43 protein-coding genes and 1 pseudogene (1 of these 44 only partly in view) are annotated in these 46,856 nt (G+C 71.8%); 25 read left to right on the top strand and 19 right to left on the bottom strand.

Going from position 1 to position 46,856, the window contains the following annotated elements; translation table 11 throughout:
• A pseudogene (locus tag ACQ393_RS00725) lies at positions 1-86 on the bottom strand (50S ribosomal protein L10); the annotation flags it as partial.
• Positions 87-436: 350 nt separating this feature from the next.
• Here ACQ393_RS00725 and ACQ393_RS00720 point away from each other — a divergent pair.
• Both ACQ393_RS00720 and ACQ393_RS00715 read left to right on the top strand, forming a co-directional pair.
• On the top strand, positions 437-2,164 hold the full coding sequence (locus ACQ393_RS00720; protein ID WP_430644897.1) for an MDR family MFS transporter: 1,728 nt from the start codon (positions 437-439) through the stop codon (positions 2,162-2,164).
• A 10-nt stretch (positions 2,165-2,174) separates the two neighbouring features.
• On the top strand, positions 2,175-2,615 hold the full coding sequence (locus ACQ393_RS00715; RefSeq protein WP_430644896.1) for a MarR family winged helix-turn-helix transcriptional regulator: 441 nt from the start codon (positions 2,175-2,177) through the stop codon (positions 2,613-2,615).
• Between the two features lie 21 nt (positions 2,616-2,636).
• Here ACQ393_RS00715 and ACQ393_RS00710 read toward each other — a convergent pair whose 3' ends face one another.
• Both ACQ393_RS00710 and ACQ393_RS00705 read right to left on the bottom strand, forming a co-directional pair.
• Entirely contained in the window at positions 2,637-4,214 is a 1,578-nt protein-coding gene (locus tag ACQ393_RS00710; protein WP_430644895.1) for an ATP-binding protein, read from the bottom strand.
• Entirely contained in the window at positions 4,211-4,960 is a 750-nt protein-coding gene (locus ACQ393_RS00705) for a response regulator transcription factor (protein WP_430644894.1), read from the bottom strand. Before ACQ393_RS00705 ends, ACQ393_RS00710 begins: the two co-directional genes overlap by 4 nt.
• A gap of 201 nt (positions 4,961-5,161) precedes the next feature.
• Here ACQ393_RS00705 and ACQ393_RS00700 point away from each other — a divergent pair, with 201 nt between their 5' ends.
• Together ACQ393_RS00700 and ACQ393_RS00695 are read left to right on the top strand one after the other, a co-directional pair.
• Complete coding sequence (locus tag ACQ393_RS00700; RefSeq protein WP_430644893.1) at positions 5,162-6,640, top strand: ABC transporter permease; 1,479 nt, start codon at positions 5,162-5,164, stop codon at positions 6,638-6,640.
• Positions 6,641-6,731: 91 nt separating this feature from the next.
• Positions 6,732-7,403, top strand: a complete 672-nt coding sequence (locus ACQ393_RS00695; RefSeq protein ID WP_430644892.1) for an ABC transporter ATP-binding protein — start codon at positions 6,732-6,734, stop codon at positions 7,401-7,403.
• Positions 7,404-7,472: 69 nt separating this feature from the next.
• On the opposite strand, the gene ACQ393_RS00690 is transcribed toward ACQ393_RS00695, so the two are convergent.
• From ACQ393_RS00690 to ACQ393_RS00675, 4 genes are all read right to left on the bottom strand, one after another.
• Positions 7,473-7,949, bottom strand: a complete 477-nt coding sequence (locus ACQ393_RS00690; RefSeq protein WP_430644891.1) for a DUF1294 domain-containing protein — start codon at positions 7,947-7,949, stop codon at positions 7,473-7,475.
• A gap of 41 nt (positions 7,950-7,990) precedes the next feature.
• Complete coding sequence (locus tag ACQ393_RS00685) at positions 7,991-9,010, bottom strand: sugar phosphate isomerase/epimerase family protein (protein WP_430644890.1); 1,020 nt, start codon at positions 9,008-9,010, stop codon at positions 7,991-7,993.
• 54 nt (positions 9,011-9,064) lie between these two features.
• Positions 9,065-10,255 carry a Gfo/Idh/MocA family protein gene (locus ACQ393_RS00680; RefSeq protein ID WP_430644889.1) on the bottom strand — a complete coding sequence of 397 codons (1,191 nt, stop codon included), beginning with the start codon at positions 10,253-10,255 and terminating at the stop codon, positions 9,065-9,067.
• A gap of 73 nt (positions 10,256-10,328) precedes the next feature.
• Positions 10,329-11,336 carry a substrate-binding domain-containing protein gene (locus tag ACQ393_RS00675; protein WP_430644888.1) on the bottom strand — a complete coding sequence of 336 codons (1,008 nt, stop codon included), beginning with the start codon at positions 11,334-11,336 and terminating at the stop codon, positions 10,329-10,331.
• Between the two features lie 334 nt (positions 11,337-11,670).
• Here ACQ393_RS00675 and ACQ393_RS00670 point away from each other — a divergent pair, with 334 nt between their 5' ends.
• The 7 genes from ACQ393_RS00670 (at position 11,671) to ACQ393_RS00640 (ending at position 19,596) form a co-directional block, all read left to right on the top strand.
• Positions 11,671-13,155, top strand: a complete 1,485-nt coding sequence (locus ACQ393_RS00670; protein WP_430645327.1) for a sugar ABC transporter ATP-binding protein — start codon at positions 11,671-11,673, stop codon at positions 13,153-13,155.
• Positions 13,152-14,204 carry an ABC transporter permease gene (locus tag ACQ393_RS00665; RefSeq protein ID WP_430644887.1) on the top strand — a complete coding sequence of 351 codons (1,053 nt, stop codon included), beginning with the start codon at positions 13,152-13,154 and terminating at the stop codon, positions 14,202-14,204. The genes ACQ393_RS00670 and ACQ393_RS00665 overlap by 4 nt, the downstream gene beginning before the upstream one ends.
• 146 nt (positions 14,205-14,350) lie before the next feature.
• Positions 14,351-15,526, top strand: coding sequence for an ROK family protein (locus tag ACQ393_RS00660; protein WP_430644886.1), 1,176 nt, complete (start codon positions 14,351-14,353; stop codon positions 15,524-15,526).
• 55 nt (positions 15,527-15,581) lie between these two features.
• Positions 15,582-16,304 (top strand): YqaJ viral recombinase family protein, encoded by a 723-nt coding sequence (locus ACQ393_RS00655; protein ID WP_430644885.1) that lies wholly within the window; start codon positions 15,582-15,584, stop codon positions 16,302-16,304.
• A complete protein-coding gene (locus ACQ393_RS00650; RefSeq protein ID WP_430644884.1) occupies positions 16,301-17,059 on the top strand; it encodes an alpha/beta fold hydrolase in 759 nt (252 codons plus the stop codon). The genes ACQ393_RS00655 and ACQ393_RS00650 overlap by 4 nt, the downstream gene beginning before the upstream one ends.
• A 57-nt stretch (positions 17,060-17,116) precedes the next feature.
• On the top strand, positions 17,117-18,067 hold the full coding sequence (locus tag ACQ393_RS00645) for an NADP-dependent oxidoreductase (protein WP_430644883.1): 951 nt from the start codon (positions 17,117-17,119) through the stop codon (positions 18,065-18,067).
• Positions 18,068-18,216: 149 nt separating this feature from the next.
• Entirely contained in the window at positions 18,217-19,596 is a 1,380-nt protein-coding gene (locus ACQ393_RS00640; RefSeq protein WP_430644882.1) for a cryptochrome/photolyase family protein, read from the top strand.
• A gap of 7 nt (positions 19,597-19,603) precedes the next feature.
• On the opposite strand, the gene ACQ393_RS00635 is transcribed toward ACQ393_RS00640, so the two are convergent.
• Together ACQ393_RS00635 and ACQ393_RS00630 are read right to left on the bottom strand one after the other, a co-directional pair.
• Positions 19,604-20,206, bottom strand: coding sequence for a GNAT family N-acetyltransferase (locus tag ACQ393_RS00635; RefSeq protein ID WP_430644881.1), 603 nt, complete (start codon positions 20,204-20,206; stop codon positions 19,604-19,606).
• Between the two features lie 9 nt (positions 20,207-20,215).
• Positions 20,216-20,743 (bottom strand): DUF421 domain-containing protein, encoded by a 528-nt coding sequence (locus ACQ393_RS00630; RefSeq protein WP_430644880.1) that lies wholly within the window; start codon positions 20,741-20,743, stop codon positions 20,216-20,218.
• A gap of 131 nt (positions 20,744-20,874) precedes the next feature.
• Between ACQ393_RS00630 and ACQ393_RS00625 the strand changes: the two genes are divergently transcribed.
• A complete protein-coding gene (locus tag ACQ393_RS00625) occupies positions 20,875-22,248 on the top strand; it encodes an ATP-binding protein (protein ID WP_430644879.1) in 1,374 nt (457 codons plus the stop codon).
• Positions 22,249-22,422: 174 nt separating this feature from the next.
• Here the strand turns inward: ACQ393_RS00625 and aceB are convergent, their stop codons facing one another.
• Positions 22,423-24,057, bottom strand: a complete 1,635-nt coding sequence (aceB, locus tag ACQ393_RS00620; protein ID WP_430645326.1) for a malate synthase A — start codon at positions 24,055-24,057, stop codon at positions 22,423-22,425.
• Positions 24,058-24,169: 112 nt separating this feature from the next.
• Complete coding sequence (aceA, locus tag ACQ393_RS00615; RefSeq protein ID WP_430644878.1) at positions 24,170-25,495, bottom strand: isocitrate lyase; 1,326 nt, start codon at positions 25,493-25,495, stop codon at positions 24,170-24,172.
• Between the two features lie 229 nt (positions 25,496-25,724).
• Here aceA and ACQ393_RS00610 point away from each other — a divergent pair, with 229 nt between their 5' ends.
• Positions 25,725-26,105, top strand: coding sequence for a hypothetical protein (locus ACQ393_RS00610; protein WP_430644877.1), 381 nt, complete (start codon positions 25,725-25,727; stop codon positions 26,103-26,105).
• On the opposite strand, the gene ACQ393_RS00605 is transcribed toward ACQ393_RS00610, so the two are convergent.
• Positions 26,060-26,743 carry a response regulator gene (locus ACQ393_RS00605; RefSeq protein ID WP_430644876.1) on the bottom strand — a complete coding sequence of 228 codons (684 nt, stop codon included), beginning with the start codon at positions 26,741-26,743 and terminating at the stop codon, positions 26,060-26,062. The genes ACQ393_RS00610 and ACQ393_RS00605 overlap by 46 nt on opposite strands.
• A complete protein-coding gene (locus ACQ393_RS00600) occupies positions 26,740-28,011 on the bottom strand; it encodes a sensor histidine kinase (protein WP_430644875.1) in 1,272 nt (423 codons plus the stop codon). Before ACQ393_RS00600 ends, ACQ393_RS00605 begins: the two co-directional genes overlap by 4 nt.
• 207 nt (positions 28,012-28,218) lie before the next feature.
• On the opposite strand from ACQ393_RS00600, the gene ACQ393_RS00595 reads away from it, so the two are divergent.
• The 6 genes from ACQ393_RS00595 to ACQ393_RS00570 all read left to right on the top strand — a co-directional run bounded on the left by ACQ393_RS00595 (position 28,219) and on the right by ACQ393_RS00570 (position 35,195).
• On the top strand, positions 28,219-28,890 hold the full coding sequence (locus ACQ393_RS00595) for a hypothetical protein (RefSeq protein WP_430644874.1): 672 nt from the start codon (positions 28,219-28,221) through the stop codon (positions 28,888-28,890).
• A 275-nt stretch (positions 28,891-29,165) separates the two neighbouring features.
• Positions 29,166-30,350 (top strand): ABC transporter ATP-binding protein, encoded by a 1,185-nt coding sequence (locus tag ACQ393_RS00590; RefSeq protein WP_430644873.1) that lies wholly within the window; start codon positions 29,166-29,168, stop codon positions 30,348-30,350.
• Positions 30,351-30,431: 81 nt separating this feature from the next.
• Entirely contained in the window at positions 30,432-31,619 is a 1,188-nt protein-coding gene (locus ACQ393_RS00585; protein WP_430644872.1) for a polyamine ABC transporter substrate-binding protein, read from the top strand.
• On the top strand, positions 31,612-32,505 hold the full coding sequence (locus tag ACQ393_RS00580; RefSeq protein ID WP_430644871.1) for an ABC transporter permease: 894 nt from the start codon (positions 31,612-31,614) through the stop codon (positions 32,503-32,505). Before ACQ393_RS00585 ends, ACQ393_RS00580 begins: the two co-directional genes overlap by 8 nt.
• Entirely contained in the window at positions 32,502-33,440 is a 939-nt protein-coding gene (locus ACQ393_RS00575) for an ABC transporter permease (RefSeq protein WP_430644870.1), read from the top strand. The genes ACQ393_RS00580 and ACQ393_RS00575 overlap by 4 nt, the downstream gene beginning before the upstream one ends.
• A gap of 78 nt (positions 33,441-33,518) precedes the next feature.
• Positions 33,519-35,195 carry an amidohydrolase gene (locus ACQ393_RS00570; protein WP_430644869.1) on the top strand — a complete coding sequence of 559 codons (1,677 nt, stop codon included), beginning with the start codon at positions 33,519-33,521 and terminating at the stop codon, positions 35,193-35,195.
• Positions 35,196-35,310: 115 nt separating this feature from the next.
• Here the strand turns inward: ACQ393_RS00570 and ACQ393_RS00565 are convergent, their stop codons facing one another.
• The 3 genes from ACQ393_RS00565 to ACQ393_RS00555 are packed head-to-tail and all read right to left on the bottom strand — an operon-like array spanning position 35,311 to position 37,180.
• Positions 35,311-36,006, bottom strand: a complete 696-nt coding sequence (locus tag ACQ393_RS00565) for a DUF3618 domain-containing protein (protein WP_430644868.1) — start codon at positions 36,004-36,006, stop codon at positions 35,311-35,313.
• A complete protein-coding gene (locus ACQ393_RS00560; protein WP_430644867.1) occupies positions 36,003-36,488 on the bottom strand; it encodes a phage holin family protein in 486 nt (161 codons plus the stop codon). The genes ACQ393_RS00565 and ACQ393_RS00560 overlap by 4 nt, the downstream gene beginning before the upstream one ends.
• Entirely contained in the window at positions 36,485-37,180 is a 696-nt protein-coding gene (locus ACQ393_RS00555; RefSeq protein ID WP_430644866.1) for a hypothetical protein, read from the bottom strand. Before ACQ393_RS00555 ends, ACQ393_RS00560 begins: the two co-directional genes overlap by 4 nt.
• Positions 37,181-37,547: 367 nt before the next feature.
• On the opposite strand from ACQ393_RS00555, the gene ACQ393_RS00550 reads away from it, so the two are divergent.
• Positions 37,548-38,507 (top strand): TIGR03557 family F420-dependent LLM class oxidoreductase, encoded by a 960-nt coding sequence (locus ACQ393_RS00550; RefSeq protein WP_430644865.1) that lies wholly within the window; start codon positions 37,548-37,550, stop codon positions 38,505-38,507.
• 23 nt (positions 38,508-38,530) lie between these two features.
• Here ACQ393_RS00550 and ACQ393_RS00545 read toward each other — a convergent pair whose 3' ends face one another.
• The gene (locus ACQ393_RS00545; protein WP_430644864.1) at positions 38,531-39,178 is read right to left on the bottom strand and encodes a GNAT family N-acetyltransferase; all 648 of its coding nucleotides are present in this window, start codon (positions 39,176-39,178) and stop codon (positions 38,531-38,533) included.
• Positions 39,179-39,349: 171 nt separating this feature from the next.
• Between ACQ393_RS00545 and ACQ393_RS00540 the strand changes: the two genes are divergently transcribed.
• The 4 genes from ACQ393_RS00540 (at position 39,350) to ACQ393_RS00525 (ending at position 44,362) form a co-directional block, all read left to right on the top strand.
• Positions 39,350-40,924 (top strand): helix-turn-helix domain-containing protein, encoded by a 1,575-nt coding sequence (locus tag ACQ393_RS00540; RefSeq protein WP_430644863.1) that lies wholly within the window; start codon positions 39,350-39,352, stop codon positions 40,922-40,924.
• Between the two features lie 161 nt (positions 40,925-41,085).
• Positions 41,086-42,534: an NAD(P)/FAD-dependent oxidoreductase gene (locus ACQ393_RS00535; RefSeq protein WP_430644862.1), complete on the top strand. Its 1,449-nt coding sequence runs from the start codon at positions 41,086-41,088 to the stop codon at positions 42,532-42,534.
• Complete coding sequence (locus ACQ393_RS00530) at positions 42,531-42,935, top strand: cupin domain-containing protein (RefSeq protein WP_430644861.1); 405 nt, start codon at positions 42,531-42,533, stop codon at positions 42,933-42,935. The genes ACQ393_RS00535 and ACQ393_RS00530 overlap by 4 nt, the downstream gene beginning before the upstream one ends.
• Before the next feature lie 50 nt (positions 42,936-42,985).
• Positions 42,986-44,362, top strand: coding sequence for an NAD-dependent succinate-semialdehyde dehydrogenase (locus tag ACQ393_RS00525; RefSeq protein ID WP_430644860.1), 1,377 nt, complete (start codon positions 42,986-42,988; stop codon positions 44,360-44,362).
• Positions 44,363-44,415: 53 nt separating this feature from the next.
• On the opposite strand, the gene ACQ393_RS00520 is transcribed toward ACQ393_RS00525, so the two are convergent.
• Both ACQ393_RS00520 and ACQ393_RS00515 read right to left on the bottom strand, forming a co-directional pair.
• Positions 44,416-45,006 (bottom strand): TetR/AcrR family transcriptional regulator, encoded by a 591-nt coding sequence (locus ACQ393_RS00520; RefSeq protein WP_430644859.1) that lies wholly within the window; start codon positions 45,004-45,006, stop codon positions 44,416-44,418.
• A gap of 15 nt (positions 45,007-45,021) precedes the next feature.
• Entirely contained in the window at positions 45,022-46,560 is a 1,539-nt protein-coding gene (locus ACQ393_RS00515; RefSeq protein WP_430644858.1) for an APC family permease, read from the bottom strand.
• Positions 46,561-46,708: 148 nt separating this feature from the next.
• Here ACQ393_RS00515 and ACQ393_RS00510 point away from each other — a divergent pair, with 148 nt between their 5' ends.
• Positions 46,709-46,856, top strand: partial view of a P1 family peptidase gene (locus ACQ393_RS00510; protein ID WP_430644857.1) — the beginning only. The gene runs 1,043 nt beyond the window's last position; 148 of the gene's 1,191 nt are visible here — the first part of the coding sequence; the start codon lies at positions 46,709-46,711; the stop codon falls past the right edge of the window.

Raw genomic sequence — 46,856 nt, 5'->3', positions numbered from 1 at the left:
AGGCCGCGGTATTCGGTCAGCAGAACGGCGGTCGAGCTCTCGAACAGGTTCGTGAGTTCGGCAACCGAGGCTTCCTTGTTCGCCATGGCCACTCCTTGTGTCTTCAACGCGCATCGCGGTGGCGATGCACGGCCTCGGAGCGCTGGCGCGGACTGGGAAAGAAAAGAGCTCCGGCGCAGTTGCGCGGAGCTCGGCTCGGGAAACCCGGGAAGTCTTCGTCACACCTGCGCGGGCACCTGTTCTCACAGGACTTCGGTCGGATTCGCACGCGAACACGACAACCAGCGGTCTTCGGCTCAGAACACCATAACGGATGCCGCGGCCGCCGCCAAATCGACGCGAGCGGGAATAGTTGATCGAGGTCCAAAGTTGACCTAGTTCAACTACATGGCTATATGGTTGACCGCGATCAACTTTCTCGGAGGACACCACTCTCTTGTCAGCAGCAGCTCCCACCGCACCCGCCGAGGCGCCCTCGCGCACGCCGCGCGAGGTCTTCGTCGCCCTGTCGGGCCTCATCGTCACGATGTTCGTGGCGGTGCTTTCGGGCACGGTCGTCTCGACCTCGATGCCCCGCATCATCGCCGACCTCGGCGGCGACCAGGCCGCCTACACGTGGGTCATCACCGCGAGCCTGCTCGCGACGGCCGTCTCCACCCCGATCTGGGGCAAGCTCGCCGACCTCGTGAACCGCAAGGTGCTGCTCCAGGTCGCGATCTCGCTGTTCGTCGTGGGCACGGCGATCGCCGGCTTCGCCCAGGACACGACGACGCTCATCGCGGTCCGCGTGATCCAGGGCCTCGGCGCCGGCGGCCTCATGTCGCTCGTCATGATCATCGTCGCGCTCATCATCTCGCCGCGCGAGCGCGGCAAGTACATGGGCTTCGTGGGCGGCATCATGGCCGTCGCGACCATCGGCGGCCCGCTCCTCGGCGGCGTCGTCACCGACGCGTGGGGCTGGCGCGCGAACTTCTTCCTCCCGCTGCCGCTCGCGATCGTGGCGCTCATCCTCATCCAGATCACGCTGCACCTGCCGCAGATGCCCGAGCGCGCCGTGAAGATCGACTACGCCGGCGCCGCGCTCATGGCCGTCGGGGTCTCGCTCCTGCTCGTCTGGGTCACGCTCGGCGGCAAGGAGTTCGACTGGGACTCGCTCACGAGCTTCGTCATGGTCGGGATCGCCGCGGCATCCCTCATCGCCTTCGTCGTCGTCGAGTTCTTCGTGGCCGAGCCCATCGTGCCCATGGCCCTCTTCACGAACCGCACGTTCACCCTCGCCGTGGTCGCCTCGATCTCGATCGGCGTCGCGATGTTCGCGACGAGCGTCTTCCTCGCGCAGTACTTCCAGCTCGCGCGCGGCGCCACGCCGACCGAGTCGGGGCTCATGACCATCCCGATGATCGTCGGCCAGATGGGCGCCTCGATCCTCATCGGCGCGCTGATCAGCCGGTTCGGCAAGTGGAAGGGCTTCATGGTCCTCGGCTCGCTGCTGGTGGTCGCAGGCACCTACCTCATGACCACCCTCCGCTACGACACCGACTACCTGTGGGTGAGCGTCGCGATGGTCGTGCTCGGCGCGGGACTCGGCATGGTCATGCAGAACCTCACGCTCGTGGTGCAGAACGACACCCCGGTGACGCAGCTCGGCGCGGCGTCGTCGAACGTCAACTTCTTCCGCTCGATCGCCGGCACCATCGGCGTCACGGTCATGGGCTCGCTGCTGGCGACCCAGGTGCAGGATCGCATCGCCGACGGCTTCGAGGGCTTCGTCCCCACGACCCCCGAGGAGGTGGAGGCGCTCCAGGGCCTCTCGTCCGGCGCCGTGCCGAACGTGCACGAGCTGCCCGACGCCATCCGCGTCGTCATCGAGTCGGCCTACGGCCACGGCATCGCCGCCGTGTTCTGGATCGCCGTGCCGCTCGCGGTGCTCTCGCTCCTCGCGATCGCGTTCCTGCCCAACACGTCCCTCTCCACGAAGACGGCGGCCGAGTCGCTGACCGAGGAGGCCGAGGACGCGGTGATCGACCTCGCCGAGGCCGAGATCGGGGCGCCGGTGCCGTCGGCCGAGTCGCTCGAGGCCGAGGCCCGACGCGAGCTGGTGTCCACGACGACCGGGTCGGTCGCGTCGGTCGAGGGCACGGATGCCGCGGAGATGCGTCGATAGCATGGCCGTCATGACCGCCGATCCCGAGCTCGACGCCGCCATCGCGGCCGTCGAGGACCAGTTCGGCATCGTCTTCAACCGGGCCCGGATCGTCTGGGCCGAGTCGGCGAAGCTCGTGCATCCCGAGCTCCAGCCCGCGGGCTACAAGCTCCTCAGCAGCATCGTGCGCGCCGGCTCGACCAACGCCCACGCGCTGGCCGAGCTCTACGACATGGACAAGAGCGCGATCAGCCGGCAGATCCGGCAGCTCGAGGAGCTCGGCCTCGTCGAGAGCCGGGCCGACGAGCGCGACGGACGCGCCCGGGTGCTCGCGCCAACGGCCGCCGCCCGGGATCGGGTGGCGGCCGTGCGCGCGTCGAACCAGGCCCGCCTCCGGGCCGCCCTCGAGGGTCGGTCCATCGATGAGCTCCGCTCCCTCGCCGACGTGCTGCGCATCGTCGCGGAGGGCTGAGCCGGGCCGCGCGCCGCCGGATCAGGCGGGCAGTTCGACCGCGAACTCCGTCCGCCCCGGTGCGCTCGTGACGTCGACGGTGCCGCGGTGCGCCGTGACGACGGCCTTCACGATCGCGAGGCCCAGGCCGGTGCTGCCGGCGCGGCGCGAGCGCGACGCGTCGCCGCGCGCGAACCGTTCGAAGAGGCTCGCCCGCACGGCGGGGTCGATGCCGGGTCCGTCGTCGGTCACGGTCAGGCGCACCCGGCCGGACGGCGCGCCGGACGCCGGTTCGGCGGCCGCGGACGAGGTGCCGGACGCCGCGCGGACGCGCTCGACGCGGACCACGACGTCCGTGCCCTCCGGCGTGTGGACGCGCGCGTTCGCGAGCAGGTTCGCGACGACCTGGTGGAGGCGACTCGCATCGCCGGTCACGGTCACCTCGTCGTCGGGCACCTCGACCCGCCATTCGTGGCCGGGCGCCGCGACCTGGGCGTCGCCGACCGCGTCGACGACGAGCCGCGTGAGGTCGACCGGCTCGCGCCGGAGCTCGCGGCCCTCGTCGAGCCGGGCGAGGAGCAGCAGGTCCTCGACGAGCTCGGTCATCCGCAGGGACTCGGACTCGATGCGGCCGAGCGCGTGCACCACGTCGGGCGGCAGCTCTCCGCCGTGCAGGCGCGTGAGTTCGGAGTAGCCGCGGATCGAGGCGAGCGGCGTGCGGAGCTCGTGGCTCGCGTCGGCGACGAAGCGGCGCACCTTGCGCTCGGACTGCTCGCGCGCCGACAGCGACGCGGCGACGTGGCCGAGCATGCGGTTGAAGGAGGTCGCGAGCCGGCCGACCTCGGTGCGCTCGTCGTCGACGGGCACCTCGTCGGGCAGCTCCACGTCGCCGCGCGCGAGCGGCAGCTCGGAGACGAGCGTCGCGGTCTCGGTGACGCGGTCGAGCGGGCGAAGGGCCCGGCCGACGATGACCGCGCCGAGCGCGAGTGCGGCGAAGGTCGCGGCGAGCGCGACGATCGCGATCGTGACGGCGAGCTGCGTGGTCGTGGCATTCACCTCGGCCAGCGGGAATGCCACCACGTAGGCGAAGTCCTCGACGAACGGCACGCCGACGGCGCGGTAGTCGCCGAGCCCGTCGAGGTCGATCGTGAGGGGCTCCCGATCGGCGGGGACCGACGCGAGCGTCGCTTGCGCGCTCGGCGAGAGCTGGACGATGTCGCCCTCCTCGTCGATCGACGCCGTCGCCGCGACGACCCGCTCCTCGGCGCTCGTCACGAGGGCGACGATCGTCCCGACCGGTTGGCCCGGCAGGCGCAGCAGCTCCTCGGCGGCCTCCGGCGGCAGCGGGAGGTCGCCGCCGCGGTCGTCCCCGACCGCACGGGCGGCGCGCTCGGTCGCCTGCTGGAGCTGGCCGTCGACGCGGGCGACGAGCTGGCCGTGCAGCACCGCCGTGCTCACGACCCCGACGATGACGCTCGCGAGCACGACGAGCGCGCCCAGGACGATGACGAGCGTGCGCCGCAGCGTGCGCGGGGCGCGCCGGTGCGCGCCGGAGGCGGGCGCCTCGGACGCGGCGCGCCGCGCGGCCGCCGCGTAGCCCGGAGCGCCCGGATGCGTCATCCCGCCGCCTTCAGCATGTAGCCCGCGCCGCGGACCGTGTGGATCATGGGCTCGCGACCCGCGTCGATCTTCTTGCGCAGGTACGAGATGTAGAGCTCGACGACCGACTCCTTGCCGCCGAAGTCGTAGTTCCAGACGCGGTCGAGGATCTGCGCCTTCGACAGCACCCGGCGGGGGTTCCGCATGAGGAAGCGGAGCAGCTCGAACTCGGTCGCGGTCAGCTCGATCGGGGCGCCGTCGCGCTCGACCTCGTACGCGTCCTCGTCGAGCGAGAGGTCGCCGACGCGCAGCACCGGGTCCTTCGCCTGCGCGAGCGTGAGCGTCGAGCGGCGGATGAGGCCGCGGAGGCGCGCGACGACCTCCTCGAGGCTGAAGGGCTTCGTGACGTAGTCGTCGCCGCCCGCGGTGAGGCCCGCGATGCGGTCGTCGAGCGAGTCCTTCGCGGTGAGGAAGAGCACTGGCGTCTCGGCCCCGTCGGCTCGCACCCGCTGCAGCACCTCGAGCCCGTCGATGTCGGGGAGCATGATGTCGAGCACGATCGCGTCGGGGCGGAACTCGCGCGCGACGCGCACCGCGCCGAGGCCGTCGGCGGCCGTGCGCACCTCCCAGCCCTCGTAGCGGAGGGCCATCTTCAGCAGGTCGGTGAGCGAGCTCTCGTCGTCGACGACGAGGACGCGCACGGCGCTGCCGTCCGCCTTGGCGATCTGCGGTCGGTGCGCGGTTCCGGTGCCGGGGGTGCTGCTCATGCTTCCGAGTATGCGCGGGTTCCTGTGCGCTTCCTATGACGCGAGCGGATGCCGGCTGTGACCCGGCCATGCGCACCGCCGACACGCCTCGCTCATACCGAATCCATAGGTTCGCCATCGGGACGCCACAGCCCCAGTCCGTAGCGTCCGAGCCGGGCCCGCGACCGGTGGGCCGTCTTCCGACACGATGAGGACCCTCCGATGTTCTTCACCTACCTCCGGCGCGAGCTCGCCGGGCGCCGCAGACAGACCGCGATCATCGCGGTGGGCATGGCGCTCGCGATCGCGCTCGTCATGATCGTCAACGCCGTCTCGTCAGGAGTGCGCGACGCGCAAGCCGCGGTGCTCGAGTCGGTCTACGGCGTCGGCACCGACCTCACCGTCTCCCAGACGCCCGCGGGGCCGGGCGAGGACGGCGAGCCCGGCGGCGGCGTCCGGTTCGAGTTCGGCGCGGACGACGGCGCGACCGACGAGGACGGCACCACCGCGCTGAGCAACTCCCGCCTGACCGCCGGACCCGGCTCGTCGACCTTCGACGCGACGACGCTCGAGACGGTTCAGGACGTGGACGGCGTGGCCGCGGCATCCGCGACCCTGAGCCTCACGAACATCACCTTCGACGGGGAACTCCCCCAGCCGCCGACCGGAGACCAGATGACCGGCACCGAGGGCGGCGTGCAGCCCGCGCCGGGCGAGGGGGGCGGCTTCGGCGGCGGCGACTTCGACGTGTCGAGCGTGACAGTGACCGGCGTCGACCCCGCGGCCGAGGCGATCGGACCGCTCAGCGCGGTCGAACTCGCCGACGGCCGGGGCCTGGACTCAGGCGACACGGGCGCGTACGTCGCGGTCCTCGACGCCGACTACGCCACGACCGAGGACCTCGCCGTGGGCGACACCATCGAGCTCGGCGGCGCTGAGTTCGAGGTCGTCGGCACCGTGACCTCGACGTCGGCGGATGCCGCGACCGCGTCGAACGCGTACATCCCGCTCGACGTGGCCCAGGAGCTGTCCGGCATGGACGGCCGGATCTCCGACATCTCGGTCCAGGCGGCCTCGGCCTCCGACATCCCGACCGTGAAGGCCGACCTCGAGGAGGCCCTGCCCGACCAGACCGTGAGCACCCAGGAGGACCTCGCCGCGAGCGTCTCCGGCTCGCTCGGCAGCGCGTCCACGCTCATCTCGAGCCTCGGCCTCTGGCTCTCGGTCGCGGTGCTCGCCGCCGCGTTCCTCATCGCGATCCTCTTCACCATCCAAGGCGTCACCCGCCGCACGCGCGAGTTCGGCACGCTGAAGGCGATCGGCTGGTCGAACCGCCGCATCACCGGCCAGGTCGCGGGCGAGTCGCTCGTGCAGGGCCTCATCGGCGGCGCCGCGGGACTCGCGGTCGGCTTCATCGGCATCGCGGTGATCAACGCGATCTCGCCGAGCCTGGCCACCACGTCCTCCCCGGCCATGGCCGCCGGCCCCGGCGGCGAGGGCGGCATGGCGGGCGGTTTCGGCGGCGGACCCATGGCCGCCGCGCAGGAGACCACCGAGGTCGTGCTGAACGCCCCGGTCACGCTCGGCGTCGTCGCCCTCGCGGTCGGCCTCGCGGTCGTCGGCGGCCTGCTCGCCGGTGCGGTCGGCGGATGGCGCGCGAGCAAGCTGCGCCCCGCGGAGGCGCTCCGCAGCGTCGCCTGACGTTCCCGAGGCACGGGCGGATGCCGCGGCATCCGCCCCACCGAACCCCACCTGACAGACCACCACCGGACACCGGAAGAAGGACCGCCGCATGTACACCCTCGAGAACGTCACCAAGACCTATCGACAGAAGGAACGCACGATCCACGCCCTGAAGGACGTGCGCCTCACGATCCCGACGGGCCAGCTCGTCGCGATCCAGGGCCCCACGGGCGGCGGCAAGTCGACGCTGCTGCAGATGCTCGGCGCGCTCGATCGGCCGACGTCGGGCCGCATCTCGCTCGGCGAGGCCGACCTGTCGGGCATGCCCGACACGAAGCTCGGCCGCATCCGCGCCACCGAGATCGGCTTCGTGTTCCAGGGCTTCAACCTCATCCCGACGCTCACCGCGCAGGAGAACGTCGAGACGGCGCTCGAACCGCTCGGCGTGCCCGCCGAGGAGCGCCGCCGGCGCGCGACGGCCGCCCTCGAGTCGGTCGGCCTCGGCGAGCGCGCGAACCACGTCCCGAGCGAGCTCTCCGGCGGCCAGCAGCAGCGCGTGGCGATCGCCCGCGCACTCGTGAAGGAGCCCGACGTGCTCCTGGCCGACGAGCCCACCGGCAACCTCGACGAGCAGACGCGCGACGAGATCATGGACCTCCTCGAGGGGCTCCACCGCGACCGCGGCCTCACGCTCGTGATCGTGACCCACGACTCGGCCGTCGCGAGGCGCACCGAACGTCGGCTGCACCTCAAGCACGGAACGGTGACCGAGCGGGCGTAGCCGACCGGGCGGATGCCGCGGCCATGCCCTCCGGCCGCGGCATCCGCCCCCTCCCGCCGAGCGGCGGGATCAGCCGCCGAGGAGCGCCGCCGTCGGTCCGGGCGTCAGCAGCACGACGAGGGCCGCCACGAGCAGCACGTTCAGCACGACCGTGCCCCAGAACGCACGACGGAAGGTGCGCTTGCGGGTCTTGTGGCGGAACAGCTGCTGGGAGACGAGCGCCCCGGGCCATCCGCCGGCGAGGTCGATCAGGTGCAGCGTCTGCTCCGGGACCCGCGGCGCCGAGCGCTTCGCCGCCGCCTTGTCGATGCCGTAGGCCGCGAACGCGACCAGGCTCGCCGCGCCGTACCAGGCGGCGAGCCACGACGGAACCGCCCCGACGATCGCGCCGATCGCGAGCGCTGCGGCGAAGACGGCGAGGACGCCCCAACTGAGCGAGGCGGGCAGCGGTCGCGAGAGGTCGCGCTCGGGCTTGGCCTGCGCCGGACGCGCCGGTCGGGATGCCGCATGCGGCCCGCGCCGCGCGGCCGTTCGTTCGGGTCGCACGACCTCGATCGTACGGGCGGCGCGGGCCCGCGGCATCCGCTCTACTGGTTCGAGAACGCCGCGTCGAACGACGCGGTCGGGCGCGGCCAGATCAGCGAGCGCACGAACTCGAGCGCCTGCGGGCCGCCGTGCAGGCGGTCCATGCCGGCGTCCTCCCACTCGACCGAGATCGGGCCCGTGTAGCCGATCGCATCGAGCGCGCGGAACGCGTCCTCCCACGGCACGTCGCCGTGCCCGGTCGAGACGAAGTCCCATCCGCGGCGCGGGTCGCCCCACGGCAGGTGCGAGCCGAGGATGCCGCTGCGGCTGTTCGCCGTGCGGATCCGCGTGTCCTTGCAGTCGACGTGGTAGATCCGATCCTGGAAGTCCCAGATGAACCCGACGGGGTCGACGCCCTGCCACATCATGTGGCTCGGGTCCCAGTTGAAGCCGAACGCCGGGCGGCGGTCGATGGCCTCGAGCGTGCGCACGCTCGTCCAGTGGTCGTAGGCGATCTCCGACGGGTGCACCTCGTGCGCGAAGCGCACGCCCTCGTCGTCGAACACGTCGAGGATCGGGTTCCAGCGGTTCGCGAAGTCCTCGTAGCCGGCGTCGATCACCGAGGCGGGCACCGGCGGGAACATCGCGACGTACTGCCAGATCTTCGAGCCCGTGAAGCCGACGACCGTGTCGACGCCGAGCTTGCGCGCGACGCGCGCGGTGCGCTTCAGGTCCTCGGCTGCGCGCTGCCGCACGCCCTCGGCGTCGCCGTCGCCCCACGTGTACGGGCGCACGATCGCCTGGTGGCGGAAGTCGATCGGGTCGTCGCACACCGCCTGGCCGGTCAGGTGGTTCGAGATCGCGTAGACCTTCAGGTCGTAGCGCTTCAGGAGCTCGAGCTTCTCCTTCAGGTAGCCCGGCTCCTCGTCGGCGAGCTTGGTGTCGAGGTGGTCGCCGCCGACGCCGATCTCGAGGCCGTCATAGCCCCACTCCGAGGCCAGGCGCGCGACCTCCTCGAACGGCAGGTCGGCCCACTGGCCGGTGAACAGGGTGACGGGGTGGGTGGCGGTGGTGTCGGTCATGTTCGGATCCTCTCTGATTCGTCGGTCATCGGGCCGGATGGCGCCGACGCGGGCTCACTCGGATGCGTCGGCGATCCCGACCCACGCGCCGTCCGCGTGCGAGCTCTGCTCGACGGCGTCGAGCACCCGCTGGACGTGGAGGCCGTCGGCGAACGAGGGACTCGGGTCCTCGTCGCCCGCGATCGCCTCGACGAAGTCCCTGGCCTGGTTCGCGAAGCCATGTTCGTAGCCGAGCATGTGGCCGGCCGGCCACCAGGCCGAGACCCACGGGTGCTCGGGCTCGGTCACGATGATCGACGTGAAGCCCTGCTCGGCGGCCGGCACCGTCCCGTCGTAGAACTCGATGCGGTTCATGTGCTCGAGGTCGAACGCCACTGCTCCCTTGGAGCCGGATACCTCGACCCGGAGCCCGTTCTTGCGACCGGTCGCCATGCGCGTGGCCTCGAAGGTGCCGAGAGCGCCCGAGGTGAAGCGTCCGTGGAAGAGCGCCGCGTCGTCGACGGTGACCTCGCCCATCTCGGCGGAACCGACCGAGGATCCCCCCGAGATGGCACCGGAGGACGAACCGGCGATCGGTCGCTGCCGGACGAAGGTCTCGAGCAGGCCGGAGACCCGGCTCAGGCGCAGGCCCGTCAGGTACTCCGCCATGTCGATGGCGTGCGCGCCGATGTCGCCGAGCGCTCCCGATCCGGCGCGGTCCTTCTGCAACCGCCAGGTCATGGGCGACCCGGGGTCGACCAGCCAGTCCTGCAGGTAGGAGGCGCGCACCTGACGCACCTCTCCGATCCGACCATCGGCGATGAGCTGTCGAGCGAACGCGGTCGCGGGGAGCCTGCGGTAGGTGAAGCCCACCATCGAGCGGATGCCGCGGGCGGCGGCGGCCTCGGCGGCGCGCGCCATTTCCTCGGCCTCGGCGGTGGAGTTCGCGAGCGGCTTCTCGCAGAGCACGTGCTTGCCGGCCTCGAGCGCCGCGATCGCGATCTCCGCGTGGGTGTCGCCCGGCGTGACGATGTCGACGACGTCGACGTCGTCGCGGGCGATGACCTCGCGCCAGTCGGCGGCGGACTCCCGCCACCCCCATTTCTCGGCCGCGGCCGCCGTACGGTCGGGATCTCGGCCGACCAGCACGTCCATCGTCGGCGGTGCGGAGAGGTCGAAGAACCTGGGGGCGACGCGCCAGCCCTGCGAGTGGGCCGCGCCCATGAAGCCGATGCCCACCATCGCGACGCGGAGTCGTTCACGCATGCGGATCGAGTGCCTTTCTGGGGTAGGGGAGGCTGGGCGCCCGATCAGGCGCCCAGCCTCCTGGTGGTTCGGGTCAGGACTCGAAGGCGTACTGGATGTACTCGTCCACGTTGTCCGCGGTCACGACCGGCGCGTCGAGGACGATCCGGTTCGGGACGCTGGGCGTGTACAGGTCGCTCATCGTCTTGCCCTGCGCGATCAGTCGGGCCAGCGCGATGCCGTCGGCCGCCTGGGTCGACGGGTAGATGACCGTCGCCTCGAGCACCGAGTCGCCCGACTGGATGGCGCGCATCGCGTTCGCGCTGCCCGCGCCGCCGACCATGAAGAACTCGTCGCGACCCGCGGCGTCGATGGCCGCGAGCACGCCGACGCCCTGGTCGTCGTCGTGGTTCCAGATCGCGTCGATCTCGGGTGCCGCCGACAGCAGCTGCGAGGTCACGGCCTCGCCGCCCTGCACGGTGAAGTCCGCGGCGACGCGGTTCGACACCTCGAGGCCGCAGTCGTCGAGCGCGTCGGCGAAGCCGCGCGAGCGGTCCTGCGTCAGCGGCAGCGAGTCGATGCCGGCGATCTCGGCGACGACCGCATCGTCCTGGCCCTCGAGCCGCTCGCAGATGTACGTGCCTGCGGAGACGCCCATGCCGTAGTTGTCACCGAGGATCGTCGCACGAGCGGCGAACGGGCTCGAGAACTCGCGGTCGACGTTGATGACCGGGATGCCGGCCTCCATCGCCTTGGTCGCCGCCTCGGTCAGCGCCGCACCGTCGGTGGGCAGCAGCACGATGGCGTCGACGCCGTCGTTGACGAAGGTCTCGACCTGGCTGATCTGGAGGTTGGCGTCGTTCGTCCCCTCCGCGACGCGCAGCTCGACGTCGTCGTAGGAGTCCGCCGCGGCCTGTGCCGCCGAGTTGATCGCACCCAGCCAGCCGTGGTCGGCCGCGGGGCCCGAGAAGCCGATGACGACCGTGTCGCCGGCCTCCGCGTTCTCCTCGGCGGAGTTCTGGTTCTCGGTGACGTTCGACTCGGAACCGCCCGCGGTGCAGCCGACAAGCAGGCCGGCGACCGCGAGGGATGCGCCCGCCATGACCAGCATGCGGGCTCGTGAAGTGCGGGTGACACTCATTCGTTCAGTCCTCTCATTGGATGTGACGCAGCACCGCCAGATGGACCTCGTTCCATCCGGGTGCCACCACACCCAACGGAGTCCACGCTGACGTTTCGTGAGCGTAGCAGAAGGCATTTGGAGACGCGCAACTTATGTTTGCCGAACGTTATAAGTGGGACACCTCGAGTTCCGCCCTTCGCGCAGCCCGAGGCGGACGCCACGGATGCAGAATCGACACGCTACTTGCGACATCGCGAGTTCCGTTTATGATTTTCGCGTGATCAAAGACGACCATCTTCCGGCATTACTACGCATGACGGGGATCTCGAAGAGCTTCGCCGGCGTCCACGCGCTCAAGGGCGTCGACCTCGAGATCGCCGCAGGCGAGGTGCACTGCATCCTCGGCCAGAACGGCGCGGGCAAGTCGACGCTGATCAAGACCCTCGCCGGGGCGCACACCCCCGACGCGGGCACGATCGAGTGGGACGGCGCGGAGGTCGCCCTCCATTCGCCGCAGGCCGCGATCGAGCTCGGCATCGCCACGATGTACCAGGAGCTCGACGTCGTCGACGGCCTGACCATCGCCGAGAACATCTTCCTCGGGCACGAGCTCGCCGTCGGCGGGTTCCTCCGAGCCGGCGAGGCGAACGCGCGCACGCGGAAGCTGCTCGCACGTCTCGGCCACGGCGACCTCTCCCCCACCCGCGAGGTCGGCTCGCTGAGTGCGGCGAACAAGCAGATCGTGAGCATGGCGCGCGCGCTCTCGCACGACACCCGCCTCATCATCATGGACGAGCCGTCGGCCGTCCTCGACGGCGAGGAGGTGAAGAACCTCTTCCGGGTCATCCGCGAGCTCACGACCGCGGGCATCGCGGTGGTCTACATCACCCACCGGCTCGAGGAGATCCGCGAGATCGGCGATCGCATCACGGTCCTGAAGGACGGCCGGAGCACCGCGCACGGGCTCGACGTCGCCGAGACGCCGACCTCCGAGCTCATCCGGCGCATGACCGGCCGTGAGGTCGAGAACGTCTTCCCGCCCGCGACGCCGATCCCCGACGACGCACCGCTCGCACTCGAGGTCGAGGGGCTCTCGCTCGACGGCGTCTTCGCCGACGTCGACTTCACGGTCCGCGCCGGTGAGATCGTCGGCCTCGCCGGGCTCGTCGGCTCCGGCCGATCGGAGATCCTGGAGACGATCTACGGCGCCCGGCGCGCGACGTCCGGCACGGTCCGAGCGAATGGCAGGCAACTCCGCCGCGGCTCGGTCCGCGATGCGGTGAAGGCCGGCATCGGGCTCTCCCCCGAGGAGCGCAAGAGCCAGGGCCTCCTGCTCGACGAGCCGATCTTCCGGAACGTCACGCTCTCCTCCTTCACCCGGTTCGCCACGGGCGGCTTCGTCGACGAACGGCGAGAGCGCCGCATCGCCGCCGAGCAGATCGACGCACTCGAACTGCGTCCGGCGGACCCCGAGCGCCCCGCGCGAACGCTCTCGGGCGGCAACCAGCAGAAGATCCTGCTGGCCCGCTGGCTCGTGAACCGCACGTCCGTGCTCCTCCTCGACGAGCCGACGCGCGGCGTCGACGTCGGCGCCCGCGCCGAGATCTACGCCCTGATCCGCCGCCTCGCGGCGAACGGCGACGCCGTCGTCGTGGTGTCCAGCGAGATCGAGGAGGTGCTGGGACTCGCCGACACCGTCCTCGTCGTCGGGGACGGCCGCATCCTCACCACCGTGAAGTCAGACCAGATCGACGAGCACCAGGTGCTCGACCTCGTCATGAAAGGAACCGCCGCGTGAGCGAGTCCCAGCCCCAGACCATCGCCCCGGCCGAGGCCGGCACGGAGGCGCCGCAGCCCGAGCCGCGCCGCCGCTTCACCGCGAAGACCCTGATCAGCGGGTCCGTCGGTCGCAACCTCGGCCTGATCCTCGCGCTCGCCGCGCTCTTCGTCGTCGGCGCGATCACCGCAGGCGATCGGTTCACGAACATCGACAACATCCTCGTGATCGTCCGACTGGCCTCGATCATCGGCGTCATCTCGATCGGCATGACCTTCGTCATCATCGGCGGCGGCATCGACCTGTCCGTCGGATCGGTCATGGGCCTCGCCTCGGTCGTCGCGACCCTGTCCGCCGTCCAGGCGGCCGCCGACAACTCGACCTGGCTCGTCATGGTCTTCGCAGCGCTGGCGGTCGGGCTCGCCGCCGGATTCCTCAACGGCTTCGTCATCGCGTACGGCAAGGTCGTCGCCTTCATGGCCACGCTCGCGATGCTCGTCGCCGCCCGCGGCCTCGCCGAGATCCTCGCCAACCGGACGACGCAGGTCGTGCGGATCCCCGAGTTCATCGAGTTCATGAACACGGACCTGCTCGGCATCGACATGCTCATCTGGATCTTCGTGATCGTCGCGGTCGGCGGCTGGATCCTCCTCAACCGGACCACGTTCGGCCGCCGCACGGTCGCCATCGGCGGCAACCGCGAGGCCGCGCGCCTCGCAGGCCTCGCGGTGCGTCGCCACACGATGTACCTCTACGCGCTGGCCGGCCTCACCGCGGGTATCGCGGCGGTCATGATCCTCGGCCGCACCACGGCGGGCACCTCGACCCACGGCACGCTGTACGAGCTCGACGCCATCGCGGCGGTCGTCGTCGGCGGCACGCTCCTCGTCGGCGGGCGAGGCACGATCACCGGCACCGTGTTCGGCGTCCTCATCTTCGCGACGCTCACGAACGTCTTCACGCAGAACAACCTCTCGACTTCCGTGCAGGCGGTCGCGAAGGGCGTGATCATCGTGATCGCGGTGCTCCTGCAGCAGCGGTTCGCCGGGCAGGGTTCGAAGTCGCAGTAACCGCCTGCGGGCGCCGATCCCGATGTATTCCGGAGGATGCATGCGCATGCGAGTTATGTCGAAGGGTATGGGAGAATCGACGGATGGCTGACGTAAGTGCGAGGGGCGACGCAAGGCCACACGTGAACGCGCTGGGCTCGACCGCCATGAGCGATCTCTTCCAGATCCTGCGCGACGGCCAGCCTCGCACGCGCAGCGAGCTCGCGTCGATCACCGGCCTCGCCCGGACCACCGTCGCGATGCGCATCGACGCCCTCACCGACCTGGGCCTCGTCGGCCCGGTCGGGGAGGCCGCGTCGACCGGCGGTCGCCCGTCGTCGCTCTTCGCGATCACCGCGAGCGAGCGGTTCGTCGCCGGCGTCGACATCGGCGCCTCGCACATCCGGGTGGCGCTCGCCGACATCACCGGTCGCATCATCGAGGAGACCAACTCGGTCATCGCGGTCTCGGAGGGCCCGCGCGTCGTGCTCGACGCCGTCGTCGCCGCCATCCGGGAACTGCTCGAGCACACCGGGCGGAAGGTGGCGGACCTCCTCGCCATCGGCGTCGGCGTGCCGGGACCGGTCGAGTTCAGCACGGGTCGCCCGATCAACCCGCCGATCATGCCCGGCTGGGACCGCTTCGACGTCGCCGGCTGGATCCGCCAGGAGATCGACGTCCCCGTCCTCGTCGACAACGACGTGAACATCATGGCGCTCGGCGAGCGCGAGCGGGCCTGGCCCGACACCGATCACCTGCTCTTCGTGAAGATCGCGACGGGCATCGGCGCGGGGGTCATCTCGGGCGGCTTCCTGCAGCGCGGCGCGCAGGGCACTGCGGGCGACATCGGCCATGTCTACGTCGCGCGGGGCGCCGAGATCGCGTGCAACTGCGGCAACTTCGGCTGCCTCGAGGCGCTCGCCTCCGGCAGCGCGATCGCGCGTGCGCTGACCGCGGCCGGGATCCCCGCGACGAACTCCCGCGACGTCGTCGACCTCGTCAAGAACGGCAACGTGAACGCGATCCAGGCGGTACGGCAGGCGGGTCGCGACATCGGCGAGGTGCTCACCACGTGCCTCAGCCTGATGAACCCCTCGGTCATCGTGCTCGGCGGCGCCATGGCGGAGGCGGGCGAGCACCTCATCGCCGGCGTCCGCGAGGTGGTCTACCGGCGTTCGATGCCGCTCGCGACCGAGTCGCTGCACATCACGCTGTCGCAGACCGGGGCGGATGCCGCGGTGCTCGGCGCGAGCATGCTGGCCATCCACCACTCGCTCTCCCCCGCCAACATCGAGGCGATGATCGCGCAGTCGGCGGCGGGGGCGCTCCGCGCGGTCAAGTAGCGCCGCGCGTCCGCGGCGTCCGTCGATCGGGTGCGGCCGGGGGTAGCGTGGTCGGGTGACCGACACCCCCTTCGCGCTGTTCGACCTCGAGTCGGTCGCCCCGCGCGTCGCGTCGGCGCTCGCCCAGCCCACGCTCCCCCACGAGACCCGCGTCGTGGCCGACTCCGGCGACCGGGTCGCATGGCTCCGGGCGAGGGCGCAGGGCGTGACGGCGACGGATGCCGCGAAGCTCGCCTCCGAGGCATCCGTTCGGGCCGCGGCGAGCGAGAAGGTCTACGGCGGCGACCGCCGCGGGTTCGGCGGCAGCCGCTACACCGACCACGGTCGACAGCGCGAGCCGGTCATCGCGCGGTGGGTCCGCAAGGAGCACGGCATCGCGCCGTCGAGCCTGCTCTTCCACGCCGAGTCCGAGCGTCGCCACCTCGCGACGCCCGACGGGCTCACGGTCCGCGCCGACGGCACGCTCGAGTTGTGCGAGATCAAGACGACGTCCAAGCCGTGGCGCGGCATCCCGCGCGGGTACCTGCGCCAGGTGTGGTGGCAGCAGTACGTGCTCGGCGCCGAGCGCACGCTCGTGGTGTGGGAGCAGCACGACGGCTTCGTGCCGATCGGCGACCCGAGGTGCCGCTGGGTCGATCGCGACGAAGACCAGATCGCGCAGCTCGTGCGCCTCGCCGGACTGCTCCTCGAGGCGATCCGCCCGCAACCCGGGTCCGCCGAGCCCGCCCGCGTCGGCGGCCCCGACCGCTCGTTCTACCGCCCGGGGCCGCTCGCGTGAGCTTCGTGCTCCTGCACGGGCTCGGCGCCGATCGCCGTCAGCCGCTCGACCTGGTCGGGCCGGTGCTCGGCGACGACGGGAGCCTGATCGCACCCGACGTGCGCGCACACGGCGGCTCCGCCCTGATCGGGAGCCCCGACGACTTCGTCCTCGACCGGCTGGCCGGCGAGGTCGCCGCGCGCGTCGCGACCGAACGCCCGGTCACGCTCGTCGGCATCTCGATGGGCGCCGCGCTCGCGCTGCGCATCGCCCTGCGCGAGCTGCTGCCGGTGGATCGGGCGGTGTTCGTCCGCCCGGCGTTCGGCGACGCCTCATTGCCGCCGAACCTGCGGGCGTTCCCCGTGATCGGCGAACTCCTGCGCGAGCACGGGCCCGACGGCGGCGCCGAGCGCTTCGTTCGGACGGAACCCTACCTCCGGGTGGCCGAGGCCTCCCCGCTCGGGGGCCGCGGCCTGCTCGCCCAGTTCCGGGCGCCGGATGCCGCGGCTCGCGCCATCCGCCTCGTCGAGATCCCGCGCAACCGGGCGTTCGCGGCCGACGCCGAACTCGGCGGGCTCGCGAGCCGCGGCATCCGCTCGCTCGTGGTCGGAGCGCCCCGCGACCCGGTGCACCCGTTCGAGCTCGCCGAGCGGTGGGCGGCCGGCCTCGGCGCCGAGTTCGCGCGCGTGCCCGCGCGCGACGACGGGCAGGCCGCGCAGACGGCGGCGATGCGCGACACGGTCGCGGGATGGCTCCGCCGGACTCCCGCGGCCTGATGTGCCGCAGAATGGTCGGACGGGCGGCGAGCGGACGGGGGAACGATGCGGGCACTGGTGGTCGACGAGACAGGCGAGGGTGCGACGTTCCGCATGGCGGATGTGCCGCAGCCGCTCCGGGTACAGGACGAGGTGCTCGTCCGCGTGATCGCCGCCGGCGTGAACCCCATCGACCGGAAGACCAAGCTCGGTCGCGGCGTTTCCGCCGCGATCTCGTCGTACCCCGCGATCCTCGGGCTCGACTTCGCGGGCGTCGTCGAGGAGGTGCCGTACGCGGCGCATCCGCTGAAGGTCGGCGACCGCGTGTACGGCATGGGGCGTGTGCCGCGGATGTCGGGGACCTATGCCGAGGTCGTGAGCGTGCCATCGATGTCGGTCGCGCCCATGCCGATCGGCACCGGCTTCGTCGAGGCGGCCGCCATCCCGTGCGCGGCGCTGACCGCGTGGGGCGCGGTCGTCGACGTCGCGCGAGCCCACGACGGGCAGCGCATGCTGATCCACGCCGGTGCGGGCGGCGTCGGGCACTTCGCGGTGCAGCTCGCCACGTACTTCGGCGCCCAGGTCACGGCCACGGGCTCGCCGCGCAACGCCGACTTCCTCCGCTCGCTCGGCGCGCAGCACGTCATCGATCACACGTCGGAGCGGTTCGAGGAGGTCGCGGGCGAACAGGACGTCGTCATCGACCTCATCGGCAACGTGATCGACGACACGGGCACGCGTTCGCTCGACGTCATCCGCCGCGGGGGCCTCATCGTGAACGTGCCGACGAAGTCGTGGCCGACCATGGCCGAGGAGGCGGCGGCACGCGGCATCCGCTCGACCGGCTTCGTCGTCTCGCCCGACGCGCGCACGCTGTCGGTGATCTCCCGGCTCGTCGACGACGGCGCGATCCGGGTGCACGTCGACGAGGTGTTCCCGCTCGAGCAGGGCGAGACCGCGCACACGCGCCTCGGCGGCGGGCACGTGCGCGGCAAGCTCGTGCTGCGCGTCGCCGACGACCCGGCGTAGGCACCCGTCGTCCGCGATTCACCGGAGATCCCGCGATTCGCAGGACGGATCCCGTCGCGACGTCCTGTGGATCGGCGGATCTCCTGTGGACCGAGCGTGGGCCGCACGCGGCACGGGTGGGTGTCGGATGCCTCGGCTAGCGTTTCCGCATGGGTGCCGCGCCGTCGATCGTCTGGTTCCGTGACGACCTGCGGGTCGGCGACCATCCCGCGCTGCACGCGGCGGTCGAGCGCGGCGAGCCGATCGTCGCGGTGTACGTGCTCGACGAGGAGTCGCGCGGCATCCGGCCCCTCGGCGGCGCTGCGAAATGGTGGCTGCACCATTCGCTCGCATCGCTCGCCGACGACCTGCGCGATCGCGGCGTGCGTCTCGTGCTCCGACGCGGGGCGGCGGGGCGGGTCATCCGCTCGCTCGTCGACGAGGTGGGTGCCGGTGCGGTCTTCTGGAACCGGCGCTACGGGGGCGGCGAGCGGGAGGTCGACGCCGACCTGAAGGCCGACCTGGCCGACGCGGGGCTCGAGGTGACGAGCTTCGACGGGTCGTTGCTGTTCGAGCCGTGGACGATCCGCACCGGGTCGGGCACACCGTTCTCGGTCTTCACGCCCTTCTGGAAGGCGTGCCTCGCGGCCGACGAGCCGCGACATCCGCTGCCCGCGCCGAGCGAGCTCGACGGGTTCGGCGGGCCGTCGGGTCGGGGCGGCCCCGCGAGCGACGACCTCGACGACTGGCAGCTGCTGCCGACCCGCCCCGACTGGGCCGGCGGGCTGCGCGAGACGTGGGAGCCCGGCGAGCGCGCGGCGCATCGACGGCTTCGCGCGTTCCTCGACGACGACCTCGGCGACTACGCGACGGGCCGCGACCGGCTCGACCGGCGGTCGACGAGCCGGCTCTCGCCGCGCCTGCGCTGGGGCGAGCTCAGCCCGCACCAGGTCTGGCACGCGACGCGCGAGCGGGCCGGCGGCACCGAGGGGGCGCGGAAGTTCCTGTCAGAGGTCGGCTGGCGCGAGTTCGCGTACCACGTGCTCTTCCACTTCCCCGAGCTCGCGACGCGCAACTGGCGCGAGGAGTTCGACGCCTTCCCGTGGCCGCGGCTGCACCCGTCGGCGCTCACCGCGTGGGAGGAGGGCCGCACCGGCGTGCCGGTGGTGGATGCCGCGATGCGCGAGCTCTGGCACACGGGCAGCATGCACAACCGCGCGCGCATGATCACGGCGTCGTTCCTCACCAAGAACCTCCTGATCGACTGGCGGCGCGGCGAGCAGTGGTTCTGGGACACGCTCGTCGACGCCGACCCCGCGTCGAATCCGTTCGGCTGGCAGTGGGTCGCCGGATCTGGGGCGGATGCGGCGCCCTACTTCCGCGTGTTCAATCCGGAGTTGCAGCGCGAGAAGTTCGACCCCGACGGGCGATACGTCGGGCGGTGGGTGCCCGAACTCGACGCCGAGGACTACCCGGAGCCGATCGTCGACCTGAGGGAGACCCGAGCTGCGGCGCTCGCGGCGTACGAGCACGTGAAGGCCGCGCGGTAGGCGCGGCCTACGCCCGCGGCACCGCGCGCTCGAGCACGTGGTCGTGCTCGACCCGGTCGCCGAGCCGGAACCCCTTGGAACCGACGACCTCGAAGCCCTGCTTCTCGTAGAAGCGGATGGCGCGGCCGTTCTCCTGGTTCACGCCGAGCCACACGACCGACGCTCCCGATTCCGCGGCCGACGCGAGCGTGGCCGCCATGAGCGTGCCGGCGATCCCGGCGCCGTGCGCGACCGGGTGCACGTACATCTTGCTGAGCTCGATCGCCGGACGCGTGGTCACGCTGGCCGCGGCATCCTCATCGGCGGGCACGCCGTCGGCCGTCGCGACCAGCATCGACCAGCCGACGAGGCCGCCCGTCGCGGCGACCTCCTCGGACCCGGCGAGCGCGATGCCCGCACCCGTGGCCCGATCGGGCTCGGCGACGAGGATCGTCCGGTCGGGGTCGGCGAGGTACTCGGCGAAGCGCACCTCGCTGAGCTGCTCGGCGATGAACCACGCGATCGCGTCGGCCGTCGTCGACGGCGGGCACGCGAGCGGGAAGGTGACGGCGGCGAGCCGCGCGAGGGCCTCGGCATCGCCCGCCGCCGCGGGCCGGATCGTGACGGTCACATGGCGACGTTACCCCTGCGGCGGCGTCCGCGGTGGAGCGAGGCCCGCGAGTGCGGTGCCCTGGCCGAGCCGGGACCGCGGGATGACGCTGAAGCGTCCATTCGTCTCGAGCACGACCGCGGCGACCTCGGCGAGGTCGCCCTGGCCGCTGCTCCGGACGGCCTGCAGCAGCTCCGACTCCGCGAGCCGCATCCGCCGGAGCGCGGCGTGGTCGACGACGCCGTCGCGCAGCAGCACCGTGGGCTCGGCCGTGACGACGCCGCGCACCTGCGAGCGACGCGACGTGGTGAAGGCCACCGCGAACTGCAGCGCGCAGAGCAGGACGAGCGCCAGCGCTCCCTCGGCGAACGAGACGTCGGAACTCAGCAGGATCGTCGCGAGCGTCGATCCGATGGCGACGGTCACGATGAGATCGAACGCGTTGAGCTGGCTGAGGGTGCGCTTGCCGGCGAGCCGGATCACCACGACGAGCGTGACGTAGGCCGCCGCCCCGACGAGGATCACCCGCGCGAGATCGCTCCAGGTGTCGAACCACATGAACGCCCCTTCCCGTCGGCCCGACGGTACGTCGGCGACCGCGCGGGCGGCAACGGGGTGGCCGCCCCTCGAGACGACGGATACCCTGCGCGTGCGGCGTACCGGACGATCCGGATGGCAGGATCGCAGGCATGGACACCACCGCCGACCGACCGACCGTCCGATCCGACGACGGGCGGTCCTTCCGCATCTCCGGGCCTGTCGAGGGCTTCGTCGTCGGGGCACTCGTCGTGGTCGACGACGGCGAGCGCCGCCAGCTCGGCCTCGTCGAGCAGCACGACGAGGAGCACGGCCACCTGCGCGGTCGGTTGCTCGGCGTGATCGCCGAGGGCCTGCTCGACACGCGAACGAGCGTCGCGTTCGCGTCGGCGTCGGTCGCCGCGGTCGACCCGGCGTCGGTCGACCTGCTGCACGCGGCGACGGGCGCCGCGCTCGAGGTCGGCACCGACCTCACGCCGCCCGGCGGGCCGGCCCGGCTGCTTCCCCACCGGTTCAACCGGCACACGTTCTGGTGCGGCCAGAGCGGGTCGGGCAAGACCTACGCGCTCGGTGTCGTGCTCGAGCAGGTCATCGCGCACACCGCACTGCCGGTCGTGGTGTTCGACCCGAACTCCGACTTCGTACGGCTCGGCGAGCTGAACCCCGGCGCGACCGGTCCGACCGCCGACGCGTTGCGCGACCGCGACATCCGTGTGCTCAGGCCGAACATCGAGGGAGCCGAACCGCTGCGCGCCCGGTTCGTGGACATGCCGATGGCGTCGAAGGCCGCGGTCCTGCAGCTCGACCCGGTCGTCGACCGTGCGGAGTACAACGCCCTCGTGCACCTGCGCGACACGCTCGACACGACCGATCTCGACGCGATCCTCCCGACGCTGCGCTCGTCGTCCGATCCGGTGCACCGCGACCTCGCCCTGCGCATCGAGAACCTCGGCCTCATGGAGTGGGAGGTCTGGGCCGGCGGCGCCGGCGCGGCGACCGACGTCATCGACGAGCGGCCGGATGCCACGGTGCTCGACCTCGGCGGCTTCTCGACGCCCGAACAGCAGCTCGTGGTCGCGCTCTCGGTCCTCGACGAACTCTGGGCACGCAGGGAGGAGCGACGACCGGTGCTGCTCGTGATCGACGAGGCGCACAACCTGTGCTCGCCGCAGCTCGACTCCCCGGTGGCGGTCGCCGTGCGCGAACGACTCGTGCAGATCGCGGCGGAGGGCCGCAAGTTCGGGCTGTGGCTGCTGCTCTCCACGCAGCGGCCCTCGAAGGTGCATCCGGGGATCATCTCGCAGTGCGACAACCTCGCCCTGATGAAGATGAGTTCGCCGATCGACCTCGAGGGCCTCGCCACGTACTTCGGCTACGCCCCGACCGGCCTCATCGCCCGCTCCCCGTGGTTCCGCCAGGGCGAGGCGCTCTTCGCCGGCGGCTTCGTCCCCGCGCCGACCCTCTTGAAGATGAACCCCCGCCTCACGCCGGAGGGCGGCGTCGACGTCCCCGTCCCCCTCCGCTGACGGGGGCTCCCTTTCTCAGGAGCTTTCGGCGTGTCGCCGCCTTCCGCGGCGTTTCCTCCTGAGAAGCGTGCGGAACGCGACATCCGTCCTGAGAAAAGCACCCACAGATGAGCGGATGCCGCGGGCTTCCCGTCCCGCGGCATCCGCTCCTGGTGCGCTTCCGCGCCGACCGGCCTACAGGAACCGGGCGTAGGCCCCGACGGTGAGGAACGTCGGGAACTCGGGCTCGAGCGCGACGGACCGGAACACCGAGATGGCGTCGTCGAACCGGTCGCCCTCGAAGCGGGGCAGGTCGGCCACGGCGGCCGCCATGATCCGCACGATCGACGTCTGGTCGATGCGCGTGCCCTCGGCGGTGACCGTGTTGTCGTGCAGCCACTGCCACACCTGCGAGCGCGAGATCTCCGCGGTCGCGGCGTCCTCCATCAGGTTGTCGATCGCCGCGGCGCCGGTCCCGCGGAGCCACGACTCGATGTACCGGATGCAGATCGAGATGTTGTCGTAGACGCCGGCCTCGGTCACCTCGCCGCCGATCGACGGGATGTCGAGCAGCTGCGCCGCGGTGACCTGCACATCCTCACGGAGGCGGTCGACCTGGTTCGGCCGGTCGCCGAGCACCGCGTCGAACTCGGCGCGGGCCGTCGGGATCAGGTCGGGGTGCGCGACCCACGTGCCGTCGAACCCGTCGCCCGCCTCGCGGCGCTTGTCGGACGACACCGCGGCGAGCGCACGCTCGGTGACCTCGGGATCGCGGCGGTTCGGGATGAAGGCGCTCATGCCGCCGATGGCGTGCGCGCCGCGCTGGTGGCACGTCGAGACCAGCAGCTCGGTGTACGCCCGCATGAACGGCACCGTCATCGTGATCGACTTGCGGTCGGGCATGACCCAGCGGCGACCGCGCGAGCGGAACGTCTTCACGATCGAGAAGATGTAGTCCCAGCGGCCGGCGTTGAGGCCGGCGCAGTGGTCGCGCAGCTCGTAGAGGATCTCCTCCATCTGGAACGCGGCCTGGATCGTCTCGATGAGCACCGTCGCGCGGATGGTGCCGTGCGGGATGCCGATCTCCTCCTCGGCGAAGGTGAAGATGTCGTTCCAGAGCTTCGCCTCGCGGTGCGACTCGAGCTTCGGCAGGTAGAAGTACGGGCCGCGGCCCTGCTCGATCAGCTTCCGAGCGTTGTGGAAGAAGTAGAGCCCGAAGTCGACGAGCGAACCGGAGGCGTGCATGGCGCGCCCGGCGCGGTCGTGGAACTTCAAGTGCTTCTCCACGAGGTGCCAGCCGCGCGGCCGGAAGACGATGGTCGGCGTCTCGGTCGCGGTGACGCGGTACTCCTTGCCCTCGGGGCTCGTGTACTCGAGCTCGCCGCGCAGGAAGTCGAACAGCGACAGCTGGCCCTCGACGACGTTCGCCCAGGTCGGGCTCGTCGCGTCCTCGTGGTCGGCGAGCCACACCTTCGCGCCGGAGTTCAGCGCGTTGATCGCCATCTTCCGGTCGGTCGGGCCGGTGATCTCGACGCGGCGGTCCTCGAGGCCCGGGCCGGCGCCCGCGACGCGCCAGGTCCGGTCGTTCCGGATCCACTCGGTCTCGGGCAGGAACTTCGGGTCTCGGCCGTTCGCCGCGTCGACCCGGGTCTGCAGGCGGACGGCGAGCAGCTCGTGCCGGGTGTGGGCGAAGCGCTCGTGCAGCTTGGCGACGAACGCGAGCGCCTCGGGCGTGAGGATCTCGTCGTAGCGCTCGCCGAGCGGTGCGGTGACCTCGAGGTGCGGCTGCACCGCCTGGAAGCTGCCGGTCGCCGGCTTCGGCTCGGTCATGGTCGTCTCCGTGCGAGCGGATGCCGCGACATCCGTTCGCTCGATCGTGATGGTGTTCATGATTGTGGTCTCCTTCGCTGCGATCCGCACGCCGCCGGCGGCAGTCCGCGGATCAGTGCTGGAACTGCTCTTCCTCGGTCGATCCGACGAGGGCGAGGGTCGCGCTGTTCGGGTTCAGCGCCGTGGCGATCTGGTCGAAGTAGCCGGTGCCGACCTCGCGCTGGTGGCGCGTGGCGGTGTAGCCGTCGGCCTCGGAGGCGAATTCGGCCTCCTGCAGCTCGACGTACGCGGACATGTGGCGCTCGTTGTAGTCCTTGGCGAGCGTGAACATGCCGTGGTTCAGGGAGTGGAAGCCCGCCAGGGTGATGAACTGGAACGCGTAGCCCATGGCGGCGAGCTCGCGCTGGAACTTCGCGATCTGGTCGTCGTCGAGGTGGCGCTTCCAGTTGAACGACGGCGAGCAGTTGTACGAGAGGCGCTTGCCGGGGAACTTCGCGTGCACGGCCTCGGCGAACCGGCGGGCCAGGTCGAGGTCGGGCTCGGCCGACTCGACCCAGAGCAGGTCGGCGTACTCGGCGTAGGCGAGGCCGCGGGCGATGACCGGCTCGATGCCGTTCTGCACGTGGTAGAAGCCCTCGGCGGTGCGCTCGCCCGTGACGAACGGCCGGTCGCGCTCGTCGTGGTCGCTCGTGAGCAGGGTCGCGGCGAGCGCGTCGGTGCGGGCGATGATGATCGACGGCACGCCGGCGACGTCCGCCGCCATGCGGGCCGCGTTGATCGTGCGGATGTGCTGCGACGTCGGGACCAGGACCTTGCCGCCCATGTGGCCGCACTTCTTCTCGCTGGCGAGCTGGTCCTCCCAGTGCACGCCGGCCGCGCCGGCCTCGATCATCTGGTGCATGAGCTCGTAGGCGTTGAGCGGTCCGCCGAAGCCGGCCTCGGCGTCGGCGACGATCGGTGCCATCCAGTCGCGGTCGTCGGTGCCCTGCTCGACCTGGCCGGCGCGCAGCAGCGCGTTGTTGATGCGCCGGACGACGGCCGGGACCGAGTTGGCGGGGTAGAGCGACTGGTCGGGGTAGGTCTGGCCTGACAGGTTCGCGTCGGCCGCGACCTGCCAGCCAGAGAGGTAGATGGCCTTGAGGCCCGCACGCACCTGCTGCACGGCCTGGTTGCCGGTCAGGGCGCCGAGCGCGGCCGACCACTCCGGGTCCTCCATGCGCTCGAAGGCGGTGCCGGTGTTCTTCTGGATGTTCTCCCACAGCTTCTCGGCGCCGCGGCGGGCGAGCGTGCGCTCCTCGCGGACCGGGCCGCGGAGGGCGATGACGTCCTCGGCGGTGTAGTCGCGCGTGACGCCCTCCCAGCGGGGGTCGGCGTCCCACTCGAGCTGGAGCTCGGCGGCGGTCTGCGTCTGGTCGCCGGGGCGGTTCTGGGTGCTCATCGTGGTGCTCCTTCGGTGCAGCGTGCGGATGTCTCGTGGTGTCCGTCCGGCGCCTCCTGCGGTGCCGGCCGGGGGTCTGTGGAACCATGCTGCGCGCCCCGCGAGGGGGTCGAGCGACGAATCGGGGGGTGAACTTCCCCGGTTCTTCCGCGTCGCGGAAGAACCGCGGGGCGAGCGGATACCGCGGGGCGAGCGGGAGCCGCGGGGCGGGCGGGGGCAGAATGAGGACGTGATGCACGAGGACGGGGCCACGCGCGAGGAGCGCCGCCTCCGGCGCCGGCGCTCGCGGCTCGGCGTGCTCGGCGTCGCGCTGTTCGTCGGCGGCCCGGTGCTCGGTGCAGCGCTCGTGGTGGTCGGCGCGGTCGGGGCGTTCCGCGACGAACCCCGCTGGCTGCTTCTCGCCGCCGTCGGGCTCGGCGTCGGCTTCGGCCTCACGTTCGCCGGCCTGCGCGTACTGACGAACCTGGAGGCGGCGCGATCAGCCGCCCCCGATGCGGGGGAACCGGACGTCCCGCTCGAGGCGGCTGCGGACCGGAGCGCGGCTGTGGACCTGAGCGCGGACGATCAGCCCGACGCGGCCCCACCGGGTCGCACGAGCCCGGACTCGTAGGCCGCGACGACCGCCTGCACGCGGTCGCGCACGCCGAGCTTGGCGAGCAGTCGCGTCACGTGCGCCTTCACGGTCGCCTCGCTGAGGAACAGCCGCTCGCCGACCTCCTGGTTCGACATGCCGCGCGCGATGAGCAGCCACACCTCGCGCTCGCGCGGCGTGAGGTCGTGCGCGGTCTCCTCTGCAGCTCCGGGCTGCGGCGTCGCGAGGTATCGCTCGATGAGCCGGCGCGTGAGTGCGGGCGCGAGCAGTGCCTCGCCCCGCGCGACCGTGCGCACCGCGTCCACGAGGCGCTCGGGCGGCGCGTCCTTCAGCAGGAACCCGGCGGCGCCGGCGCGAAGCGCGCGGTAGACGTACTCGTCGAGGTCGAAGGTCGTGAGGACGAGCACGCGCGGCCCGTCGGGGCCGGCCGCGAGCCGCGCCGTCGCCTCGATGCCGTCGAGGCCCGGCATCCGGATGTCCATGAGCACCACATCCGGACGGAGGCGGCGTGCGGCCTCGAGCGCCTCGAGCCCGTCGCCCGCCTCGCCGACGACCTCGAGGTCGGCGGCCTCCAGGAGGCCCACGATGCCGGAGCGCACGAGCGCATGGTCGTCGGCGACGAGCACCCGCGGCGTCGAACCGCTGTCGGGACTCACGCGGCATCCCCCACCGGGAGCACGGCGCGCACGCGCCATCCGCCCGCCTCGGTCGGCCCGGCGGTCAGCGTTCCGCCGTACACGCGGACGCGCTCGCCCATGCCGGGCAGCCCGCGGCCGCTTCCGCGTTCGGCGCCCGCCGACCGGATCCCGCTCGGCGTGACCGAATCGCGGGCCGAGGGCCCGTTCAGGACCTCGACCTCCGCGGCGCGGTCGCCGCGGCGCACCCGCACCTCGACCGGCGCACCGGGCGCATGCTTCCGCACGTTCGTCAGCGACTCCTGCACGATCCGGTGGATGGCGAGCGCGAGGCCGTCCGGCAGGTCGATCGCCGCCTCGTCGACGTCGAGTCCGCAGGGGTGCCCGGCTGCCTCGGTCTCGGCCACGAGCGCCGCGAGCGCTGAGAGTCCGGGCTGCGGCGCGTAGGCCGCCCCGTCCTCGTGGAGCACGTCGAGCAGGTGCCGCATCTCGGAGAGCGCCTCCTGCGCCGTGCGGCGCGTGAGCTGGAGGTGGTGTCGCGCCCGCTCGAGGTCGCGGTCGAGGAACTGCTCGGCCGCGCCCGCCTGCAGCGAGACGATCGAGAGCGCGTGCGCGACGACGTCGTGCAGCTCGCGGGAGATGCGGGCGCGCTCGGAGGCCACGGCGTCGGCCGCGAGCCGGTCGGAACTTTCCCGCGTGTGCTGGAGCGTGATCGCACGGTGACGCACGATCCGTCCGGCCGCCCAGGTCGCGCCGACGAAGAACACGAGGAAGACCGTGCCCGCCGTCTCGATCCCCGGCGAGCCGAAGTAGCCGAGCGCGTGGGCGGCGAGCATCGCGGCGACGGGCACGAGTCCGAGGAGGGCCGCGAGCCACCAGGCTGCGACGCGCTCGGCGACGGTGTAGGCCGCGACGAGCAGGCTCGGGAAGGGGTTGAACGTGGCGTCCGCTCCGGCGAGCGCGGCGTGGGCGACGAGCGCGCCCGCGACCACGAGCATCACGGTCGCCGGGAAGCGGCGGCGGACGACGAGCGGCGCCGAGACGGCGAGCGCGAAGCCGAGCTGGGCGAGCGGGTTGGAGGAGGGCACGAGCAGCGCCTCGAGCGACGCCCACATCGCGATGCCGCCCGCGATCGCGAGGTCGAGCGGCGTGGTCCAGCGACGCCATCCGCGTGCTGCGGCGGTCAGCCGGCCGAGTGGGACCGGGCGCCGGTGGGCGGCGCCGCCGCCTGCATCGGCGGCTCGCGAGGGCGCGCCCGAGCCCGCGGCGGAGGTCTGTTCGGTCGGCACGCGTCGATGCTACGGGCGGGATCCCCGCCGGCGACAGCGACGAAGGTCGGCATTCCGACCGTCCGAGGTCGCGGGTCGGGGCCGACCCGGGGCGCGTCGTGGACCCGACGCGCGTCGCGGCACCGGTCGACGACCGGCCGATGCCCGGCCCCGTCGGCCGTTCGTAGCGTCGGAACGTCACCGACCGAATCGACCGAAAGGCCCACCATGAATCCCACTTCCGACCCCGTGCTCGACGCCCGGGCCCGCGCCGCCGAGTTCGCGGCCGGATCGAATCCGACCCGCGAGTCGCGCCCGTCGGCGATGCGTGCGTATCCGCGGACCGGCCGGCTGATCGGCCGCGTGAACGCCCGCCTCGCGGGACTCGCCGCCGTCACCGCCGGCGGCCTCTCGATCGTGATCGGCGTGCTCCAGTTCCTCTTCCCGCAGGACGAGGACCCGGCGATCGACCCGCGCACCCGTGTGATCCTCGCGATGTTCACGATCAGCCTCTGGGCGTTCGCGGTGCTGTTCGTCGGTTTGGCCCGGTACGCCCGCTCGAGCTGGGGCGCGGTCACGGCGGCGACCGGCACCGTGCTGCTGACCGTCGGCACCATCACGAGCGCCGTGAACGGCATCGACCTGGAGTTCTTCCCTGCGGTCGCGATGCTCGCGAACGCGATGTGGCTCGTGGGTGCGATCGCACTGTGCGTGTCGCTGGTCCGCGCGAAGCGCGTGTCGCTGTGGCTCGCCCTGCCGATCCCGTTCCTGCAGGTGCCACTGCTCTTCCTCTCGCAGGTCGGCGGCGGCGTTCCCGCGGGCACGTTCCTGCTGATCCTCGGCGGCGTCCTCCTCGCGGGCCGGATCGAGGGTCGCGCCCGCCGGCTCGCCTCGCGCTGACGCCCTCGCGCGGCATGCGCCCGCGCCATCGCGCAGCCTCCGCCCGCGGCATCCGTCCCCGTCCTTCGGGGCGGATGCCGCGGCTCGCGTTTCGCCCGTATGACGAACCGCCGCCGGCTGTTTCACCCGCGTGACGATGCGCCGGACGATCTGTCGGGCCCGCGGCCCGCGGGCGATGGATCGTCCGGTTCTCGACCACTCCATTGCACACGCGTGCAACAGGGGTTTGAATGGCCGGACGCGACGCGGCGTCAGTGAACCGGAGGTGCCCACAGGTGACGACAGCGACCGAGGCGAGGACCGTCTCCCCCACCGACGAGCAGGATGCCGCGACCGGATCCGTCGAGCTCCAGCGGGTCACGAAGCGCTACGGCGACGCGATCGCGGTCGACGGCCTGTCGCTCACGATCCAGCCGGGCGAGTTCATCTCGCTCCTCGGCCCGTCGGGGTGCGGCAAGACCACGACGCTGCGCATGATCGCCGGCTTCGAGCAGCCCGACGCCGGCGACATCCGCATCTCCGGACGATCCGTCCTGGGCGCGCCGCCGTACCGCCGCGACGTGAACACGGTCTTCCAGGCGTACGCGCTCTTCCCGCACATGACCGTCGCCGAGAACGTCGCCTACGGCCTGCAGCAGCGCCGCACGCCGAAGGCCGAGGTCCGCCAGCGCGTCTCCGAGGCGCTCGACCTCGTGCAGATGCGCCGCTTCGCCGACCGCAAGCCGACCCAGCTCTCCGGCGGCCAGCAGCAGCGCGTCGCGCTCGCCCGCGCCCTCGTCAACCGCCCGTCGGTGCTGCTCCTCGACGAGCCCCTCGGCGCGCTCGACCGGCAGCTCCGTGAGGAGATGCAGCTCGAGCTGAAGCTGCTGCAGTCCCGGCTCGGCATCACGTTCGTGTTCGTGACGCACGACCAGGGCGAGGCGCTCTCGATGAGCGACCGCATCGCGATCATGCGCGACGGCCGCATCGAGCAGCTCGCCGACGCCGACACGATCTACGCCCGCCCGACCTCGGCGTACGTGGCCGCGTTCGTCGGGCAGCAGAACTTCTTCCGCGGGACCGCGACGGAGGGCGGCACCGCCGTCGACTCCGTGCACGGCGTCATCCGCGGCATCCGCTCGGACCGCCTCGCCCCGATCGCCGACGGCGCCTCGGTCCAGGCCGCGGTGCGCCCCGAGTTCGTGCGCATCGAGGCGGATGCCGCGGCCGGCGCCCCGGCGACCGGCGCGAACCGCGTGCAGGGCACCCTGCTCGGCGTCTCGCACCTCGGCGAGACCATGCAGTACCTCGTGCGCCTCGGCGACGACCAGAGCCTCATCGCCCGCCGACCCACGCCCGAGGCCCCCGACCTCGCGGTCGGCTCGGCCGTCGCGTGCACGTGGAGCGACGCGAGCGTGCAGGTCTTCCCCTCCGACGACGCGGCCGCGGCCGGCGGCTACGTCGCGCCGCCCACGCACTGACCCGGCCCGAACCCCACCGACGCACCACCGAACCGGCACCAACCCCGAACCGGCAACCACACCCGACCCCCAAGGAGCGACATGGCCGAGAAGTCCACCCCCATCCGGATCCTCGCGAGCGCCGAGCAGGTGCCGATCCTCCAGCGCGCGATCGACCGCCGCCGGTTCCTCAGCTTCGCGGCCGCCATGGGCGGCACCGCATTCCTCGCCGCCTGCTCGTCGCCCGGCGGCAGCACCTCGGCGGCGCCCGTCGCCACGGGCGGCGAGCTCGAGGGCTCGCTCAGCATCTACACCTGGGGCGACTACGACTCACCCGAGGTCGTCGAGTCCTTCACCGCCGACTTCGGCCCGAAGGTCACCTTCGATTCCTACGGCTCGAACGAGGAGCTCATTTCCAAGCTCGTGGCAGCGAAGGGCACGTCCGGCTACGACATCATCGTGCCGACGGGCGCGTTCATCCCGCAGATGATCGAGAACGGCATCATCCAGAAGCTCAACAAGGACCTGCTGCCGAACCTCGAGCACATGGACCCGGCCTTCCTCGGCCGCAGCTGGGACCCCGAGAACGAGTACTCGATCTGCAAGGCGTGGGGAACGACGGGCTTCGTCTACGACAAGACGGTCATCACGCGCGAGCTGAAGGACTGGAACGACTTCCTCGACGCCGCGCAGAACGAGGCGAGCGGCAAGACGAGCGTCCTCGACGACCCGGCCGAGGTCACGGGCCTCTACTACTGGGCGAACGGCATCGACTGGAACACGACCGACGAAGCCCAGATCGACGCGTGCGAGGACTTCATCGTCAACACGCTCGCCCCGCACATCGCAGCGTTCGACTCCTACCCCGGCGGCCAGGCGATCCCGCAGGCCACGCAGGTGCTCATGCAGTCGTGGAACGGCGACGCCCGCATCGGCATCATGGAGTCGCCGGACCCCGACCGGTGGCAGTGGGTGCTCGGCTCCCCCGCGACCGAGCTCTGGATGGACAACTGGGCGATCCCGGTCGGCGCGCCGCACCCCGAGGCCGCGCACGCGTTCATCGACTGGACGATGGTGCCCGAGAACCAGCTCCTCCAGGTCGACTACATCGGCTACCACACGGGTGCCGCGGGCATCGAGGAGGCCGCGAGCGAGGCCGGCCTCGAGATGCTCGACCTCGTCTTCTTCACCCCGGAGCAGATCGCGACCATGCAGGACGGCGAGGTGAACGACGCGCAGCAGCGCACCGTCGACATCTGGAACAAGGCGAAGGCCGCCGCCGGTGCGTAGTCTCCGCCTGCCGAGCTTCGCCCTCGCGATCCCCGCGTGGGCGTGGCTCGTCACCTTCTTCGTCGTACCGGTCGGCGCGGTGCTGTACTTCAGCTTCGGCTACAAGCCGGGCATCTTCGGCACGCACGCGACCGACGTGCTGTCGTTCGACCGGTACGCCGAGGCGCTGACGCCGACGTTCTTCGACGTGTTCCTGAACACGCTCTGGGTCGGCATCGCGGGCACCCTGCTCTGCCTCGCGATCGGGCTGCCGGTCGCGTACTGGATGGCCGTGAAGGCGCCCGCGAACCGCCGCGGGCTCCTCATCGCACTCGTGATGGTGCCGTACTGGACCAACTTCCTCGTGCGCACCATCGGCTGGCAGATCATCCTCGCTCCCGAGGGCTGGATGTCGCAGCTCCTCCAGACCGTCGGCATCACCGAGGGCCCGCTCGAGATCCTGTACACCCGCACCGCGGTGCTCATCGGCGTGGTCTACAACTACCTGCCGCTCATGATCCTGCCGCTGTTCGTCGCGTTCGACCGGGTCGGGCCTGCGCTCCGCGAGGCGTCGAAGGACCTCGGCGCGAACCGCGTCTCGACCTTCCTGCGTGTGACCTTCCCGCTCGCGCGTCCCGGCATCATCGTCGGCCTGCTGCTCGTCTACATCCCGCTCATGGGCGACTACATCACGGCGACCGTGCTCGGCGGCGCGCAGGGCAACATGGTCGGCCAGCTCGTCGCGAGCCAGTTCCAGGCCGCGCAGAACTGGGCCCTCGGCTCGGCCATGGCCGTGCTGCTCATCCTGGTGATCGTGATCTCGGCGGCCGCGATCGGGCTCCTGCTGTGGCTCGTGTCGATGCCGTTCCGCGCCCGCAACCGCGTCGTCCTGGAGGCCTCGGCATGACCACCACCGCACCCGAGACGACGACGACGGATGCCGCGTTCGGCGCCGCCGGGGCATCCGCGCCCGGCACTCCCGACGCACCGGTCGCGCGCCGCGCCCGGCGGTCGCCGGTCGACATCGGCCTGACGGTGTGGAGCGTGCTCGTCTTCCTGTTCCTGTTCGCGCCGATCATCGTGATCCTCGTGTACTCGTTCAACAACGGGCGCCTGCTCATCGCGTGGAACGAGTTCGGGTTCGAGCCCTACCGGGCGCTCTGGGAGAAGCCCGCGGTGCGGGACGCGGTCGCGGTGTCGCTGCGGACCGGAGCGATCGCCGCGCTGCTGGCCACGCTCCTCGGCACGCTCGCCGGCATCGCGCTCGCGCGCAAGCCCGGCAAGTGGGCGCTGTGGTTCGTCGGACTCCTGCTGCTCGTCTCGGTGACGCCCGAGATCGTCGACGCGGTGGCGCTGCTGCCGTGGCTCGTGTTCCTCGGCCAGGACGCCGGGCTGTCGATCTTCAACGACGGCACCGTGCGACTCGTCGTCGGCCACTCGCTGTTCTCGACCGCGGTCGTGACCTACATCGTGCGGGCCCGGCTCGTCGGGCTCGACGCGCAGTTGGAGGAGGCCTCGGCCGACCTCTACGCGAGGCCGTTCACGACCTTCCGTCGCGTGACGCTGCCGCTCGCGATGCCCGCGGTGCTCGCCGGCCTGCTGCTGTCGTTCACCCTGAGCCTCGACAACACGGTGGTCGCGGCGTTCGTGCAGGTGTCCGGCTCGACGCCGTGGCCCGTGTACGTGCTGAGCGCGCTGCGCGGCGGCCTCCGCCCCGAGATCGCGGCGGTCTCCACCGTGATGCTGCTGCTCACGCTCGCGGCGCTCGCCCTCGTCGCGGTCGTGCTGAAGCGCGCCGGCGACTCGGCGACGCAGATCGCCCGCACGATGTCGGGCGGCTGAAGCTCCGCGCGGCCGCGGTCCGACCCGAACGCCGCGGCCGCGCGGCATCCGCTTCCTCCCACGAAAGGACCTGATCACATGACCCACGCCGACCTCGTCTTCACCGGCGGTCCCGTCTTCACCGCCGACACGGTCCGCTCGCGTGCGAGCGCGGTCGCCGTGCGCGGCGGTCGCATCGTCGCGGTGGGATCGGACGACGACGTCCGCGACCTGGTCGGCGCCTCGACCGAGGTCGTCGACCTGCGCGGCCGGCTGCTCGTGCCCGGCTTCCAGGACGCCCACGTGCACCCGGTGTGGGGCGGCCTCGACCTCATGCGCTGCGACCTCGCCGAGCTGTCGACGCAGGACGAGTACCTCGCCCGCATCGCCGAGTACTCGGCCGCCCACCCCGACGACGAGTGGGTGCTGGGCGGTGGATGGTCGATGTCGGCGTTCCCGGGCGGCACGCCGACCGCCGCCGCGCTCGACCGCGTCGTGCCCGACCGCCCGGCGTTCCTGCCGAACCGCGATGGCCACGGCGCCTGGGTCAACTCGGCCGCGCTGCGGCTCGCGGGCATCGACCGCGGCACCCCCGACCCCGCGGACGGCCGGATCGAGCGCGATGCCGCCGGCAGCCCCACCGGCACCCTGCACGAGGGCGCGATGTCGCTCGTGAACCGGCTGCTCCCCGAGACGAGCCTCGAGACGCTCACCGAGGCCGTGCTGCTCGGCCAGCGGTACCTGCACTCGTACGGCGTGACAGCCTGGCAGGACGCGATCGTCGGCACCTACGGCGACGCGGGTGACCCCGGCCCCGCCTACGTTGCCGCCGCGAACGCCGGGAAGCTCACCGGCCGCGTCGTCGGCGCGATCTGGTGGGACCGCACGCGCGGCATCGAGCAGATCCCCGACCTCGTCGCGAAGCGCGACGCGTACCGGGCCGGTCGCTTCGCCTCGACCAGCATCAAGATCATGCAGGACGGCGTCGCCGAGAACTTCACGGCCTCGATGCTCGAGCCGTACTGCGACGGCCACGGGCACTTCACCGACAACTCGGGGATCTCGTTCGTCGACCCGGCCGTGCTGAACCCGGCGGCCGCCGAACTCGACCGCCTCGGATTCCAGCTCCACTTCCACGCGATCGGCGATCGCGCCGTGCGCGAGTGCCTCGACGCGGTCGAGCACACGATCGCCGCGAACGGGCGGAACGACCACCGCCACCACATCGCGCACATCCAGGTCGTGCACCCGGAGGACATCCCGCGGTTCCGCGAGCTCGGCGTCGCGGCGAACATGCAGTCGCTCTGGGCGGCACTCGAACCGCAGATGGTCGAGCTCACGCTGCCCTTCCTCGGCGACCCGCGAAGCGCCTGGCAGTACCCGTTCGGCGACCTGCTCCGATCTGGAGCGGTGCTCGCAGCGGGCAGCGACTGGTCGGTCTCGACGCCCGACCCGCTCGCCGCCATCCACACCGCGGTCAACCGGAAGTCCGCGCCCGCGTACGCGGAGGGCGACTACGACGCGTTCCTGCCCGAGCAGGCGATCGACCTCGCGACCTCGCTCACGGCCTACACGGCCGGTTCGGCCTGGGTGAACCACCTCGACGACGTCACGGGCACCATCCGGGTCGGCAAGTACGCCGACCTCGTCGTGCTCGACCGCGACCCGTTCGCCGGGCCGGCATCCGAGATCGGCGCGACGCGGGTCGAGCAGACGTTCGTCGAGGGCGAGCGCGTGTACGCGGCCGACGACGCGGGAGCGATGCGCGCCGCCTGAGTCGCGTTCGCCGCGCCGGCGCCGTGGCCGTCGCCGCGACGTCGCCGGACATGCCGAACGGCCCGGCGCCTCGGATTCCGAGGTGCCGGGCCGTTCGCGGTGCCGCGTGCGCTCGTCAGGGAACGCGCGGCGTCGCCGGCGGCGCCTGCGTCGGCGGCAGGGTCGTCGGCGGGGTCGTCGACTGGGGGTTCGTCGAGACCGGCGTGGTGGTTCCGTATCCGGCCGGGGCGGGCTCGCTCGACCGGTCGCCGTGCCCGGCGGCGTCGACGACATCCGCACCCGCCTCACGGCCCTCCCGGCCGACGTGCTCGGCAGCCTCGGTGGCCCGGTCCTTGACCGATTCGGCCGCGTCGCGCACCTCGGGCTCGAGGTGATCGGCCGACTCCCTGGCGATCTGCTTGGCCTCGTCCAGGGCGTCGTGCACGAGCGGTTCGGCGGCGTCCTTCGCCCGCCGGGCCGCGTCGCGCTCGGCATCCGAGGCCGGGATGAGGGACGACAGGAGCCAGGCCCCGCCGAACACGATCAGCCCGGCGGCGATGGGGTTGCCCCGCGTCGCCCGAGCCGCCCGGTGCGGGGCGTCGGCGACGGCCTCGCCGGCGGAGTGCATCGCGTCGCCCGCCGACTCGGTCGCGTCGTGGGCGCTGCCCATGACCCGATCCGTCGCGCGGCGGAGCGCGTTCTTCACCTTGCCGGTCTGGCGGTGCATCGCCTTGCTCGGGTTCACCTTGTCGGCGAGCGCGTCGACGTCCTGGCCGAGCTCCGACCGGGTGCGCTCGATGTTCGAACGGATGAGATCGGGATCGCTCGTCATCGGTTCACCTCATTCCTCTTCAGCGTTTCTGGAATCTCCTTGATGGTGTCGACCGTGCGGGGCATGCCCTTCACGCGGTCGAACTCGCCCTTGCCGGCGAAGAACAGCGCGGCTGCGACGATCGCCCAGATCACGGCGACCACGACGGCCGACCAGGCCAGGCCGATCAGCAAGCCGAGGCCCCACCACGCGGCGATCGACAGGAACAGGATGGCGAGATAGCCCGCCACCGCCGCTCCGCCGTAGAGCCCGGAGCCCTTGCCGACCCGCTTGCCGGACTCGGTGAGCTCGGCCTTCGCCAGCTCGACCTCCTGCCGGACGAGCGTCGACATGTCGCGCGTGACCTGCGAGACGAGGTCGCCGAGCGACGTGTTCGCCGCCTGCTCCTCGGAGGGCGTGGGATGGTCGGTGCCCGTCGGGGCGCCGCCGGTCGCACCTGCGACGTGCGCGCCGCGTCCGGTACCGGAGCCGATGCCGCTCATCGCAGGCCTCCCGTCCCGCCCCCGCCCATCCGCTCGGACGGCAGGGGGCTGGGCGCCGAACGCGTGTCGGTCACGCTGGTCGGCTCGTTCGGCGTCGCGCCGGCGACGTGGGCGCCGGTGCCCGCCGGGCCCGTCGCGGCGACGGAGTCGCCGGTCGTGCGGAGGCGGTCGGTGCGGTCGGTCCCGTAGGCCGCCTCCGTGCCGCTCGTGCGGCCCGGGTCGGCGTTCGAACCGTCCTGCGCGTCGGAGGCGAGCGAACGGGTCAGCCGTCCGACCACGACGCCGGCGCCTGCGGCGATCGCCAGGAAGACGCCGGGGCGCCGCCGGGCGAACCGCTTCACCTCGTCGAGGAGGTCGCCGGGCTCGCGCTGGTCGAGCCAGGCGGCGGCGCGCTCCGCGCGGTCGCCGACGGTCCCGACCACGTCGCGGGCCACGCCGCCCGACTCGGCGGAGTCGGCCATGCGGGAGAACTGCTCGCCGACGTCGCGGATGCCGCCCGCGGCGCGATGCTGCTGGGTGGACGCCTGCGACCGGACCTCCTCGCCGACCCGGTCGGCCAGTCGTCGCGTCTGGTCCTTCACTTCGTGCCCGACCGAGCGGGCCTCCTGCTTCGCGGTGTCCGCGACGCGATGGGCGGCGGCGCCGCCCTCCTGCTTCAGGTCGGGCGAGCCCGTGCCTGCGGTGTTCACCATGTCTCCCCCTTTTCGATGGATCGCGAGACGGGTGCGTCGGCACCAGCCTCGTCGGCGGTGATGCACGGCAACGCTAGGAGCCGGTGCGGCCCCGAAGAAGGGACTTGCCACGCCTCGGAGCGAGGCGTATAACCGCGCATGTGGGCGCCGGCGTGCGGAGGTCGCCCCGGTGCCACCGGTCGCGTGCGCTACACGGCGGCGACCCCGGATGCAACCGGTGTCGATCGCGCGACCAGCGGATTAGCGTCGCTCGGACACGTGGGCGCCGGGACGTCACCTGGCGCAGGGCGCGCCGGCCCGACCGCGTCGGGATCGGCGGCAGGGGGCCGCCGCCCGCCGCAGGGTGCCGGTCAGGAGGGGGAACGGCATGACGATCCAGTACGGCTACAAGCTCGCGGCCGAAGGCTTCGAGCCGAGGGAACTCGTCAGGCAGGCGCGCCTGGCCGAGGAGGCCGGGTTCGACTTCGTCGAGATCAGCGACCACTTCCACCCGTGGCTGGACGCGCAGGGGCACTCGCCGTTCGCCTGGTCGGTGCTCGGCGCGATCGCCGCATCCACCGACCGCATCGGCCTCGCGACGGGCGTCACCTGCCCGACGGTGCGGTACCACCCCGCCATCATCGCCCAGGCGGCCGCGACCCTCGCGCTGCTGAGCGACGGCCGGTTCACGCTGGGACTCGGCGCAGGCGAGCGGCTCAACGAGCACGTCGTCGGTGCGGGCTTCCCCGCGGTCGGCGAGCGGCACGCGATGCTGCGCGAGGCGATCGAGATCATCCGCCTGCTCTGGTCGGGCGGCTACCACTCCTACGACGGCCGGTACCTGTCGCTCGAGGACGCCCGCGTCTTCGACCTGCCCGACGACCTCCCGCCGATCGCCGTCGCCGCCGGAGGTCCGGATGCCGCGCGGCTGGCCGCCGAGCTCGGCGATGCGATGTTCGGCACCGAGCCCGAGGCATCCCTCATCGAGGCCTACCGGTCGGCCGGAGGATCCGGCCGGCGCTACGGCGAGGTGGGCGTCTCGTGGGCGCCCGACGCCGACGACGCGGCGACGGCCGCGCACGAGCTCTCGCGCTGGTCGCTCCTCGGCTGGAAGGTCATGAGCGAACTGCCGAACCCGGCGAACTTCGAGGCCGCCTCGGAGTTCGTGCGCGTCGACGACGTGCGCGAGCAGGTGCCGTGCGGGCCGGACGTCGCGGCCCACGTCGACGCGGTCCGCGCCTACGAGCAGGCCGGCTACGACCAGCTCGCGATCATGAACCTCGGGCCCGACCCGGACGGCTTCTTCGACTTCTTCGCGAACGAGCTGAAGCCCGCGCTGACCACCTGAGCCGGAGTGCGCCCGGCGCCCGGTCAGAGCCCGAGCTGCTCCCGCACCGCGTCCGCGAAGCCGTCGACCTCGAGCTCCCATTCGGGGCGGCGGAACCGCTCGCGTTCGAGGCGGAGCAGCACCTCGCGCTCCACGAGATGCTCGCGCGTGACGACCCGCTTCTCGCCGTTCTCGACGTACCCGAGGTGGCGCGAGACGCCGAGGGACGGCTCGTTCCAGTCGATCGCGCCCGACTCGGCCACCTCGGCGCCGAGATGATCGAAGCAGAACGCGAGCACGGCGGCCCGCATCTCGATGCCGAGGCCGACGCCCTGTCGCGACGCCGTCAGCCACGAGCCGGTCGACACGGTCCGGAGCGCGGCGAACCGCGATGCGCGCACGTCCTGGATCCCGATGGGCACGCCGTCCTCGATCACCGCGAAGAGGAGGGTCCAGCCCTCCGGGGCGGTGCCGACGCGCTCGCGCCAGACGTATCGCGCGAGCTCGCGACGGAGCACGTCCGGCGACTGGTCCGACCACGGGTGGGCGAACGGCATGACGGCCGGGTCGTGGATGCCGCGGATCGCCGCCTCGGCCAGGCCGGGAAGGTCGCCGTCGCGCACGAGGCGAAGTTCGAGCCGCGGCGTGCGGAGGGTGAGTCCGAAGATCGGCCAGACGTCCACGAGATCCATGGACCGAGGCTAGCCAAGGTGCGGCGGCACGTGGCGCGTCTGTGCAGATCGGGAATTCTTCACCACTTCTGATCGCGTCTCGCGCCGGAAATCGCTCACCGGCCGCGCGAAAGCGAGAACTTCCGGGATCCTTCCGTTTGCGGCATCAGCCTGCTCATGTGAGCATGGGGCATGGTCACCGTCGATCCCGCCCGCACCACGGCCCCGCCCGCCGCACCCCGCGCCGCGTCCGCCCGAGCGACCGGCGCGATCGGCGTCGCCGCGGCGAACGGTGCGGTCGCCGTCGGCGGCGCTCCGCTCGAGCCGGCGCCCGACGAGGTCGACGCGCTCACCCTCGGCCGCCGCATCCGCGATCGTCGTCTCGCCGCGGGCATGACGCTGGGCCGGCTCGCCGAGGCGATCGACCGGGCGCCGAGCCAGGTCTCCGCGATCGAGAACGGCAAGCGCGAACCGCGGCTGTCGATGCTCCGCACCATCGCCCTCGCGCTCGGCACCACGGCCGACGAGCTGCTTCGACCGGACGCCCCCTCCGAGCGCGCCGCGCTCGAGATCGCGGTCGAACGCGCGCAGCGCGGGCCGGTGTTCGCGGCGCTGGGGCTCGACCCGTTCCGCGTGGCGAAGACCATGAGCGACCAGACGCTGCAGACGATCCTGTCGCTGCACAACGAGATCGACCGGCTGCACCGCGAGCGCGCCGCGACGCCCGAGGAGGCGCGGCGGGCCAACGCGCAGCTGCGCGCCGAGATGCGCGCTCGCGACAACTTCTACCCCGAGCTCGAGGCGAAGGCGGCGGAGCTCCTCGAAGCCGTCGGCCACACCGGAGGCCCGGTCTCCCACCAGCTCGTCGCCGACATGGCGTCGCATCTCGGCTACTCGCTGCACTACGTGGGCGACCTGCCCCACTCGACGCGCTCGGTGACCGACAAGCGCAACGGCCGGATCTACCTCCCGACCCAGCAGTCGCCCTCGCGCGACTCGCGCTCCCCGATCCTGCAGGCGCTCGCCTCGCACCTGCTCGGCCACGAGGAGCCCGGCAACTACGGCGACTTCCTGCGGCAGCGCATCGAGACGAACTACCTCACGGCCGCCATCCTGCTGCCCGAGCAGGCCGCCGTGCGGTATCTCACCGAGGCGAAGAACCTGCGCCGCATCTCCATGGAGGAGCTCCGCGATCACTTCGCCGTCTCGTACGAGACCGCCGCGCACCGCTTCACGAACCTCGCGACGGCGCGCCTGGACATCCCGGTGCACTTCATGAAGGTGCACGAGTCGGGCACCATCATCAAGGCGTACGAGAACGACTCGGTGCGCTTCCCCTCCGACGCGCTCGGCGCGGTCGAGGGCACGACGGTGTGCCGCCAGTGGACGGCGCGCACGGTGTTCGACGCCGAGGACCGCTTCACGCCGTACTCGCAGTACACCGATACGTCGACGGGCACGTTCTGGTGCACGTCGCGCATCGAGAAGGCCAAGGAGGGCGAGTACTCGGTCTCGGTCGGCGTGCCCTTCGAGCACGTGAAGTGGTTCCGCGGCCGCGAGACCCCGCGCCGCTCGGTGTCGCGGTGCCCGGACGAGTCGTGCTGCCGGCGCGCGCCCGACGAGCTCGCGGGCAGGTGGGCGGATGCCTCGTGGCCGGCCGCGCGCACGCCGACCTCGCTGCTCGCAGCGCTGCCGACCGGCACCTTCCCGGGCGTCGACCAGACCGAGGTCTACCAGTTCCTCGAGGCCCACGCCCCGCGCCCGTAGGTCGGGTTCGCAGGAGGACCCGCGATCCGCAGGACCACGGCGACGGACCCGTCCGGCCAGGTTGTCCGGCCGGCGCACCCCATCCCGACACTCGGCTATTGTCCAGTTGTGCAACATGAGGCAGGATGGAGGCACCAGACCGACTTGGAGTGATCCCACCCATGGGAACGACCGTCTTCGAACGCCGCCGCCCCGCGGCATCCGTCATCGACCGCAGCCTCGCCGACACGCAGCACCGCGTGTTCTGGATCGACGACCTCGCCGAGGAGGCGAAGCGCCCCCGACCTCGCCTCACGGGAACGCGCGTCGCCGACCTCGCCGTCGTCGGCGGCGGCTACACCGGCCTGTGGACGGCCGTGCTCGCCAAGCGCGCGAACCCCGACCTGCACGTCGTGCTCCTCGAGGCCAGGCGCATCGGCTGGGCGGCGTCCGGCCGCAACGGCGGCTTCTGCGAGGCCAGCCTGACGCACGGCCGCGAGAACGGCCTCTCCCGCTGGCCCGACGAGATGGACCAGCTCGACCGGCTGGGCCTGGCGAACCTCGACGCGATCGAGGCGTCCGAGGCCGAGTTCGGCATGGACTTCGAGTTCGAGCGCAACGGCGCCCTCGACGTCGCGGTCGAGCCGCACCAGGTCGAGTGGCTGCACGAGGCGGCGGCGGATGCCGCGTCCCGCGGCGACGACACCGTGAAGCTGCTCGACGAGCACCAGGTGCGCGACGAGGTCGACTCCCCCACGTACCTCGGCGCCATCTGGAACACGCGCACGAGCGCCATCCTGCACCCGGCGAAGCTCGCGGCCGAGCTCGCGCGCGTCGCGGAGGAGGCGGGCGTCGAGATCTTCGAGGACTCGCCCGTGACGCGCCTCGACACCCCCGGCTCGACCGGGGCGGTGCAGCTCGTCACCGGGCACGGCCGCGTCGACGCGACCCGTGCGGTGCTCGCGACCAACGTCTTCCCGTCGCTGCTGAAGCGCAACCGGCTGATGACCGTGCCCGTCTACGACTACGTGCTCATGACCGAGCCGCTCTTCGACGAGCAGCGCGCGTCGATCGGCTGGGCGAACCGCCAGGGCGTCGGCGACATGGCCAACCAGTTCCACTACTCGCGCATGACGCGCGACGGCCGCATCCTCTACGGCGGCTACGACGCGATCTACCACTTCGGCGGCCGCATCCGGGACGCGTACGAGGACCGCCCGGAGAGCTTCGAGAAGCTCGCGAGCCACTTCTTCACGACCTACCCGCAGCTCGAGGGGCTCCGGTTCACGCACAAGTGGGCGGGCGCGATCGACACGTCGACGCAGTTCACGGCGTTCACGGGCGTCGCGCGCGACGGCCGCGTCGCCTACGCGTCGGGCTTCACCGGGCTCGGCGTCGCGTCGACGCGATTCATGGCCGAGACGATGCTCGACCTGCTCGCGGGTCGCGAGACCGAGCGCACCGGCCTGAAGATGGTGAGGACACGCCCGCTGCCGTTCCCCCCGGAGCCCGCGGCATCCCTCGGCATCAACGCCACGCGCTGGTCGCTCGACCGCGCCGACCACGACGGAGGACGACGCAACATGCTGCTGAAGACCCTCGACGCCCTCGGCCTCGGGTTCGACTCGTGAGCGCGTCATCGGCGGCTGGCGCGTTCGCACGGCTCACCGCTGGGGCGGTGACGGATGCCGCGGGCCTCGCGCTCGCGCACGAACCCGTTCCGGCCGAGCAGGTCGTGGCCGGCGCTCCGACGACGGCGTACCGGTCGCTCGACGAACCTGCCGACGGCGGGCGCGCGGGCGAGATCGGCGTCTGGGAGATGTCGGTCGGCGCCATGAGCGACATCGAGGTCGACGAGGTGTTCGTCGTGCTCGCGGGGTCTGCGACGGTGGAGTTCGAGCACGTGCCGTCGACCGGCGGCCCGGCCGAGTCGATCGAGCTCGCCCCGGGTGCCGTCGTGCGGCTCGAGGCCGGCATGCGGACGATCTGGACGGTGCGGGAACCGCTCCGAAAGGTGTTCATCGCGCGGTAGCGCGGCAACGAGGTGTTCATCGCGCGCTGGCGCGGCAAAGGAGGAACAGCATGGCGAAGTACCGGGTGCAGAACCCCGCGACGGGCGAGATCGTCGAGACGTTCGACGTCGCGACCGACGCCGAGATCGAGCAGAAGCTCGCCGCGGCCGATGCCGCATACCGTGAATGGCGCGAGCGCAGCGTGCAGGAGCGCGCGGCCGTCGTCAAGCGCGTCGCCGAGCTCTTCGACGAGCGCCGCGACGAGCTCGCACGCCTGATCGCCGTCGAGATGGGCAAGACGATCGCCGAGTCGCTCGACGAGGTGGAGTTCGCCCGCTCGATCATCGAGTACTACGCGGTGCACGGCCCGAGCCTCATCACCGACCACGAGATCCCGTCGACGATCCCCGGCAAGGCGATCATCGAGCAGCTGCCCATCGGGGCCCTGCTCGGCGTCATGCCGTGGAACTTCCCGTACTACCAGGTCGCCCGCTTCGCGGCGCCGAACCTCGTGCTCGGCAACACGATCATCCTGAAGCACGCCGACATCTGCGCGCGCTCGGCGCTCACGATCGAGGAGATCATGCTCGAGGCCGGCGTGCCGGTGGGCGGCTACCAGAACGTCTTCGCCTCGCACGACCAGATCGCGACGATGATCGCCGACCCCCGCGTGCAGGGCGTCTCGCTCACGGGTTCGGAGCGCGCCGGCGCGATCATCGGCGAACAGGCCGGACGGCACCTGAAGAAGTGCGTGCTCGAACTCGGCGGCATCGACCCGATGGTCGTGCTCGATTCCGATGACGTCGCCGCGGTCGCCAAGGCGGCGTGGGACTTCCGCGTCTACAACGTCGGCCAGGTCTGCAACTCGAACAAGCGCCTCATCGTCATGGACGACATCTACGACGAGTTCGTCGCCGAGTTGGTGAAGCTCGCCGACGGCCTCGAGCCCGGCGACCAGCTCGACCTCGGCGAGGGGCGGTTCGCGCCGATGTCCTCGCGTGCCGCGGCCGAGACCGTCCACGCCCAGGTGCAGCGGGCCGTCGCCGCGGGCGCCACCCTCGTCGCCGGCGGCGTGCTCTCCGACGGCCCGGGCGCGTACTACTCGCCCGCCGTGCTGACAGGCGTGCCGCGGGACTCGGCGTCGTACCGCGAGGAGATCTTCGGCCCGGTCGCGACCGTCTACCGCGTGTCCTCCGACGAGGAGGCGCTGGAGCTCGCGAACGACTGCGACCTCGGCCTCGGCGGCTCCGTCTTCTCGACCGACGAGGCCCGGGCCGCCCGGGTCGCTTCGCGCCTCGAGGTCGGCATGACGCACGTCAACACCATCGCCGCCGAAGCCGCCGAGCTGCCCTTCGGCGGCGTCAAGCGCTCCGGTTTCGGCCGCGAGATGGGCCCCGTCGGCATCGGCGAGTTCGCCAACCGCCGGCTCTCGTTCGTCGCGAAGTGACCGGACGCAGCGGCCCGTCACCTGCGGTGACGTGCCGCCGCGGCGTTCGCGGCTCAGAGCTCGACGTCGAGCGCGAGACCCGCGTAGTCGAGCACGGCCCGCCGCGCCGACTCGCGATCGTGCGCGAGCCCGATGAGCGGATAGAGGTCGTAGGAGTCCTCGAGGGCGACGATGTTGCGGGCGATCGACCCGATCGGCATGCGCGGCCGGAACGCGCCGAGCGCGGCGCCCACCTCGATCGTGGCGCGGAAGAGCATCTCCTGCCGTTCGATGATCGACCGGTGCAGGGCTGCGACGTGCGGGTACTCGCGTGCCAGGGCGATGCTCTCGTAGACGAGCCGCAGGTCGTCGCTGATCTCGTCGGGCACGCCCGCCGCGATGAGCGCCCGCATGCGCTCGACGGGATCCACGATGCGTTCGGAGATGCGCTTGCGGTCCTCGAAGAACTCCTCGAGCACCCCCTCGACCGCGGCGAAGATCAGCCGGTCGAAGCTCTCGAAGTAGTAGAGCACGCTGCCCGTGCTGACTTCGGCCTCGGCGGCGACGGCGCGCACGTTCGCGCCCGCGATGCCGCGCTTGCCCGCGACGCGGCGGAGCGCCGCGACGAGTTCATCGCGGCGCTTCGCCTGTCTCACGGACGACATGGGCTCCGTCTCAGCTCAGCTCAGCTTGATCGGCTGTTCGGCCGACCAGTCGGGTTCGGGGAGGGTCTCGGCGAGGCGGCCGTACAGTGCGGGCTCGCGACGCTTGATCACCAGTCCCATCACGATACCGGCGATGAACAGCGCCGGGGCGGGCAGGATCATCGGCAGGTTCTCGACGCCGACCAGTCCGCTCACGACGTCGAAGTTCAGCACGATGATGAGGTACGCGCCGATGAGGCCGACCGCGCCGAGCGCGGGTGCCGCGACGACGCGGAACCAGCCGTGTCCCCGGCGGTCCTTCGCGAAGAAGAACACGACGGCCACCGCGGCGACGCCCTGCGCGAAGATGACGCCGGACACACCGATCGCGTAGGTCCACATGCCGAGCTCGAGCCACGGGTCGGCGCCCGCCAGCGCGAAGACCAGGATCGCGACGATGGCGACGGCCACGATGACCGCGCTCGCGACGTACGGCGAACGGGACCGCTCGCCGGTCCTCGCGACGATCGCGGGCAGCAGGCCCTCGCGACCGAGCGAGAACATGTAGCGGCTCGACGCGTTGTGGAACGCGAGCAGGCAGGCGAAGAAGCTCGTGATGATGAGCACCTCGACGACCACCGCGGCCCATCCCCCGAGGTAGCCGTCGGCGGCGATGAAGGTCATCGACATGAAGTCGTCGGTCGCGGCGAACGCCAGGATGCCCTGCTCGCCGAAGGCGACCGTGAGGATCCAGAACGTGAAGGCGTAGAAGACTGCGAGGAACGCGACGGCGATGTAGGTCGCCTTCGGGATCGTGCGAGCGGGGTCCTTCGCCTCCTCGGCGTAGATCGCCGTGCCCTCGAAGCCGATGAAGGCGCCGAAGCCGAGCACGAAGAGCGCGCCGGCGCCGCCGGCGAAGAGGATGTTGGCCGGTTCGAATGTCGCAGCGCCCATGGGCTCGGGTCCGCCGTTCACCAGCACCGCGATCGAGATGAGCAGCAGGATGCCGACCTCCGCCGTGAGCAGGACCGCGAGCACCTTGGCGCCGACATCGACCTTGCGGTGCCCGAGCACCGCGATGAGGAGCGCGAAGACGAGCGCCCAGACGACCCAGCTGACATCGATGCCCAGGAGCGCCGACACGGTGAGCTCGGTGTAGGCGCCGATCAAGCCGTAGAAGCTGACCGACAGCGCGACGTAGGCGAAGAGCGTGACGAACGCGATGCCGACGCCGGCGGGCTTGCCGAGGCCGCGGCCGACGTAGGCGTAGAAGGCGCCCGTGTTGCGCACGTGCTGCGACATGGCCGTGAAGCCGACCGCGAAGAGGATGAGCACGACGCCGCAGACGAGCATCGCGCCCGCGGCGCCGATGCCGCCGAGGCTGAAGGCCAGCGGAGCCGAGCTCGCGACCACCGTGAGCGGCGCCGCCGCGGAGACCACGAAGAACACGATGTCCCAGACGCGCAGGCGTCCGGCGGCGAGGCGGCCGGGCTGCCCGGCGGTCGCCGGGTCGCCGCTCGCGGCGGCACCCGGTGTCGGGTCGGCGGCCGCCGACTCGGTGGACTGCAGGGACATGGCAGTGCTCCTCACCGCGCTACGACGCGCGCTCGGATCTCGACAGGGAATTGAACACAGAGTAAAAACCTTGCGACGACGCCTTGTCAATGTTTTGATGAACATCGGTCGGCACATCTGAACGCTTGTTCGAAATCGGAGCATCTCCATGACGCAGTCCCCCATCCGCGCACGCGACCTGGGCGTCCCCTTCGACGGCACCCCCGGCGAGTTCAACGCCATCACCGACGTGCCCGGCGTCGAGGTCGGCATGGTGACCCTCGTGCACGACGGCGACCCCGCGGCATCCGGTTCGG

The sequence above is a fragment of the Agromyces sp. GXS1127 genome (assembly GCF_050565425.1).
Lineage (GTDB): Bacteria > Actinomycetota > Actinomycetes > Actinomycetales > Microbacteriaceae > Agromyces.
Note: the sequence above shows the minus strand (reverse complement) of the source record. Positions and strands in the feature narration are given on the sequence as shown.

Coding starts and splice junctions, on each gene's coding strand:
- ACQ393_RS00560 (WP_430644867.1), bottom strand. CDS start 36,488: ATGAGCGGCATCGGCTCCGGTACCGGACGCGGCGCGCACGTCGCAGGT.
- ACQ393_RS00535 (WP_430644862.1), top strand. CDS start 41,086: ATGGGAACGACCGTCTTCGAACGCCGCCGCCCCGCGGCATCCGTCATC.
- ACQ393_RS00685 (WP_430644890.1), bottom strand. CDS start 9,010: ATGACCGACACCACCGCCACCCACCCCGTCACCCTGTTCACCGGCCAG.
- ACQ393_RS00545 (WP_430644864.1), bottom strand. CDS start 39,178: ATGGATCTCGTGGACGTCTGGCCGATCTTCGGACTCACCCTCCGCACG.
- ACQ393_RS00520 (WP_430644859.1), bottom strand. CDS start 45,006: ATGTCGTCCGTGAGACAGGCGAAGCGCCGCGATGAACTCGTCGCGGCG.
- aceA (WP_430644878.1), bottom strand. CDS start 25,495: ATGAGCACCCAGAACCGCCCCGGCGACCAGACGCAGACCGCCGCCGAG.
- ACQ393_RS00585 (WP_430644872.1), top strand. CDS start 30,432: ATGGCCGAGAAGTCCACCCCCATCCGGATCCTCGCGAGCGCCGAGCAG.
- ACQ393_RS00570 (WP_430644869.1), top strand. CDS start 33,519: ATGACCCACGCCGACCTCGTCTTCACCGGCGGTCCCGTCTTCACCGCC.
- ACQ393_RS00575 (WP_430644870.1), top strand. CDS start 32,502: ATGACCACCACCGCACCCGAGACGACGACGACGGATGCCGCGTTCGGC.
- ACQ393_RS00625 (WP_430644879.1), top strand. CDS start 20,875: ATGGACACCACCGCCGACCGACCGACCGTCCGATCCGACGACGGGCGG.
- ACQ393_RS00555 (WP_430644866.1), bottom strand. CDS start 37,180: ATGGTGAACACCGCAGGCACGGGCTCGCCCGACCTGAAGCAGGAGGGC.
- ACQ393_RS00630 (WP_430644880.1), bottom strand. CDS start 20,743: ATGTGGTTCGACACCTGGAGCGATCTCGCGCGGGTGATCCTCGTCGGG.
- ACQ393_RS00660 (WP_430644886.1), top strand. CDS start 14,351: ATGAGCGATCTCTTCCAGATCCTGCGCGACGGCCAGCCTCGCACGCGC.
- ACQ393_RS00715 (WP_430644896.1), top strand. CDS start 2,175: ATGACCGCCGATCCCGAGCTCGACGCCGCCATCGCGGCCGTCGAGGAC.
- aceB (WP_430645326.1), bottom strand. CDS start 24,057: ATGACCGAGCCGAAGCCGGCGACCGGCAGCTTCCAGGCGGTGCAGCCG.
- ACQ393_RS00710 (WP_430644895.1), bottom strand. CDS start 4,214: ATGACGCATCCGGGCGCTCCGGGCTACGCGGCGGCCGCGCGGCGCGCC.
- ACQ393_RS00680 (WP_430644889.1), bottom strand. CDS start 10,255: ATGCGTGAACGACTCCGCGTCGCGATGGTGGGCATCGGCTTCATGGGC.
- ACQ393_RS00540 (WP_430644863.1), top strand. CDS start 39,350: ATGGTCACCGTCGATCCCGCCCGCACCACGGCCCCGCCCGCCGCACCC.
- ACQ393_RS00640 (WP_430644882.1), top strand. CDS start 18,217: ATGGGTGCCGCGCCGTCGATCGTCTGGTTCCGTGACGACCTGCGGGTC.
- ACQ393_RS00670 (WP_430645327.1), top strand. CDS start 11,671: ATGACGGGGATCTCGAAGAGCTTCGCCGGCGTCCACGCGCTCAAGGGC.
- ACQ393_RS00525 (WP_430644860.1), top strand. CDS start 42,986: ATGGCGAAGTACCGGGTGCAGAACCCCGCGACGGGCGAGATCGTCGAG.
- ACQ393_RS00550 (WP_430644865.1), top strand. CDS start 37,548: ATGACGATCCAGTACGGCTACAAGCTCGCGGCCGAAGGCTTCGAGCCG.
- ACQ393_RS00705 (WP_430644894.1), bottom strand. CDS start 4,960: ATGAGCAGCACCCCCGGCACCGGAACCGCGCACCGACCGCAGATCGCC.
- ACQ393_RS00565 (WP_430644868.1), bottom strand. CDS start 36,006: ATGACGAGCGATCCCGATCTCATCCGTTCGAACATCGAGCGCACCCGG.
- ACQ393_RS00515 (WP_430644858.1), bottom strand. CDS start 46,560: ATGTCCCTGCAGTCCACCGAGTCGGCGGCCGCCGACCCGACACCGGGT.
- ACQ393_RS00700 (WP_430644893.1), top strand. CDS start 5,162: ATGTTCTTCACCTACCTCCGGCGCGAGCTCGCCGGGCGCCGCAGACAG.
- ACQ393_RS00675 (WP_430644888.1), bottom strand. CDS start 11,336: ATGGCGGGCGCATCCCTCGCGGTCGCCGGCCTGCTTGTCGGCTGCACC.
- ACQ393_RS00595 (WP_430644874.1), top strand. CDS start 28,219: ATGAATCCCACTTCCGACCCCGTGCTCGACGCCCGGGCCCGCGCCGCC.
- ACQ393_RS00695 (WP_430644892.1), top strand. CDS start 6,732: ATGTACACCCTCGAGAACGTCACCAAGACCTATCGACAGAAGGAACGC.